Source organism: Occallatibacter riparius (assembly GCF_025264625.1).
Classification (GTDB): Bacteria; Acidobacteriota; Terriglobia; order Terriglobales; family Acidobacteriaceae; genus Telmatobacter; species Telmatobacter riparius.
In genome coordinates, this window is record NZ_CP093313.1 from 1,209,327 (window position 1) to 1,266,997 (window position 57,671).

Here is a 57,671-nt window from a genome sequence, read left to right on the forward strand (position 1 = left end):
GATACGGTCGGTCTGCCTCGGTGGTCGCCTGATGGGAAGCAGCTTGCCTTTATGGGGCGACGTTCCGGAGAACCCTACCGCATCTATGTCATGCCCGCATTAGGGCGTGAGCCAGTTGAGGTCTCGCACACGAACGACAATCAAGGCGCGCCAACGTGGTCACCAGATGGTCGAAGCATTCTCTACGGCAGGGTGCTATGCCAGGAGGCAAATGCGTGCGGAATCTTTCGGATCGATTTAGAGACAGGTAGTGTAACCATGATTGCCGGATCCGAAGGGCTTTCGACAGCTCGTTGGTCGCCGGACGGCCGCTACATCGCTGCCCTCCGTACAGAGAGCCATCAGCTGCTGCTAAAGGATCAACGCACTGGACAATGGAAAATACTGGCCGATGGCGTTAATGGTAATGACCTCGCTTGGTCTCCAGATTCTCTCGCGATATACGCAAGCCGTCCTGACGGAGTTCGGCCGGCAGTACTTCGTGTTTCCGTATCTGGCGAGGTGCAGGAAGCGCTCGACCTGAGCCCTTGGACCAGACTGACTGGCCGCGTTGATACGTGGTTTGCAGTGGCGCCTGATGGATCCTTGATATTCGTACGTCTAGTTACCGGAAGTGAGATTATTGCTTTGGATTACATTGCACCGTAACGACCTCCCGGTACCCTCGCAGACGTGCTGGCGGAAGCGGCACGCATCCATCATCCAGGGCTTCCGATGCTCCAGAGTACTGCAGCACTTCTTGCCACGTACTTCGCGAGCACGCCGGATGGATTGCACATCGATACTGTCTTCAGAGACCTGTCTGGCTTCCGGCGGTCTCTGTCCAACCTGCGATACAGTGCCAGTTCGATTGGCGCTCACGGCATCCGTATGCGATCGCTCATTTTCATTGCCAAAAGCCTCCAATGGAATAGCGATGGCCTGATCTCACCAGAATGGAGACCTCTTCTCCTAGCGGCCAAGGGCAGCCGATGTGTAGATCTCGTCCGAGAGATGGCGGTCACGTTCTCCAACCCGGAGGACGCGACGCATGAAGCGGTCGCGGAATGGGCACAACGAAGGTTGGAAATGGGCATGTCGTTCGGGGTAACGAAGGTGAAACGGTCAGCATTGTGGAAGCTGCTTGGGCGTTTTGGCGCGGCGAAGCATGCGCCGCCTTCCCTGATGCACGGCAAGCTGTACAGTACGCCCATGGAGGAGCGCGCAACGAGCGTTGCATCTATGCAAAGCAAGACCAGGAGCCGCTAGCGATTCGTTTATCCGACATCGATAACGGGAGGCGGGCCGGATCGATTGCAAGCCGCCGGGTTGTCGGCCGATGCCGGAGCGAAGAAGATTGTGACGGACAGTATTCCGAGCGCTGGGTCATGAGCCGCACCGCACCAGTGGATCCGCTAGGATGCAGATTCAGGTCTTGTGTCAGCGTCAGATTCAGGATAATAAAGCCGCAATACACCGTTCGCCATGGCTTGAAATACTCCTCGGGCGAGGTGCACATCCCGCACGATAGGCGGTATGTGGCCCGTTATATGATGTTCGTGGCCGTCTGGGCCGACGACCACAAGATCGTACCTCGCGTCCGGTTGTACTGTCAGGGATGCGTTCTCTAGCCTCATCTTCAACAATCACTCTCCTTTGAGATCAAGAAGGTCGAATCTCAGGTTCACGAAAATCTCATCTAGCGAAATCCCCTGTGCTTTGCAGAATCCGGCTATGTCTTCGGGGAGCCGGCTCCAGTGCCCTTCCCCGTAGATGTACATAGTCCATCGTCCGATGCCCTCGTCATCGTCAACGCTGGCGAGCTTATGGTCGCTGAGGATACGGACCTGCTCGCGGATCTCATCATCGGTCAGGCCGGTTGCCTTCTGCACCTCGAATGGGTTCACGGTTGCGCTTCCGAGCCCTCCTAGATCATGTTCCCGAGTTGCTTTTTCATATGCGCGGCGGACCGCGATCGATAGGAGTCTCCTAGTTTCGATCGGAAGCTCTCGCACCCTGGATGCGTACTTCCTCATCCTTTTGACCTCGCCAGGGCGATGCTCATCCGGCGTGCCGAGGATTCCAATGAGGGTGGTCGCCTCGGCAGCTTCGGATTCGAGAGAGTGATCCGTAATAGTGGCATTCATCTTCTCTTCAATTTGAGAGAATTTCCGTTCGTGAGCAGCCTTCATCTCCTTTAGCTTCGAGACGGAGAACTTGTGAACATTGTTTGTAACGACATGGTGCCGGTGACAAAGAAGCAGCAGATTGTCAAAGCTGCGCCGCTCCTCATCGGTCATCGCAGCTCTGAATCTTTCACCGCCCGTCTTTGCTGCCTCAATGTGGCAGATTTCCCCGACGAAATTCCCTTCCTCATCCATCATGGTCTCCTTGCACTTCGGAAAAGCGCAACGGTTGCCTGAATGGAGGTAGAGTCGACGAAGGGTCTCGCGCCGTATCCCGAGACGTTGCGGGCCATCTGCGTTTCTGTTTTTCTGCTCCTTTGCCGCGGTTACCCGGCGAAGGACATTCGTGCTCTTTCCGCTTTTTGGCTTCATTTCTTCTGTCAGTTCTACTCTCGGATTCCATTGTAAGAAAGTGATCAACCGGCATCAAAACACGTGGCCTCTCGACCACCCCTCCGGAGTCTAAATCGCGTAGAATTTGACAAATTCCTGGGATATTCTCTTCTCAGAACATCGCGGCGGAGTTGCAAATGAGAAGCGAGAGAAGATGCGTCCACGAACGACAAGAACACTGGATTATTGGAAATCCCGTCTAACAGCAGTACCTAATCGCATCGACTGTCCGTCGATGCAGCTGCTAACCGGGCGTGATCATGAACCTCCGGTGTTCGTTGGGCCGGGTCAGATTGAGCTCAAGAGCACGACCATTGCGGAATTCCGGCTGTTTGCTTCGGCAAGAGAAAATGCGGACGGTATTCTCAAAGTCCATCTCGCACACGCTAACCCGTACGAGAGGCTCGATCAGTTCCGACTCTTCGCTGAGGATTTTGACGGAACAGAGTGGGCGTGCGGCTGGGTCGTTCCGCGCGTCGAGCAAGACTCCTCCGCAGGGACCTTATTGGTGGGCACGATCAACTCACTGTTGACCAAGGTGTCGGCAGACTGGGTTTCAACTACACCAGGAGCCGAACTCCTGTTTCAACCAAGTATTCATATTCCTATGTCCGCGTCCTTGCAAACCGTTCATTCAATCGCCGACGAAGAGATCTGTCGAAGCTGGCGCCTGGGAATGCACGCGCTGGAGATTCTCGGATCACGCATCGAATTCGCTCAAGACCCCACCGATGGTCTGCTTTGGATAACGGCGAGTACCTCCGCGGAACTTCCCCATCCCTATCTCGAAAACTGGCTCAGCGAGCCGCTGCGAATTCTACTCGGACAACTGCACTACCCTCGACTGGTCGCCCGTAATTTTGGGGACGGATCGGCCTTCATCTCCATTCGGCAGTCGCCGAAGACATACCCGAACGCCTCCATCGGATCGCTGCTTGCTTCGGAGCTTGTTCCTCCGACAGAACGTTTCTGGCAACTGTATGCCGCGCTTCTGACCTTGATCGCCGAGGATCGAAATGACCAGGGACAACCAAATTTCGAGGCGCATCGGATCACGAGGTTCTATGAAGAAGTCATTCAGGCATCGCAGGGCTCGCGATGGGTATGGTGCCTCACCCTTGCGAGTGCGGCAGAAGCGCTCGCGAAAATGTTGATGCGGCCTGAGGATCAACAGACCGAGTTTCCAGCCTCAGATTTAAGGAGCATCAAGAAGACTGTCTCTGCGTGGAAGGGAGATGAGAACTTGAGGTCGCGGATTCTCAGTGCTATCGGCCTCTTGAGCAGAAGGAGCGTAGCGTCATTTTTGCGCGAGTTGGCAAACCGCGGAATCATCGAGAGCCGACAAGCGGCGGCGTGGAACAGGATGCGCAATGACGTCATGCATGGCAATCTGGTCGTGCCCTGGTCGAGTCAGCAAGAGGATGAAACCATCATTGCGTTGGCGGAGTTGGTTCATACCTTGACTCGCGAGATCGCGGGAGTAGGAAACGGTGATAGACGTTTGTCAGAGAGGATGCTGTAACGAAAGGGAACCCGATGAGTATTGACGACCCGGTCGACGCCCACCTGCAGAGCCTGAAGCAGGATCTGGAGGCGAACATCGCAGATTCCCTCGGAGCCCCAACATTAGCCGGCATTCTGTCCCTCATTCCCGGCGTCGGTGCGGCAGTCCAGAGTCTACTAGGCGGCCGCGCGCAACGTAACGTGCAGCGACGATGGATTGAGTTATTTTTGGAAATGAAAAAGCGAATCGAGCAAGCACGTGCTTCGATCCCAGACCATAGCTACTACGGTTCGGAGGAATTTCAGACTCTTCTGGCGCTCGCTCAAGAGCAACTCTGGACGACACATGACAAAGACAAATTGCGGTTACTGGCGATCGCCCTCGCCAATAGTGGTGTCGATGAATTTCGCGGAGATGACAAAGAATTGATGCTTCGCGCACTCCGCACAATAAGCCCGAGTGATCTGAGAACGTTGGACCACGAGAACCTTAAGGGGTGGCTGCCGCTCACGAATCGGTTTGAGTACTCTGATGAAATTTTGGGCAGCCTTTCTCGTCTCGCCAGCCTGGGCCTTGTGACCGAGAAGTTTCTGCGTCCCGATCCCAATGCGAGCGATGAGCAAAAGCTGCATTCTGTATTGCACTTTGGCCCGCGGCGTACCTTTCAGCTGTCCCCATTTGGACAACGGTTCATGCGCTTTGTGGCGGCGCAAGACGGCCAGCAAGATGAAACGGCCTTGCCGTGAATCACCTTCGTTAAAGAGCCATCTGAGTCGGCGAGCCGGACACGTTACCTAAGCTGATTTGCAGGACCAGATTGACCCAGTTCTCAGTCGTTCTGGAGAGTATTCTTATATTCATGGAAACGCTTGGAGCTTTCATTCGACGAACGAGAGATGAAAAAGACATTTCTCTACGAGAGTTTGCGAGGCGTCTGGGGGTTTCCGCTGCATTTGCGTCTGATGTCGAGCTTGGGAGACGCTTTCCCTCGGATGACATGCTGGAGAAAATCGCCGCCGTTCTAGGGAGTGAACTCACGACCTTACGGAAGTTGGATACTCGTGCTCCGGTTGACGACTTGAAGCGTCTCAGCGAGACAGATCCCACCTTCGGGGTAGCTTTTCGGAAGCTAGTCGAGAGGAAAGTGGATCCGGAAGATCTGTTGGCATGGGTTCAAGCACATCCAAAGCACAAGAAATCATGAAGACCAGAGCTGGACAGCCGGGGCCAAATCGACTGTATCTGTCACCTTCACATATTGAACGGTTCTGCGAAGATGCGCTGCGGTCCGTTGGTTTGCTCCCGAATGTCCCCTCCGCCATTCGCATAGAAAGATTCATAGAGAAGAAGTTTGGATTGACCCCGGAGTATGCCGCTCTGCCAGCCGGAGTCCTGGGCTATACAGCGTTCGAAGCCGGACGCCCTATGGGCCTGGTTGTCGATCGGGGATTGGCAGAGGCCGATTCGGCTGTCGCTCAGAGACGAATCAACACGACCCTTGCACACGAAGCGGGGCATTGCTTATTTCACGCCCACCTTTTTAGCAAGGCTCAAGAATCAGAGCTACTGTTCGTCGAAATGGGCGAGGATTCAAAGACACCAAAGATTCTGTGCCGAGACGAGCCGGCCGCACGATACGACGGCAAATGGTGGGAGTTCCAGGCGAATGCAGCGATCGGCCCCCTGCTCTTGCCCAAGGATCTCGTCCTCACAGCGGTCCAGCCGTTCGTGGAAAGCCGGGGCCTGCTTGGGCTGCTGACTCTCGGTAACCAAATGCGCAGCGCTGCTGAAGTGGCCCTCGCAGAGATCTTTGAGGTTAACCCGATAGTCGCGAGGATTCGACTGGCGGGTTTGTTCCCACCCGACCAGCAGCCGACATTATGAAATTTTCCTCTTGCACTGTTCGCACTGTAAGCTTACAGTGGCGACAGAGGTAGGCAATGGGAAACAATAACGACGGATTTGCCCTTCCGATTCAGGGGTATGTGCAGTGGCCCGTTGGAACCGGGGACAGCACAACGGTATGCATGGCGGAAGACATGGTCATGCAGGTTGATATCCACCATTTGGGTCTCGCTGAGAGAGAAGGCGACCCTCACGTTCCGATTGTCGATCGGCTGATCGAGCATCTGCCCAAGCGAGGAAAACGCCCCTATCTTGCTGTCTTTGTGTTGACTCATCCCGATGAGGATCACTGTCTCGGGTTCCAGAAGCTCTTGGCCAATGTCGAGATTGGCGAACTCTGGTTCAGTCCACGAGTCTTTCGCGAATACAAGAAGGATTTGTGCGATGATGCGCTGACATTTCGGGAGGAAGCCGTTCGCCGGGTTCGCAAGACTATTCAATCCAATGGAGATGTTTCCAGCGGAGACCGAGTCCGTATCATCGGCTATGACGACCTGCTTAGGGAAGACGAGTACAAACAGTTCCCAAAGGGCTGTTTCTCGGTGCCGGGCCATGAGGTGGTGGAGTTCGACGGTGTCGATCTGAGTGACCGTTGCCGCGTATTCCTCCATGCGCCGTTCAAAGATTCCGCTGAAGAAGAACGTAATGATTGTTCCGTCGCAATGCAGATCCGCCTGGATGTAGAGGGCGCTTACTCTTATCTGATGCTACTTGCCGATCACTGCTATCCCACAGTGAAGCGCATCTTCGAGGTCAGCAATGCGGAAGACGTCAAGTGGCACATTCTCCTTGCACCGCATCATTGTTCAAAATCCGTGATGTACTGGAAAGACCCCGGAAATGACAGCGAAACCCTCAAGCAGGATGTTCTCGATCTGATCGAAGGTGCAGCCCAGAATCCTGGATATATCATCGCCAGCAGCGAACCGATTCCGGGATCCAACCAGTCAGGCGATTGCCCTCCACACGCGAAAGCCAAAGCCCGGTATCAGGAAATCGCGCCCACTGACTTTCTGTGCACGCACGAACATCCGGGGCAGGATCAGCCGCAACCGATTGTGTTCGAGGCCACAAACAACGGCTTCGTTTATCTGAAACCGGCTGCACGGGCAAAGCAGAGCACGACGGCAACTCTCACATCGGCCGTATCGGCTGCACGCGGTTCGTCAGCTCCACCTTCTTCTCGCGTAGGTTTCGGAGACAAGTAATGCTTCAGGGCCCAAAAACAGCTCTCGAGCAGGTTCGAGCGATCGCGTCGGCTCCAGGAAGCCCGCTCGAGTTACTCGAATTCGATGAGGTGGACGATGGAGGCCTCCATATTCACGTCAGCATAGACTGCTCTGGCATTCCTCACCATCAAGGGGGAATGCCCTTACGTGCTCGCGAACGCTTTCATATCCTCGTGCCGAAGGGATTTCCGTTTGAAGTTCCAGTGCTTGTGGTCTCCCACAAGCGCTTTCTCGGCTTTCCGCATGTCTATTGGGGCTATTATCTCTGCCTCTATCAGGCACCGGAAACGGAGTGGAATCCGTCCGATGGGATGTTGGGCTTTACTGAGCGGGTTGATCTGTTCCTGCGAAACGCGGCGGCAGGCACACTCGATCGTGTTGGAGCTCCAATGCATCCGCCTACTACGCCGGCGTCGCGAAGGAATGATCTTCCGACAGTGATCCCCAAAGCAGACACACCGCCGACCGAAGGACATACCTGGTTTGGATTCGCGACTATCGAGAACATTTCTCGGCGCCGCATTGACATTACGGGCTGGAAATCGATTCTTGATGAAGAGTGGCCCGATGGTCCTGTAGCTGCCGCTGTACTGCTGAACGGTCCTCTGAGTCATCAATTCCCGTCAACAATTGGAGAATTGATCACTGCGCTCCAAGAGCGGGGCGTAAATCGCAATACCCTCAGTCTTCTCCTTAGATGTGGATTGATACAAACTGAGGCTGATGCGCCCCTGTTGCTCATCATCGGTGCACCGATGCGCGGTATCAAAGGTGCGGAAGGGCCGAAGCAGCATTTGACCGCTTGGTGGATCGATCCCGAGACTGCCAACAGACTGCGGCTCGCAATGCCGAAAACTACCGATTCTGAGGAGCTTCGCAGCCTGCGGGCGGATTTTGAACACACCTATTTCACAATACTTGAGCAACAGCGAGTTCATTGGTGTCCTCTCTTCGAAGACAGGCCTGAAATCATCGTTCGGCGCGACGGCGGAACCCCGGCCGGTTGGTTCCGCGGCAAATCAGTGACAGTATGGGGATGCGGAGCGATCGGAGCACAGATCGCTGAGGGAGTTGCACGAGCCGGCGCTGCGCGATTGAACCTCTACGACAACGCCCGCATCAAGCCCGGAGTCCTCCTGCGACAACCGTATGACGATGTGGAAGTCGGCGACTTCAAAGCCGACGCTCTCAAACAGCGTCTTCAGCGGATTCGCCCAGACCTTATGATTCACGCGCAAGTAGCGGACGTGAGGCAAGGCGTTCTCGATCGAGAGGACTGGCACGATGGCGCCGATATTGTTTTTGATGCCACGGCGTCTCGTTCGGTATTAGCAAAGCTCGAGTGGACGAGAAAGACACATTTCCATCGAGTGCCCATCATCTCCCTGGTCTTTGGTCCACGAGCGCGGAAAGGGATGCTTCTCGTCGTAGGGCCCGGACATTCAGGCGGGCCGTTCGATGCTAGTCGATCAGCGAAGCTTCGACTTCTGACAGACAAGCGAGGCAAGAAGTACCTGGAAGACTTCTTCCCGCAAACCGCTGGACACGCGTTTCAGCCAGAACCGGGCTGCTCGGAACCAACATTCATTGGCTCTTATTCTGATGTCGCCTCTCTCTCGCACTTGATGTTGAACGCGGTCCCTGAGATCCTCGAATCGCTCCACCCCTCTGAGGCTGAAGCGCGATTTTACTCTCCCTCGATTGACGCGCCAGACAACACGGGCCAGCTTCGCTACCGCATTGACGGGCGGCTGCAGAGCCACGACCTAACCAGCGGATTTGAGATTCGGATTAGTAGAAGTGCTTGGCTTCAAATGCAACGGCATATCAATCAAAGCGCATGGCGTTTTGGACGGCGGGTTGAGACCGGAGGCATACTCCTCGGTGAACGCGACGAGTCTTTGAAGCTAATGTGGGTCGATGAATTCAGCGCACCTCCTCGCGATAGCACTCTGACAGCAACAGAGTTCATCTGTGGTACTGAAGGGACGGCGAAATTGCATGAGCAACGCAACCGGGTGTCACGAGGCTCTGTTCGCTATGTCGGGATGTGGCATACGCATCCGGATTCTCTTCCTGTGCCCAGCGCGACCGATATCCAGGCAATGGCTTTGCTATCAGACGAGACCGGTGGCCTACTTGCCCATTCCCTGATGATCATCATTGGCACTCCGTATCAGCGCCTGGCGCTCGCAACCTACGCATTTTCCCAGGCTGAACTAAGGGAAGGGAGGTTCACCCGTTTATGCGCAGTTTCGCATCCTCCATCTGCGTTGCAAGCGGCAGGAAGCTAAGCAATATTGCTCGTGCATTTCGCCACATACCTTCTGCCAATGCGATGCGAACGATCCCACGATACGAGCTATAGACACCAGGTCGCATCGGGGCGGAGTGCGAGCGTCTCGCCTAGATTTGATTCCGGCTCGGTATTGGTTCATCCGAGAGTTGTTCTACTTCAACACGAATGTTCGGGCCCCAAAAACCGCGTTCAATTTTTAGAAGGATATTGCCATCGCGCCTCGTTGTGACGCACTTTCTCGCTGCTGATGCAGTCCCCGCATAAACCTTCATCCCCGAGCTGACCGAGCAGTATTGATCAGTGACGCTTGTTTCTTGGCTGGGTCCATCTGAAATGATGGTGAGCTTCGGATGAATCACTTCAAAGAGCGGCCGGTAGAAACCGCTCGATCTGCCATGATGCGGTGCAACGAAAATGTTTGTCCCCTTGATTGCTTTCTTGAACTCTTTGTCACCCAACAACGATGCCCACGATGGCTCCTCGTTATCGCCCGTTATCAATACCTTTGTTTCTTCATACTCCAGCAAAGTAACCACACTGAAGTCGTTCAAATTCGCGCCGCTGACCTCTGGAAAGAAGTGCCGGATCGAAACGCCTCCGTAGTCGGCTTCCTGATTCGAATTCAGACCGAACGGCATTCGATAGCTATGAGACAAAACGAGTGCTGAATACTCGCTGATGGTGTTGCCTTCCGGCGCTCCCCTTCGCAACAGTTCTGCAGGGATAGAAGGCGCCACGAGTTTGCGAATCGGAATTCCAGCGAGCTGGGACATGTCGCACAGGTGATCTTCGTGGGGATGGCTCAGGATCAGCAGATCAACCGCGTCGAGAAGCCCCTTGGCCCGAAGGAGCCTGATTGGGCTAAAGGTGCGCCCGTTGGAATCCGTCCCGTTTCCAAGATCCACTATGATTGAGCGCTGATTCGGGGTCAATACGAACGCGGCGCTGCCATGCTGTACATTCCAGAACAGAACCTTCAACATGAACTTCTCCACCTTGGGGCCGAATCTGATGGTTGACTATACGGTTGATCGTACCAGCGGTTCTAGCACCCTTCAAAGCGTGCGGATCGGCATCGCAATGTCGGGAGGCGGGTTCCGCGCTGCAGTGTTTCATCTGGGCGTCTTGCGTCGTATCGCAGAGCTCGGGTGGCTGCCACATCTGGACATCATGTCGACCGTGTCGGGTGGTAGTGTCATCGGTGCCTTTGCGGCATCGCGATGGTCGTCAGTCGCCCGGGATGGTGGCGATTGGTCAGCACTCGAGCGACATGTCGTGCGTCCGTTCATCGAGCTGATCACAACGCGAGATTTCATTCGCGAGTGGGCCTGGAGCCTTCCTTGGCTGCCGTTCAGAAAGCTTTTGGATGCGACGTTCACCAGGACGAAGCTCGCCGGGCTTCTTTTCGGTGACGTCTTCTGCAACGGACTCCGCTGTTCAGAGCTCCCCGAGCGACCCTATCTCGTTCTCAATTCAACGAGTCTGGTCTCCATCCGATCCTGGCGCTTCACACGGGACGGGATGGGCGATTCGAGAATTGGCCTAGCCTCGTGGGGCAGCAAACCGTTGTCGCTGGGCGAGGCGGTCGCGGCGAGCGCCGCATTTCCGCCAATTTTTCCGCCGGCGAGGATTCGGCGGAGTGATTACACGTTCAGTCCGCCCGTCTACGGTGAGGACTCCGTTCCCAATTACCCGTTGATTCCGGTGACAGACGGTGGGGTATACGACAATCTCGGCGTCGAAGCCATCGGGAAGCAGACGATCTTGCCCGGAATCGGAAGAGTAGCTGCCCCAGAGTTTTTGATAGTGAGCGACGCGGGATACCCCGCTCAATACAAATTCCGTTCAAATGGGATTCCTGTCCTTGCGTCAGCTCTGCTGCTCTACAGGGTCAACGGAATCGCCCAAGAACAAGCTGCTGCTCAGCGCCGGCGAGCTCTTGTCGCCGACTTTTCAAATCCGTCAACCTCGAGAAAGGGCCTGCTAGTCATGCTCGGTAGCGGAATTCAGCGCATTCCGAACGGACGGGGAAAAGAATATGAAGATGCGGTGGGGTCCCAGTACATGATTCCTCCGATCGTGGCAGGGGGAATTAGGAGAATTCGAACAAATTTGGACCGCTTCGACCCGTTGGAGTGCGAAGCGCTGATGTACCACGCATACGTCATGACAGACGCTTTCCTCTGGGCTCACCGCCTAACCTGCCCGGAGCGCTACCGCGTCCCGAACATTCCGGATCCGATCTGGCGGATTGAATTCACGGATCAGCGTATCAGGGAATGGCAAAACGTTTTAGTGCGAGGAAATGGGGCGCGCATGGAAGAGCGCCGGATTGCGAAGGCACCCAGTAGCCCAAAATCCGTATAACGCCATGGGACTGTCGCCCAGCATTCGGACGCGCCGTAGATCCATGCGTTCGGTGTAATATAACCTGTTCCATAGATACCATCCCTCCGAGCCGATCCATGCCCAGCCTGAACGACATGTGGATGTTTGACCGTTTGTGCCAGCTGTTATACCCCCGCGATTGCAGCGAGAAGCGTTTCACGCAAGACTCGCCGATCCTGGCGGAGGTCTGGATGGCTTTCGCCGAAGTCAAAGAGTTCGAGCGGGTGGACATCTTGCTCAATCCTGATTTCAAGTCCGGACCAGGTCAATTGGCGGCAGAGCTGCGCAAGCGCGGACTGAAGACTGCTGAGCACCAACTTGCTTACAACGAATCGCACGTTGTGGTCCGTGTTCAACTCGAGGAATTGTTGACAGCTGTTCTTCCGCTGTCCGACTGGTGGCAACGCATCGCCGCGTCCATCGACGGTCCGCAAATCGTTCACGACGCTGTGAGCGGCAGGACGGAGCAACCGAACCGACAGAAGCGTCGCAAGCAGCCCGAGGCTTTCTCGGACCTATCCTACTTGGCGAAGGTAGTTCGAGAAATTATGGTGATGCGCAAGCCGACACGAGGGTCGAAGTCACGAACAATTCTCGATCCTCTGATCGAGAACTGGTTGTCGCAAGCGCTCGAACTTCGCCCTCCCCTTCTATTTCAAGTGTCGCTGAACCGCCGGGCTAGCCCTTCGATCTTCAGATCACGCGAGACGATAAAGGCCGACGCCGCAACGCGAGTTTTCGGGATCAAATGCGATCAAATTGCGTGGGCCGTAGTTGATACGGGCATCGATGCCCGGCATCCCGCATTCCTCGCGTCAAATGGCAGCTCAAGAGTTGCCAGGAGCTTTGACTTTACACGATTACGCATTCTGCTTAATGCCGAAGATCAATCTGTCGACGGGGTTTTTTCCCACCTTGCACCGGAGAAATACCAAGCAATCCAAGTACAAGTGACTCAGAGACTTCTTGCCGGTCTGCAGATTGACTGGGATCTCATCCTACCGTGCTTGGAAATTCCGCATGACTTCGGTCCAACTCAGACCACGCCGACTGGCAGTGTCGTCACGAAGAAGTCTCCCACCGGGGCCCATCGTATTCTCCGCCGTCAAATGACCACGGCACTCACGTTGCAGGGATCCTGGGAGCAAACTGGAATGTGAAAGATCCGACTCTGAAAGGCATAGTGCCTTACGGCGTCGCTGATCGACTGAACCTCCGGAATGTTCTTGAAGGCGACGGTCTCAAGGGGGTATGTCCGGATATCACGCTTTATGATCTTCGAGTGTTTAATGCGGATGACGAGTGCGATGAGTTTGCCATCCTCGGAGCACTGCAGTTTGTACGCTATCTCAACTCCTCCAAAAGCAAGCGATTAATTCACGGGGTAAACCTCAGCATCTCGCTGGAACATCAGGTACGCAGCTATGCATGCGGCCGCACTCCGGTTTGTGACGAGTGTGAGCGCCTCGTCTCGAACGGCATCGTTGTAGTTGTGGCAGCCGGAAACACTGGGTACGACGACGGATCCAGCCTTGGATTGTTTGGAAGCTATCGGCAAAGCAGCATTACGGATCCGGGCAACGCCGAATCGGTGATTACGGTCGGGGCAACGCATCGCAATATGCCCCACACCTATGGAGTTTCCTACTTTTCGAGCCGTGGGCCGACAGGTGATGGACGTCCGAAACCGGATCTCGTCGCTCCTGGAGAGCGAATTTTTTCAACGGCAGTCGACAATGGTGCCAAGACAATGGATGGAACCAGTATGGCTGCGCCTCACGTAAGCGGCGCAGCCGCGCTCTTGATGGCTCGGCATAATGAGCTCATTGGAAACCCACACGAGGTCAAACAGATCTTGTGTGGAACTGCTACTGATCTGGGACGAACGAGTCCATACCAAGGCGCGGGGCTTCTGGACGTGTTGCGAGCAATTGAGTCTGTATGAGGAAATCGGAATGTTCACCTTCGAAGCGCTAGATGCCAAGTTTGGCGACTGCCTGCTCCTACATTTCGGACAACCGGAGCAACCACGACTCATCGTAGTGGACGGTGGTCCCAAAGGTGTATTCGAGGAATCACTTGAGCCACGCCTTCAACAGTTGAGACAGGAGCGCGGGCTAGAGGACGATGACGTCTTCGTGACTGACCTCCTGATGGTCAGCCATATCGATGATGATCATATCCATGGCGTTCTGGACTGGTTAACCTATTTCGTTACTTCTGGCCAGGAGTGGCAAATCGTCGAATGCTGGTTTAATTCCTTCCCGGACGTGCTCGAGAATACACGCAAACTGAAAATTGCGACGCTCAATGGCCAAGGAAAGTTGTTGTACCCGAATCCGTCGAGGGACGCTCGCGGCATTGTCGCAAGTGTCGCACAGGGCCGAGAGCTCCGAGATACATTGACGCCCCTCGGCACTCGGATTAACGGGGGTAAAGGTGTCGTTTTCGTTCCTGATAACGTTCCGACATTTTCCAAAGCGGGCCTCACTTTGACGCTGCTCGCGCCCAATCAGAAGGCCGTTCAGCGGCTCGAACACAAATGGGAAGTGACTCCCATAAAAACGGCTGCTTTGGACAGTGCGGTCGAGAATCTCTCCTCCCTTGTCGTTCTGGCCGAGTCCGACGGCTGTGCCGTGCTCTTGACCGGCGATGCACGAGGCGAATACATAGTGGACGGACTCGAAAGCGCCGGCTATCTGAGAGATGGGCGGTGTCGTGTCGACGTGTTGAAGCTACCCCACCATGGAAGCTCCCGCAACTGCACCAAAGATCTTTTCAACGCCGTTGAAGCGCAACATTACGTGATCTCTGCCAATGGTAAATACAATAACCCGGATACCGAGACGCTTTGCCTGATTGCGGAAACTCGAGGCGAAAACAGCGATTTCTTAGTGCACCTGACGAATGCGCCGGACAAGTATGATTCATCTCCTGAAGGTAAGAAGCTTTTTGAAAACGTCGGTCGTGCCGTGAAGCAATACCCTTGGCTTAAGAGCCATATGCGCTATGGAGCCCCCATCCGTCTTACGCTCGCAAAGTAGGTGATGTTAAATCCGAGTGGAGTATAGGGGTTAGCTGCACGTCTATGCACTCCGAGAACACGAATGATCGAAACTGGCGAGTTCACGGCGGCTGCGGTAAGCTGCGTTTCTTAACTGGTTCTAGCACCTAAGGGGACATATCGTTCTCCCGGAGTCTTCCAGGAAAGGAACAATTCCAGCGGATTCTGCGCGCCCACGAATTCTCGCGCCAAGCGGAGGCGCTCTTGTACCGCTTCTAACTGTGTTCCGGAGAGCATGGTAGCTCGTTCTTCGACCCCTTTGAGGAATTGCTCGATCGCGACGGCAGCTGCCCAGGCCTGGATGACGTGGTTCAGCTGCTCACTGCTGTCCTTGACGGACTTCGCAATTTGACGTTGATCCTCTTCACGCCGCCACCTCTCTTGTTGCGCTTTCCACTCCTGCTCTCTCAAGTCCGCCTGATGTTCTGCCTCTTGGATGGCCTTGAGCATCAATTGCGAGGAACTTTTCATCGATCTTACGATTTTGGTGATGTCCTCGGTTAGTGTGCGTGCTGCGGTTTCTTGAAACATCAGTGACCACGAGACATCAGGATGTGGCGAGTAGACGACCAGCCGGAGGCGTCCAGAAGGAACCTCTTTTGTCGTCGTCCAGGTATGGTCGGCAGCTGTTCGGGAATTCCTTGGCGGCCTGTATTCCGATTCACGGATGTACTTTCCATCTACATACCGCATCAACACGGCTTCAGTCATTTCAACCACCGTCAGTCCGAACGCAAGACTCCCGACGTAGACCACCGTAAGACTGGACGGCCGCCACAGATGCCTGCCGTTATAGGCGTAGTTCTGATTTTTGACCTTTGGGATGTCCTCGCGTTCATCTATGTGGGGACGGTGACACAGTCTACTCGATGGCACAAAGCGCACGCGGTGACCAGCAGATCCCAAGGCATTGAACAAATCATTGGCAAATGCGAGCGCTCTTTTGAGGCCAGCAGCCGATGCGATCACGTCGACCAGCTGCCGCTTGAAAGGACGAAGGAGATGGCCTCCTTCGATCTTGTGGCCCTTTTCGTAGTGCTGCTTCGCGCCTTGGAGGAGACTGTGAGTTCCGGTCGCTATCCGATGGGAGCGTGGCACCGGCGGTGCAGATGCCGTGAGTGCAGGGTGGACTCGGGTCCGCAGCGGATCTCCCTCCTGGAACCAAAATGTTTGATCGCCGGGTACGGCTTCAGGCAGTTTCGGGCGCACGGGAGCCTTTCCCACTTCCAGTTTGGCCCAGTATCCCCGCTCCGGGCGGGGAACATTGAGCACCGTACAAATGCGGGCCATGTAGCTGCCCGAGACCGAAAACTTCTCGGCCACTTTCGTCATAGGCATAGACCAAACATGCTCATACAGTTCGTCTCTCCCAATCACTTGCCGCTCGGTCCTTTCTCATTTGGCTGTTCATGCTCACGATAATACGGGCGCACTACGGAAGGCCTTATCGCAGTAGTGAGGACGGCAGCGCATTTTCGACAGATTCCTCGGATGATCGAATCGATGTACACCTTCATTTACTGCTTGTGAGCACGGTGTCGTGGTGGACTGCTTCGTTCGCTGGACTGCCTGTCCGAACGCTTGCTATAGCCCTGGAGTATGGAGATAGGCTATGTTCTCCCCTAGGAGCGACAACGATATGAGGGAGACGAAGTACGCAGTTGAACTGTGCGAGCCCGCAGTACGGCGATTTCCAACCGGTGATGAAGTCCGGATTGAAAGACTGCATATCAGGGAATCGCGGGAAGAAGAAATCCGTTTCTCTTGGTGGAAAGACGGAAAGATGATCCCGCGCCCGCTCGACCTGTCTGAGGAAGATCTGGTCGTACTGCTCAAAGATGCGCTCTCGAACGATGTATTCACTCCATCTTCAGAGAAACGCTCCGCACGATGCTCTGAAAGTGAGAAGTACGCGCCATTTGTCCTTCGTATTCAATGGAGTAAGCAAAATTGGCGCACGGCGTTCTGGGGCATCAGCGTTGGGCCCCGTCCGAGTAGGCGAAATTGGCGCACGATTAGGGCCCTTTCGACGTCAGAAGTCGTTTGTTTCCGACGCCGGAGTAGGGAGAATTATTGTTCGGTTCCAGCGGAGGTTCTCGCATGAGCCTGTGCGTTTTGATTTCCACACTGTGACGCTTCGACTACAGGCTATCAATTATGGGTTGCCCATACAGCCATATAGAGAGCAGCGCATCCATCGCAGAATCAATAAGATAGCGGCACGCGCTAGACCGTTTATGCGCAAGTGTTGACCGAATATGCGTAGGGAACCAGTGTTTGTAGACCGGATATGCGTTGACTAGGTAGACCGAATATGCGTGAAAAACTCCACTGCTGCACATCGGCCTGTGGAATCGTCTCGATGAGACCCATTTGCTGGCACGGAGGCAGTTTCAAGGAAGGCAGACCTCCTCTGACAGACCGACGAAAGATTACCGGTTCGAACCTGAATTGTGGTCTGCCGAAATACCCTGGTAGGTGAAATGGTTCTTCAGAGGCAAGGCGGGCATGACATCATTAATGGTTACAGGAATTCTTAACAGCCAAACTGATGACGACCTATTCCATCAATGGATTGTACGAAGGGGAGCAGCTGACACTGGACTTCGGCTCCGGAAGTCCGGTCATTCCTCATGACCGCGGCTCCATCAATGCCAAATACGTTAAGGGCGAGGTGCGAATCGTCACCGAGCAGGCGCGATACCCCCTGCCCACGATCGTCGGCATGTACGAGGACACCAAGAAATACGTCCTCAACCCGGATTTCCAACGGCGTCACCGCTGGAATCGGGATAAGCAGAGCCGCCTGATCGAGTCCTTCATCATGAACGTACCGATCCCGCCGGTGTTCCTTTACGAGGTCGAATACTCAAAATACGAGGTGATGGACGGTCTCCAGCGCATGACGGCCATCTACGACTTCTATAAGGACAAGTTTCCGCTGACTGGACTCGAAGAATGGCGGGAGCTGAACGGTCTGCGCTACTCGCAGTTGCCGGACCAGGTGCAGAAGGGCATCGACCGGCGTTACCTGTCTTCCATCATCCTGCTCCAGGAAACGGCGAAGACGGCGCACGAAGCACAACGCCTGAAGCAGCTCGTCTTCGAGCGCATCAACAGCGGAGGCGTGCAGCTCGAGCCGCAGGAATCGCGCAATGCCATATATGACGGACCGCTGAACCGGCTTTGCATTGAACTCGCGCGAAACCCCTATCTATGCCGCATGTGGGATATTCCGGAGCCGACCGCTACCGAACTCGAAACCGGGGTGTTCGCCGATGATCTTGTGTCAAATGAGACCTTCCGGCGGATGGAGGATGTCGAACTGGTATTGCGGTTCTTCGCGTACCGGCAGCGGCTCCTGCACGACCAAACGGCGCTTAACGTCTATCTAGATGAGTTCCTGCGGCAGGGAAATGGGTTTTCGAGCGAGCTCCTCACCAAATACAAGGACTTATTCCAGCAGACGGTGAAACTCGTCTTCGAGGTCCTAGGGGAGGATGCGTTCCATCTCTACCGGCAACGAAAGAGCGGCTGGAACTGGTTTGACCGTCCGACGAAGGTTGTCTATGAGCCGCTTATGTATGCCTTCAGCCAACGCCTGGACCGTGCGGAGGAGCTGGTGCTCAAGGGACAGTATGTCCGTGAGGCCCTGCAGGAGTTCTATCAGAGCAACTACGCCATATTTGAGGGCAGGAAGGTCAATCGTGCCGACATGAACGCGAGGAACGACGCGTTAATCGGGTTGCTCGATTCGATTCTTGCTGCAATCGTCTAGCCATGTGGTCCTGCAATGGCACGCTCAGGGACGGCCTCGCACTACTGCGGCATTATCTCGATGGCCTCGATCAGCAGGACAAGCTGCTCGACCTTCAGTCGGAGTCTTGCGGCGATGCAGGTCCCGTACTAAAGACCATCCAGGAGCATTTCCGAGCGAGGAATAACAAGGCTCGCTACGAATACAACACCGTTATCGTTTCGCTGTACGGCTACCTTGAGAGATTTATCGAGGAGCTGATCGGGGAATATCTTCGGGGTGTCTCCAGTAATGTTGCGACCTTTGCGGAGCTCCCGCCGATCGTGCAGACCAATCACCTGCCGTTATCGCTGGAGCTTGCCCGGAAAGTTGACTACCAGCGCTACGCCGGGATGGTACGGGTCGAGGACGTGGTGGCGCGGCTCCATATGTGTTTCAGTTCGCCGGATAAATACCAACTAAATGTCGAGGCGTTCTCGCAACACACCGCTAATTTTCGCCACGGCATCGTGACAGCGACATTCGCGCAAAGTGGCGTCAGCGAACTCGGACCGGCACTTCGAAGGGCTGATGCCTTCAAGAATTTCCTTGCCACTGAAAATCCGGAGCGAGATCTCGATACCTACCTTGCGGGTAACGACGAGATTGTGTTTGCGCGGCTCGATGACCTAGCGAACCGGAGGAACGACGTCGCGCATGGCACCCCCACGGACGATTACCTGTCGCACGACCTGCTTCGGGAATTAATCGACTTTGTCGACGCCTATACAACCAGCCTCGGCGAGATTATCTACGAGCGCGCCTTACCCTTCATGGCACGGAGGGCATCGCCACTAGGAGCCGCGATAACCGTAATAGATCATCGGATTGTCTGCGTGAATCTGCCGGCGGGAAAGGTCTCCGTGGGCGATATCCTCATCGCCAAGACCCAGGACGGCAGTCGCCCATTTAAAGGCGGCCCGATCAAGGAAATTCAGCGCGATCACGTGCCAACGCATAGCATCGATGGTGGGCCTGGAGTGCAAATTGGGATTCTAGTAGACTTCGGGGCGAAGGACAATCATGAGTTTTACGTTTTCAATATAGTGTGATCATTTCCGACGAGTAACATGCCTCAGGCGTTAGCCCATCGAAAGTGGGACCTGCTGCCGTTTGAAAACTAATCAGCCAATCTCACATTCACTTTGAATCGCCCCCTAGGTGCAGTCTTTTCGCTGCTCTTTGCTCTGTTGAATGGATCAGCTAATGTGAAGGGGGGCTCACTCCCGGTGTCTTCCTTGGTGCGATAGCAGTTGAAGATGCGCGAATTGACTTGCGTGCTGCTTGCTTCGGCTGCAGGTGCACGAACGACTGTTCTGTGCAAACGCCCCACGAATGATAGGCCACCCGCTTCCAACCCACTTGCAGTCGTCACAAGGGTAGGTTTCGTGATGAGCTCGGCAACTCGCAATGGGTTTGGAAACACAAGCATCGGTCGCACGCGGTCAAGGCCGTCTCCATAGGTGCCTAAGCCGATCTTCTTGGATCGAGTACCGACAATGGAAGAGTAGAATTCGAAGTCTTCATTGAGAAGATTACCGTCACACAACAACAGATTGATGATCTTGTACTGGTTTTCGCCAATTTGGGATTGGGTAACAAATAAATAAAAACCTCGCACCTGGAATGGGTGCTCAGTCAAGTCGTACACGGTGATTGTCCCGCAGGGAGGAGTGCTGTTGAAGTCCATTCCACTTCCGCGGGGTGGTTTCCGAATTCTTTTCTTGGTTTCATGGTCTTCAACCTCAAACTTCTTCACTTCAAGACCAACAATTCGAGACAGATCATTGCACAAAGAAGCCCTAGAAACGCCATCGCACAATGACGGTGCGAATACCAAAAGGTCTGGCGAGGTAAGCGGCTTCAGTTTACCGTTTTTGTCGACTGACTTCGAGACTTCGACGCATTTCGGTACGCGCTTACGAACCTCCTCTCTAACGAACTCATCGAACGGGTCGCCCTGCACGTACTTTTTATCGGCGAGTGCATAAGAGACCGCCTTGCCATTCTTATCGAAAAACGTGTCACGAAGCGCGCGGAAGGTCAGGGCTGTTAGGTCTGTCGATTCATCTATAGCCAGCGTTGCTGCCATGATCGACAACTACAGGAAATATTGTGATCGCGCCGTCGCGCTCCTCACGGAGACAAGTGTCTGGAATCACTGCGGGTCGACTCGAAAAGCAGTAACAGTGCGCTGTCAAGGCACTCACGCTGTCTGTTGCCACTGGTGCTCGAGGCCGAGCCGAACAGGCACGTGAGATCCAATACTGCGTGATCGTCAACCCGACTGTACCGATCGCACAACTGCACAGAGCCTAGATCAAGGAGATGTGAGACCGATCATGTGCAAACGAATCGAAGGTCGACCGGGCATGCAGGTCGGAATGCTCCTTAACCTCGGGATCGAATGATCGCGAGGTTTACGTCTTCAATCTATCGGGATTGCTCTCTCGAGGTTCATGCCTCAGACACTAGTGCTTCGAACGTGGAAACACCGACATCGTTCGTGGTTGTGCACGGAGCGCTCTGACCCCTTGCAGGCGCAAACGAACGAGCTCCAGTGCCGCATTGATCTGCTCGAATGTGAGCCTCTGGCTGCACGCGGAAATCAGCATCTGCGAGGCAGCAATAACGAAGCGATCAGCGTTTGAAATGTTCATTCCACCAGCGGAAAGCATCTTTGCGTAATGCTCGGTGGCATAAAGAACGTCATCATAACCAAGTTCTCGCGCCTTCGTCTCTCCGCTTTTGCGGCAGACTAGGATCGCATCCAGGCTGATCGGATCTTTCGCGGCATTCTTAGGGCTGGAGCCGCGCAACTCTGCATGTACGGGATGCGCGGCTACTACCTGCAATCCAGCGGCCGTGACAGCTTCGTAAATCGCCGCCCAGCCTTCCGCACGCGAATGATGAAAGCTAAAAGCCAGAACGCCGTCATCTTTGAGAACGCGGCGGCATTCGGTAAAAACCTTAGAGAGCTGGCGCGCAAACGTTCGTGGGTCTCTGTGCTGCACTTCACCGGCATCAGAGGAATTGCCCCGATCAAACCACGCGTAACGGCCCTTGAGCGCGGGAGATAGCCATGCAAAAAAGAAATCGCTCAGTTCGCTGTAGTGGACGAAATCAAAATAGGGCGGATCGGTGATCACTGCATCGACGGACGCATCAGGGAGGGGAAGCCGTGAACTGTCGCCGCTGAGGATGAGTGCGGCTTGCTTGGCTGAGTTCAATCCATCCCACGTCGTTACCTGAGGGACATGGATGGGATCGCTGCAGATAATCTTGCATGCCTTCTTTGAATTGCCGAACAACGCTTCATTCATTGCGATTTCAAAAGGCTCATCAAGGTAGCGCTTCGCGCGTAGGAGGCGAGATTCGAATAGTGAAAGAAACGTACCGCTACTCTTTTCTGTTCCCCACACCGAATTTTCCAGCGGCATTCGTTCCGGTTTGAGAATGTGGTTGGAAAACATATGGCGGACGGCTCCCGTCCCCTCGCCTTTGAAGCTGCAAAACAGGTTGTTGAATTCAAGATTGCTGGAGAAAAGACATAGCAGTTGTTCCTGAATGGCAGTGTTTTCGAGATGAAGGATTTCTTTCAACAGAAGCCCGTGGCAGAGGAGCTGGCGGGCGTTGAAGAAATCGCGCCAGTGAAGATAATTGTAGCCGCGCGCCTGATTCGTATTGTGGCCAGGGCGCACCCCAAGCGTAGGCAGGGGAAGCTGTTCGGACGCGAGGCGTCTCTCGGCCTCGCGATAGAGCGCTTCATCTTCAGGACCGACCTTGAGGTAGACCTTTTCTCCGGTGGGCCTGAGCGCCAACATGGCGTACATCCGGTGCCCCAAGGGGGAACCATCTTTGGGGATGAGATCTTTAACTCGGAATTTGCCGGTCGGCGTCATTATGTACTGGCCGGATGCCCTTCCCTCTTGGGGATTAAAGCTGCTCTTGCACTGCGGGCAAGCAAGCTTGGTGGCATCGTAGCGGTCTTCAATCAATTCCCAGCATTCCGGGCAGACGATTTGCGCCTTGGGTTTCTTCTTTGGATAAGCATCTTGAGAAAAGACGTACTTATCGAAAAGAGGCACGGTTTCACCATCTGGGGTCATGACCAGCTTCACCCAAAAGTAATACAGCACCGGAATCATCTTTCCGGTCAGCGGATCTCTGGTCCGATAGTAGTGGCGTATGTCCGCGCCGACCTGGCCCTCAAGTTGTGCGAATGCCGCGCGGAGATCGTCTTCCGGGACACGAGCGAGCGCCTGACGAACGAGGAATGTGCTTACAGGGTTGATGTCGGACCCGATGGCCTTGGCTCCAAGTTTGAGCGCTTCTCCGAGTGTCGTACCACTTCCCATGAACGGATCGAGTACAACTTTACCAGTCAGATGGTGACGCTCGTAAAACGCATCCCACACCGAGGCGCCACTCGGCCTGAGCGCTGCGATCGTGATGGCGCGAAACACCGATCCAAGCCGCGTCGCCCACCATTTGTGAATGTGGTAGAGCGGTCGATTAACTTCCTTACGCCAGCTCTCATGCTCGGCCACCTGGCTCACTTCCACTATCGGGAATCCGTGCTCCAGCGCGGTTGCTTCGTGGTCTAGCCCAGCGATTTTGAGGGGGTGGCTCATTCCTCTTCCATCTCCCTGACGGTTTCGAGGATTTCAGCACCCGACAGCATGGAAACGGGTTTGCCCGCCTGGGATTTGAGGCGATATGCGGTGAATCGGTGCTCGGTCCCTTTGCGGGAATTGGGGATCTTTTCGGCCTTCAGCGCATTGGTGCGCAAATCAAAGCTATATCCGACCACCAGCATGTCGGCTTCGATGCGTGTGAGCTGGCCGACCACCTGAAAACGATCATCTGTTTGGAATGCAGCTGGAAGGATCAGTGTCATGAGACCAGTCGTGCCCTGGGTCAACGCAAAGGGCGTAGGCGCGACATACATCTTGCGGTCGCGGATCATGATGTCGCCGTAGGTGCCGAAACCTTTTACGCTACGGTTCTTATGGACATATTCATGGTCAGCATTGAGGAAATCTCCGTGGCAGATGACGAGATCGACCACCGGATACTGTTTGCGACCGTTGCCCTGATCCTGGTAGGTTGACAGGTCTGCCGGATAGCGGCCAAACACGTAGAAAATCTGCCGTCCGTTGTGAAAGCCGGTCGGAACCTGGCTATTTGAATCGTAATCGCGTTCCCGTCCCGGCCACGCTAGACCCTTTATTTCGTAGCCTTCGGTGTATTCAACGAGGCAAAAATCCGGGTATGTGTTACGCCCTGAGCCCTCATAGTGAATGCCGAGCTTTTCAATGCGCTTCTGGAACCAGTTCTGGAAGTGAAATTCCTTGTCCTTGGCGCTTACAGACTCAATCAGGTCACCAGCTTGTACAGCCAGGGCGCACTGCTCGAAAACATCAAAACAGGTGGTGGATGGGTTTGCCTTCATCTGTTTTCAAGTTTCTCACTTTAGCCCCGTCGACAACAGACGAACCGCATAGACATTTTTGGACCTCAGTTCGGTTTCCCTTGTCGCCGTGTGCCGAACGGACGACCTCTTCCCACTGTCTCGGCCAGATCGTCGCGGGCCTCCGCAATCTCGGATTGTAGGTAGCCCTCCACAAAGGTTTCCTCGCCTTTGCGCACGGACCTGAGATGTGGGGTCCGACTCAAGATTTCGAATCCGAGCGCCTCGAGCTCGGAAAGTTTCGCCCAGCGGGGAATCTCAGGATCTGCGAGCGCGTGCGAGCGCACATTCCGCTCGATCAGGCGAGCTTCAGCTTCGCCAGTTTCGAATCCCTCGTACTCCTCGAAGAATTGTCGTGCCAAATGAGCTTGACTGGCAAAGACAAACCAATCTTCACTTGGATCGTCTGGAACGGTGATCCAATACAGGTGAACTGGCTTTTGGAACTCCATGGCATTCTCCAGATATTCGACATTCGAGTCGGCTGAAGGTTTTCTGGCTGTCCGGATTCTAAACCCCGGCCTGCTACATGGCGCATTGGGATGGCCTTCGAGGTTGTTCTCTGCGGTATTTCCCGATGCAGACTGCCCGATTAGGCGTATGATTGTCGCGGACAGTTGCGGAGCACTTAACGTGTTCGTTAATGTTGCTGGAATTCGTTACGATGCGTTCTGGCTCTCAGCAATGCGTTAAAGTTGCCCAATCTTATCGCCCTTTCACGGCGATAACACGGGTTCAAATCCCGTCGGGGACGCCAAATAGATTCAAGTGTTTACCCAAAGGCCCCTGACGCGGCGTTTTTGCTGCGGTAACGCTTCGGTAACGATAGCGAGCAAACTGGTTGGTTACGAATGAGGCGACCGATCGATCTTTTCGCTTCTCGCTCCATGGCTGCGGCGTCTAACGTGTATTGAGAGGTTTCGCAATGACTGCAGATCTGAAAAAGCTGACCGATTCGCTCCGAAGAGACACCCCGGAGAGGTCGCTGCGTCGCCAGCTCGAGATGCGGCGAGGCGAACTGCTGGAAGACCTGCGAAATGGAAGATCCTTTGAAATCCGTGACGTGGTGGGTCGAGTGTTGCGGATCACCCCGCCGCGTCGCACAACCGCCCGATAAGGTCCGTCCGCAAGTGAGGAGGCGGCATTGATCGCACTCCTCACTACCTATTTCATTCTTGCTTACATTTTGATTCCCGGAGTACTGTTCCGGGTCTTCGCCGGTTTCTTTGTCACCCTCCGCCTGTTTCAACTGACTAAGACTCAAGAGTTCACCCTCGGCGTCCTCGTTGCCCTGCTGCCGTTGGTTCTCGCAAACGTCTTTGTCTGGACCGTTCCGTTTGCCGAAGCATATCCATTTGCCTACACGTTCGGGACTACGAACGAGTACAAGCGAGACTATCGTCTGGCCGTCGGGATGGCCGTCGCTGAAGACCCCGCACACCTTCTCGAACCCGGCAAGGAACCAAAATCGGAATACGAACAAGCTGTCAGCAGAATTTGGCGGCGTCAGCTGAGGTTTCTCTCCTGGTATTTCTTATTCTCTGCCTCAGAGGGCGCGCTCTTCGGCTTTCTGACACGCAAGTACGGAGACTGGTCGGGGAAGAGCGCGCTTTACGACGTTCTAGCTCGCAAGGTTCTCCTGCCTAGGGTTTCGGAATGGCAGTTGCTGCTTACAGATTTCAGCTTTCCGAAGAAGCCGAAGCGGGACGTACTGGCTGACGTGTTATGCGGAGACATTCTCTATCGCGGTAAGGTAGGTGACTACTTCCTCGATGTGAATGGAAAACTCTCAGGGCTCCTTATGAAGGAGGTAGACCGATTCCGTCGAGAGGATTTCAAGGCAGCTTGCATAGAAGCGAAAGGAACCAACGAAAAGGTAGATGTTGAGAAGTTCTGGAGGGCGATTCCGGGCTCAAACTTCTATATACCAGCCGAAAATATTGTGAACTTGAACGTGCGGTTCCCCACAATAGACCCGTCGAAAGACGAAGAGTTTGAGTCGTTTTTGAAGGAACTTCTGAAATCCTCGGATGCGCCGGTGGGGACCACATTTTCCTTCGATTCACCAGATGTCTCTTCAGATCATCCGCCCGACCCTCCAAAAGACCCAGAGCAGCCAATCGACGACCCGGAGGGCGGCCCACCTCCACCGGACTAAAAAGCCCCTCAGTTTTCTCCAAAGGTTGAATCTAGGAGCTTCACTGCGTCAGACAGGTGCGCCGGCGACAGATGCTGATAGCGCGCCGCCATGCGTAGATCCTTGTGCCCCAGGAGCACGGCGACCGTGTGAATGTCCGCGCCCTTCATTCGCATCCAGCTGGCAGCCGTGTGGCGAAGGTCATGGAACCGGAAATCGTGGACCTCGGCAGACCGGCACGCTCGCAGAAAGCATAGTGACACGTTCTCAGGAGTGATGCTTTCGCCGCGGAAGATGCGATCGGTAGGCTTGGCGTCGCGCGGTACCGGAGCCGATGATAGGGCCTGTTGTGCGAGCTCGTTCAGGTAGACGATGCGGCCCTCGCCGTTCTTCGTCTGAGGCAGCATGAGCCTTGAGTTCTTCACGTCGACGTCCAGCCAACGCAGCCCCAGAATCTCGCCGCGGCGCATGCCTGTGCTCACAGCGAGGCCAGCGATCGGCCGTAGCCACTCCGGGCAGGCCTTAAGCACGGCGCGGAGTTCCCCGGGCTGGAGGTAGCGAACGCGGCCGGCGGGCGCCTTGGGTGACTTCACCCCATGGGCGGGGTTCGCTGGGATGAGTTCCCACTCTACAGCGAGCGCCATGAGGTGCTTCAGCACGTTGAGTTCTTTTGTCACCGATGCCGCGGACACTTCGCCGATGCGCTCTGTCACATACCGCTGCACGTCCACGCGCCGGATGCTGGCGAGCTTCGTATTGTCGCCGAAGAATGGCTTGAGGTGCGCTTCCAGGATACCTTCCTCGCGCGTGTAGGCCGCCGGTGTGAGCCGGGCCTTCTGATGCTTCAGGTAGCGCTTAGCGACCGCAGAGAGGGACTCCGCAGATGGCGGCGCATAGCCAAGAGTGAGGATCTTCTCTACGCGAGCTTTCTCCGCGTTCAGTAGACTGCGGGCCTGCTGCAGCGTGTGCGCCTCTAGCTTCCGCTGGCGCCGCTTTCCGCTAGCGTCAATCCATGATCCCCACCAGGTTCCCGGCCGGTCCTTGCGCTGGTAGACACCGTCACGATCCTTAATCTTTCCTCGTGGCATAACGATTCTCCTTCGAACGGCAGGCGGTGGAGTTGGATCCATCGCCCAGAGCGTGCGCCATTTGCTCAATCTGAGCTAGGTTTCGAGTCACCCAATTCCGCTTGATACGTTCATGTAAGGCGAGAGCATGGTTGGCTCGACCCGCGATCCAGAGCGCCTTTTCGGCTCTTGCCGGCAATCCGCTGCAGATAGCCCTCGCTGCAGCATTCAATCTGCGCATCTGCATTAGCTCTCGGGATTTCTTGACCGAAGTCGCCGCAGCTGCAGTCTTGCGACAGGCGCTGCAATGCCATCCCCGGACATATTCTCTTCGCGGCGATCGAATGATCTGATAAGTTCTGCAATGCGCACAACGCATGAGACGGAAGATCCATTCGGACCTGAAAAACTCGATGAATAGGCGGATTGCGGCTTGCGCAGGAACTTGGTCCCCGCTCTTAACCTCAAACCCTTCCGCAGCAAAGCTAATGTCGATCCCGCCCCGTGGTCGAACGTGAAGCCGGGGGGGATGAACCTGCTGGTATCGCTCGATGGAGCGAATCGCTAGAGATGTGGAAACGCCAACTGAACGATCGTCAAGCATCAGACCATCCGGAAGGAATCTCTCATAGGGGTGTTCCGTTCCATGTTCATCGAATCCGCTATCGATCCACTCATCCACTAAGGATCCAAGTTGCGGGCGCTGCACTGCGATGGCCTCCAAATTCGTCAACGCGATATAGTCCGCGAGTTCCGCGGTGACATCTTCGCTGAGACCCCCTACCCTGCCTGTCAGCGCGCGCGCAATGTCCATTGAAACTTCGGCATTCAGAATCCTAGATACCGCAATCGCTCTTTCCTGCTGCACAAAAATACGTTAGTACAAATCACGCTAAGATTACAAACATATTTATCAGCACTCACAAGTTGATCCGCGCTCATATATATACAGGCAATTTGCCAACAGGAGAGGATTCAAATGGTGGATCACACGGAACCGAAGCTACTTAGCGTCCAAGCCTTTGCGAAGTCGGTCGGGCTGAGCCCCTGGACCGTTCGCCAATACGCCTATAGCGGGAAAGTGTCCAGCGTGAAGCTGGGCCGACGATTGATGATCCCTGTCCTCGAACTGGATCGAATCATTCGCGAGAATCTTCGCCCTGCCCGTCCATAGGTGCGATCTCATGACGGTGATGGTTCCAAAATTCTTCGGGATGCCGCAGGACTTCATACGCTTGGGCAAAGCGAGGGCTTTATCGGGATTCGCCGTGAAGCTCTATAACGCCCTTTGGGAGCAGTCAGAAAGGTACTCCAGCCGCGAACTCAAGCGCACCATCCGCGAACTCACAAAGTTGATCGGGGGATCGCCAAACTCGCACAGAAAGGCTCGCGAGGAACTCGTGCGCGCAGGGCTAATTCAGGCCGAACCGTTTGGATCTGAGGGGATGGTGTATGTGCTGTGCGACCCTTCCACTGGACATCCTTGGCCGGGATCGCCTAAGGAGCGAATCCCGTATAAGCCTTTTCAAGAGGCGGCCAGCCCTGTCTCAACCGGTGCAGGAACGGCCGCGAGACCGAAGGTCACGAGAGTAGCAACCAGTTCGGAAATGGCTGGCACTGCTTTTCCGTATGGTGCTAATGTCATCGATCGCGCGCAGACACCTGAAGTCGCAGCAAAGAAGGATCTAGATCCTTTCGGCCTCGATCCTCTGCCGGATGCGAATGCGCCGTGGAAGAGGGGCGCCAGACCTCTTATCGGCTCTCCAACCGGTGCCACCAACACCGAGATATCGGAGCGGACCATTGATCTGAAATGGGACTTCTGAAGAGTAGCCATGGTTGCCGTCTGCTCAGTTTCTGACGGTGCCCCCCTCAAAGTCTGCGGTACCCATGTGAGTTTTTGCACGGGGTAGCGCAGAAATTGCGCCTCCAGTTATTGCAAGCGTCTGATGTGCCGGGACTTTCTAGACGCTCGCGCATTCCTAAAAACCGATTCCTAATAAGAAGGATTCCTAATTAGGTGCTTACCAGGCGGATTCTGCTCGCCAGGGAATGCTTGCGTATGACGAGCTGTGCGAGTGAAATGGGGGGAGGGGGGGACCGAAACGAGGCGTCTCTGACATTATCGCCTTCTTAAAAGAAAGGGTGCTACAGGAGGTCCCTAGAAGGGTCTCTGAGGCGAAAAGCGATAGCGCATAAATAGGCACCTTTCTCCTCACGCTCTTCCCCTCATGCACGACGGCCGCAGATGTTCGGAACGCTAGTTGCTACGCCTAAATTCACATCCATCCCTGCCCTTCTCTAGGAGCCCAGGACCTGTCACGGTAGGTCCTTCAAAGTCGAAGCGCCAAGGAGAGCATTAGGCTTATGGAGACTCGTGGCCACTGCGATTAAATGCACCGCGCCCCAGGCTCTCATATTCGACTTCGATGGCGTGCTCGCTGATACCGAGACCCTCTATTGGCGTGCATGGTGCGAACTACTGAAGCCGTGCAATGTCGAGTTCACATGGGCAGACTATTGCCGCATTGGGCGCGGGATCCGAGAAGAAAGAATGCTCGAATCTCTTGCCCTGATGGTTTCCGACACCGACGCAATGCACGGGATCAGGCAACGCGTTCCCGAGGCCAGGGAAATGGTGCGCCGCTGGAAGCTCGCTGAGCTACCGATCACTGAAGCCACCATCGACCTGCTGAAATCGCTCGCCGGCTGGATCCTCGGCCTGGTCACCAGTTCCGATCGCAGCGACGTCGAGCCCCTGCTGCTCAGGGCCGGTATCGCCCATTGTTTCACTGCCTGCGTATTCGGAGATGAGACCACGACACACAAACCCGATCCGGCACCCTATCTCATGATGCGCGAGAAGCTCGGAGTCAGCGACGGAGTGGTCTTCGAAGACTCTGACGCAGGATTCGAGAGCGCTGCGGCCGCCGGCTTCGACGTAATTCGTGTCGAGACTCCGGGTCAACTGCCCGCACTCGTCCGCAAACTGCTCAAGTGGGAATGCACGGAGCAAGCAGGATGAAATCACCACACGCGTTCGCCATCATCGCTGCCGCCTTCGCAATGGGAATCCGGGTAAGCCTCGTTCCGCTGGCGCATTCTTATCGTCGCTGCTTCAGCAGTTTCAGCAACGCGTCGAGCGGCCGGCAGTTGAGGACGTCACGCTTTTGGAGGCCAGCGCGACGCGCTTGCTCGAGGCCATAACGTATCGTGCGAAACTCGCCCGTGCTGTGCGAATCCGTGGAAATTGCGATGTCGATGTCAGCGGCATGCGCAAGCCTTGCGTTTTCAGCCGATAGGTCAAGACGGTCTGGGCTCGAGTTCAGCTCGAAAAAGCAGTTCAGGCTTTTCGCATGCCGGATGATGCGTTCGAAGTCCAGCTCATATCCGGGGCGCTTCAGCAACAGGCGTCCCGTAGCGTGCCCAAGGATCGTGAAGTAGCGATTGTCCATTGCGCGCAGGATGCGTTGCGTCTGCTGTTCGCGATTCATTGCAAAGCGCGAGTGGATCGAGCAGACGGTGTAGTCGAGCTCGCGCAAAACATCATCGGGTAAATCGAGAGTGCCATCAGCGAGGATGTCCACTTCCGCGGACTTGAGGACGCGGAAGCCTGAGAGGCGCAGGTTGAGTTTGTCAATCTTTCGGATCTGTACGCGGAGGTTCTCGACGGACTGCCCGTTGGCAATCTTCAGGCTGGGTGAGTGGTCTGTGATTCCGATGTATTCATAGCCGAGCTCCCGGGCAGTGCGTGCCATCTCCTCGACTGAATCGGCCCCGTCGCTGGCTATGGTGTGCGTGTGCAGGTCCCCGCGAATATCCTGCTCTGCGATGAGTTGCGGCAACGTTCCTCGGCGCGATCGGGCAACCTCATCCAAGCCTTCGCGTAGTTCGGGAGGAATGAACTGCATCTCGAAATGCTTGTAGAAGTCCTCTTCGCGACGGAAGGATTTCGCCGCACCGTCCCAAATGCTGCCGGTGACGCGGCTCAGCTTGCGCAGATGGGCATCCGAGCCGGTGGCGCGGATGAGCGCATATCCCCAATCCTTCTTCGTTGCGCGTTCGAGGCACAGCAGCGGGCCTGATGGAAGGCTGTAGGTGGCCGTCGTTGCCGTCGAGTCGATCAGGCGCAGGCGGCCACCGTAGGTCTTCATGGTTTCGACGACAGCGCTGAAATTCCTTGTCTGGACGAGGAAGTCGAGACGAGTGATGATCTCGACCCGCCGGCGGTAATCGCCGACGGGCTCGGCATGGTCAGCGCCCGTACGGTTGAGCAGGAATGTCCCGATCGTATCGCACAGTTGATGTGCGTGATATAGCAGGATGGACTCGATCTCCGTCAGTCCATGGCGCACGTGCTGAGCCATGCGCGGGCCAAAAGTGTGCTCGATCTTGCCTGACTCGAGGGCGGAGCGTAAATGGTCGATTCTCGAGATCCCAAGCTTTTTGTAGACGCGAAGCACTCGCACCGGATCGAGCCGCGGATGGGCGCTCAGCTCCACCAACTCCGGGGTTGCGGTGGACCGAAGCTTCTCCAGGCTCGTGAGGGTACCGGTCTCGACGATCTCGCGAATAGCTTTGCTGATGGCTTCGCCAATGCCGGCGTAAACACGCAGGTCGTCATTATTCCGGACTAGTTCGTCCACGCTTTCGCCTAAGCCTCGGACCAGGGCGGCTGCCCGGCGGTAAGCCCGGATTTTGTAAGGATTTGCCTTTTCGATGGTGAGCATCTGCGCGACCGAGGACAGGCGGTCTGCGATTTCCGCATTACTGAGCGTTCCGGATTCCGCGGTTTGGCTCACGCTTCATTGGATGCGGCTAGGAGTCGAACCTCGCCTGGCCGCCCTGTGGCTAAGCCAGTCTCAGGTACGAAGGAGTATCCGTTGCCGAGACTTAGTTAAAGTGATCAAAGGTGCCTATGGCGGGCATGAACCAGTTTCGGCGGGATCTGTGAACAACAACCAGTATTGCAGCGCCGTGCATCTCTCCGGCGTGGACGCCATAATCAAGGTTATGGTCTCTATACCTCCAGTCGGGCAATGAGCCCGCGTCGGCGGTGGTAATCCGGGTTGCGTGCCGATCGATCAGCTTCTTGCTTAACCTCCTCAGGGATCGGGTTCCCTTCGCCCACTTTCAGCATGAAGTTCAGAAGGATCGTCCGCATGGCCAGGACCTCGGCCAGGATCGCCCGCTCCGCTGCCAGCGTCCCCATCTCGACCGACGAGCCCAGCAGCACATCGCGCACCCATTCGGACAGGGTCAACCCGGCTCGCTCCGCCCGCGACTCCAGCACCCGCAGCTCCGCCTCCGAGACTTTGGTCCCGACAGACTTCGACCGCAGCTCGCGCTTCATCGCGCACCGCCGACTTTGGATTGTGAGAGGGACGCGCGGCGCAGGGAGCCGCGCAGTGCTTCGAAGAATGGGGCCTGGCTCATCCGACCTCCGGACAGCTTGCCCGCACTCAAGGCCCGCTTGCTAGCCAGAGGCGTTTGTACCTTCTGATGCGAGCTTTCGAACCAGAGTTACTCCACAGCAACCGAAGTTACTCTGCAGCTCCCATCTGGGGGAGACGTGTCCCTATCCTCCCGACGCCGTAGGCGGCGATGTTCTGCAGCGGGCAGGATCGCTGCCAACGATAGGCCGCAGACGCGCTACAGGGGAGCTAGAGCGGCGGCTAAGGGGCCTACTGCTTGGTAGCGACGAGCACATGGCCCGGTTCGTGCAATACCGTGTTCGTGGCCACTCTATCCTGGATACTGCACGTCGAGAACCCCAGTGGTGAGGACCCGCTGGAACTTGTAGCCGATTCAGTTCCGAGATCAGCGTAGCTACAGGAGTCCATTCCGTGCGGTCTCATGTGTACGCGCAACACCTGCTTCTTCCTTTGGTTTTTCACCACTCGCAGTGGAACATTTGCCGCACACAGAGGATCGGCCTTGACAACTAGCCGATATCGTCCAGGCGGGACGCCTTGCAGAGAGAACCTGCCGTTTGCATCGCTTTCCGTGGCGGCAACTAGGTTATGATCGGTCTCCGTAAAAACGCCAACGCACACTTTCTGGACTGCACCTTGCTCTGGATCGGTTATTGTCCCCTTTACGTCTTGAACAACCAGAGGGCCGTAGTCGATCTGATTGTGATTTTCGTATTCAACCACGCACGGCGAAGCCCCCCCTTTTTTCTGTGCGAACGAGGGTACTACCAAGAACGCCCCTGCAATGGCCAATAGAGCTAGTTTTCGAGTGCTCATTTGTGATCCGCCTGTAATTCGCCGTTAATGATCTTTTCGGCCTGCTGCGCATATTTCTCTGTTGGAATCAGCGCTTGACTTGCTGCCGTTATCTTTTGCATCACATCGGGCGGATAGGGGTAGTGTTGACCTTGCATTGCGGCGTCGCGGTCGTTTAAAAGCTGCTGGATTTTGACAGCCTGGGCTGGATTGTAAATCGCGAACTCTCCGTGCTCTCCTTCATGCCCGAACACCTCCGCTAGTTTTTTGATCGGTGAATCGAGAACCCCTTGAAACTTGTTAAAGCCCGGTACAAGATCAGCCCCAGTCACACTGGAGATACCCTTGATTTGCTTGAAGTCAAGTTGGAGCGTCGCGTTGGTGAAGTCTTTTCCGTCCGTTGTAAATTGTGTGATTGTGAATAGACCTGCTGTACCTGCGCCCAGACTGGAATTTTCGATCGTGAACGTCCGCGAATTCTCCTGCAAGTCGCTAAGAACTTGGTGCAACTCGGGATGTGTATAACTGCCATCCTTGTTTGTCTGGTTTGCGAGGTCCTGAACTTTTTGCCAATCGTTCCCACAATGCTTTGCGTCCTGTTTACAAGCAGCGTCATCAATGATCATCCCGGTCGGGTCGATGAGCCTCAGCGGATTGTTCGCGACATAAGCATACAGATTCAGTTGTTGCGGATTCGCAACGCGCGCCGGTGTGACAGTAATTGGATCGGGGCTGAGGAAGCGTCCCATCGTAGAGGCATAGTACCTGGCGCCGAAGTAGTCGTTACCGGATTCGGAGTCGCGTTCTTTGCCGGTGAAGTGATGCTCGGTGGCATCGGCAACATCCGTCGTGGAGACAGGTACCACGGACAGGCCATCGCCATAAGGTAAGCCGGTGAAGTTGAGAACGGGATTGCCAGCGTAATCGGTCTGCTGGCGACGCGTCCCCAGCCAATCAGAGAGGTGGAAATAGACCTTGCCTTCGGTTGCGCCGCTCAGATCCGCATCGTAGGTGGCGATTTGCTGGGCCGCTGCATATACATTGGTTTGGGCAACTCGCCAGGTGGGAGTCTGCGTGCCGGAGGTGTTGGTCAACTCCGTCAACTGCTCGCCGCCAATACCCAGAACGTAAACCTTTGTTGGGCTGAAGCCGTTCGACGTGGTGTCGCAACTGAAAGTTGAGATGGTCCCCTTGGCGACGCGCCGCCCCTCGGCGTCATAGAGGTACTGGGTCATGGAGGAGACCCCAACAATCGATTCCCGGACGGCACAGATGCGGCCTTCTCCGTCGTACAGGTAGGAATTGCCGTTGGTGCTGTCCGCGATAACGTCTCCGGCAGCATCGTATTGGTGCAGGCCGTCCGACATCTGATTGTTGCCATTGTAGCTAGCGCCGAAGCTCGGACCCGAGGAGACCGGACACGAATTGGCTCCGCCGTTCGAGCTGGAATAGGCGCTGCCGGAACTGGTCTGCCAGAGACGGTTGCCGAAATTGTCATACTGCCAGCAGAGGTTGGGATTCGGATTGTCCGCCTGGGAGCCGGCGGCGGTCGCAAGCCGGTTGAGAGTGTCGTAGGCGAAGCTCCAGGTCCCGTTCACCGAATCTGTATACGCAACCACATTCCCAACGGGATCATAGCCCGACAATCCCCCCGTACGTATGATAGAGAAGTTGTAAAGGCTCGCGCTGGACGTGGCCTCCGGTTGCGCGGAGACGTCGATGGACAGGGCTGCAGCGTCGTATTGCTGAGGAGAACTGGTGTCTTTTACCTGGACAGTGAAAGTTGAGCCCGAACCAGACGAAGTTGGCGTGCCCGAGATGACGCCCGACGAACTGAGCGAGAGGCCTTGAGGCAATGAACCCGAGACCAAAAGCCAGGAGTAGGAGTTCGAGCCGCCGGTGGCGTGCAGAGTCGCGCTGTAGGAATGGCTCAGGGCGCCGTCTTGCAGGGAACCGGTGACGATTTGAACTGGATTCGCGCCATATCCAGCCTGACAGGCGCCTGAGTAAGTGCCCTGCATCACCACAAACGGAAGACCATTGCTGGCCCCTCCGTTGGCGATGACCTCAACAAGCCCCGTGAGGGCATTGGCAGGCACGGAGGTGATGATTGCAGTTTCACTCCACAACGAGATCGGTGCCTGCACGGCAAGGGAATTCGGATCTCGAGTTCCGTTCTTGTATGGAACAAACCATACCGAGCCGCCTTGACCAAAATCAGACCCGGAAAGGATCAATGGGGTTCCCACAGCCCCGTACGCCACCTGACCGGAAGAGTACACGCCCCCGGCCACGTGAATTGACAGACCTGCCATGGCCGGATGCCCCGCATCGATGTTGCTCAGCACAGGCGATTGAGTCTGTGCAATCCCCGACACCGTTGCAGTTGACAGGAGCAATCCGAACAACGCCTTGATCGCTCTCATCGCGGGATGGCTCACTCCTCGTGATCGGTCGATCATTGCTGCGCTCCTGTCTGGCCAGTCACCCGAAGCCGATTGTCGTAGCTTCTGCCCGCCGCTATGTGAGGGCCGATCAGCCAATTTGAAAGCGCATCGAATGGCGTATACCCCTGCGCGGTGAATAGACTTGCAGGATGTGTTCCGTCGTTCCATGAGCTGGCTACCGTACTCAACCGGCCAGCTAAATCGAAGGTCTGCGAGAATGTCATCGCTGCCTGCGGATAATTCCCAACGGAGCCGGTTGTAGTGCCGCTACTGAAAGCCAACAGATTCCCTGCTTCATCAAAGCAGTACTGCAGGCCGTTGTTGCCGGATAGAGCGGTGCAGTTCACTGCAGGAGTGGAAGGAACCGCTGCGCTCGTGCAATAGCCAGCCACGCACTGCTGCTCGCTTACGATTCGGCCCATCACGTCATAGGCGCCGATTTTGCGAAGAGACTGATACCCAGCGGGGGGAGAGGGCGGACAAGCACCGGTCTGGGTCCACTCGGCTGCTAGGCGTCCCGTTCCATTTGGGCGGTTGTCATACTGATAGCAACTCGACAACGCGCCCGCCGGGGCGCTTGAGTAGGTCTTCGATAGGAGCCTGTTGAGCGAATCGTAAGCAAATGAGGTTACGACGCCGCGTGCGTCCGTTCTCGCTACCAGATTTCCGTCTGCGTCATATCCGCCACCGCACGCCCCGGAGCTCCAAACTCCATAACAAACCGTCCCCGTCTCCGGGTTGTAGGCTGTGAGGAGTCTCGACAGGCTGTCGTATGTGAACTTCCTTGGGCGCCAAGTTGCCGGCGCAGCTGCGCAGGAGGTAAAAGTGCCTCCACTCCCTCCATCCTGTGCAGCACAGGTCAAGTTGCCCAGCGGATCGTACACGTAATAGGTCTTAGCGGCATTTGGCTCGACGACGAGCGTCACACGTCCAAGGCCATCGCCTGTGCGCACCCATGAATTGCGATTCTCGTCTGTAAATGTGACTGTCGCGCCGCTGTATGACCATTGTTCATAGCTCGAGCCGGGAACACACGGCCCTGAGCCGTTGCCGTTGTCCTGGTTGCACTTGTAGCGGACCCTACCAAGACCGTCGTAAGCATACGTGATACAGCCACTTGTACTTGATCCCGTTGCATATGGATTACAGGTCGATTCGACTCGGCCCATCGAATCGTAGGTAGTATCCGACTCAGCACCACTCGCCGCCGTGACAGTTGTGGGCCTTGCCAGCCCATCGTACTGGACGTTCGCGTTGCGAGTCGCGCTTGGCGCGGCAGCAGTCGATGAGTACGCGAAAAACGGCGGAGGTTTGGCGTTGCACGTTGCTCCCCCTTCATCGCTATAGCAAAAGGTTGATCCGCCGCCGTCTGGATTACTCACAGACAGCGGCCGTCCCATATAGTCGAATGAATATCCGGTCAGATTCTGACTCCAATCGGCATGGCTGGTCCGTCCGCCTGTGAAATAGTCATACTGATAGGTGTCATAGGCTCCGGTGGCATACGTCACCTTGTGCAAAAACGAGTTAGTTGGGCTGCTCGATGTGCCATACGTGAAGGTCGTTCCCTCGGATCCCGGCGCACCGGCTGAGAAGTTTCCCGTGTCCGTGTAGGAATAAGTCGTTGTATTGCCCTTCGGGTCTGTGCTGCCGACACGCTGGCCTGTCAGGTCGTATGTATTGGTGCTTACAAGCCAAGACGTACAGCTCCCGCTCGAAATCACTGCGCAATGTGCTTCACTCGTCAGGTTACCCCGGCCGGATTGCCTACCTACCGCATAATTCGTGTCATCATGGTTGAGCGCTCCGGAGGTCAAGCATATTTGTGAATTTGAACAAAGGGCCGTTTCATCGTATCCATAACGGGCAATGGAGTAGGGTACGCCATTTCCGTCGGCGATCACCACCTGCGAGGGTTTATTAACGACGTGTGCTGCCGCGAGACTGGCAGCAGTCGCGCAGGAAGTCGGGGTTTGGGGACAATAGGCCTGAGAGTAGGCATAGGTTGTGAATGTCTTGCGCAGCCAAGGTATCGAACTTCCCGAATAGAAATCCGACTCATCCTTCTCGGTCACATTTCCCCAGCTATCGTAGGAATACTGAACAGTCTGCTTCACTGCGGGGCTCACGTCCCAGTAGGTCGTGGTTACTTGATATGGCATCCCGTAACCTGGACTATAGCTGTAATATGAGGTAGCAACCGAACGTAGGTGATTGCCCCCGTTCGAAATGTCGCGTTGGGTCTCCTGGTAGGTCCCAGCCAAATCATGATTGAAAATGGTGCCGTATGCAAATGCCTGGTTGCTGGAAAAGGTCGTGGTGGTTCCATCTGGAGCGGTTTCTGTTGTAGTTATTCCACTACTGCTTAGATCCTGGTATGAATACGTCCAGTGCCCAGTCGTTCCGCTCCCGTCGGATAGGAATATATCCGTCACCACAAGTGTCGAAAAGGCGGATATCGACGGGGTTTTGCGCCCGATGTTTCGTATGGCCCAACAGAACTCCACGTTGCCGCCAGTCGGAAATGTGATGCTCGTAATTGTGCCGTAAACAATTTGATTCGCACATTGAGCATTTGGCGTATACCCAAACTGATAAGAGGTTTTGTCAGGATACTGGATGCTCGTGATGCCCGTAACCGAGGAGTTCGCCGGGGTGTTATCCACCGCTATGGTCATGCCTCCAGTTCCCGGAGCATAGGGCGCTGTGATCTCGCTCGTTAGCGGATGTGGCATGGCAAAGCTACCTAGCGTGATCTTTTGGGAAGTCGTTGTGTAGCTTAACAAGGCTCCGCCAGGGCCGTATTTCCCATCCACCCTCCTTCCTTCGCTATCTTGAAAGTGATTTACGTTTCCGTTTGAATCTTCCAGATAGCCGCTTTGGGAGATGGTCGTGCCGTCCGGCTCAATCGCCGAGGGCACGTTGTTTGTCAGGAACGTTTGCAACCCGGAGCTGTCGGTCGTCGCGCTCGACGTGGTGTTCGTATAGTTGCAATTCGGATTAGTTCCGCTGTAATTACTTAGGGTGTTATTCAACACTACTGAAACCACATTCAGGTCATGAGTGGCGCCATCCGTACTGTTGTAGAGCGAAGGCCCTGTAATGTTGCATCCCTGGATGGTACCGACTTGGGTTGGTACCCCATTCACTACCCCGTAGATGGGCTGATCTGGAATGGATTGCCCATTTGTATAAATCACTGGTCCGTTCGAAGTCCAAGGGCCGTTGGGAGCAAACGACGGAGGAGTCTGGTCGGCGCCGACCCAACTGTATGCTGCGAGGTTTTCTTGTCCTTGCTGGCTGATTCCTTCGAACTGGAGCGTCACGGTTGATGAAGAGTTATATGAGAGGATATCGCCATAATGGGGTCCGCGCCCTCCCGACAAGGGCTTATTCAGGGGGATTTGTATCGTCAACGCGCCGGTCAGAGGGTCGACTTTCCAGATGGATGGCGCTTGCATCGGCCCCGGTGGCCCGCTGGGATTGTTTGCATCGGCAAGATTCCCCGGAGGTTGCTGGGCGGCGGTGCTCACCGTGGTCAAAGGTAATAGCATTCCGAGGGCGAAGATGAAAGCCGTTTTCATTAGGAACTCTCCGTGCAGCAACTCGGCTGGGCTCTTTTGCCCCCAGACGTCTTTCTATTCAAGGATTCAGTCACGTATTGGCTGGAGCGTTCTGCATCCGACCAACACGAGGATGCCCTCTTCTTGCAGGTGCTAAACGGCTACTGAAGCGTTACGAGAACTTCGATAACACCGTCCCCAGCCTCCAACGATCCCATAGCTTTGCCGATGACCGCACCAAGCATGCGGGTCCGATCCGTCCCCTTCATCGCGTAACCGGTCTTGGCAGAGGTCACTAATAGGTCGCCGCGATGTATGGAACCGTTCTCAGTCGTCACATTAGTAGGAACAATGCCGACCATGGCCATCGGAATCTCTTCTCCAGTGTCCGGAAAAGTCTGCCGCCTTCCCACGACACCTGGCTTTGTTGCGAACACGCCAGCAACCGTCGTTGCGTAGGGCTGCGACGACTTCCGGATGTCACCCTTTTCGCCATCCGAGATCACGAGGACATCTCCAGGCCCATAGGCTTGCTTGTCGCCCACCGGATCAACTGCTTCAGCGTAGTCACCGCCGCAGAGGACACCCGTCCAGGCTGTGGTTTGCACGGCGCCGTTAACATCCCCGGTGAAACGAAGGCCGCCATTGATTTCCAGCTTTGCTTGCGGGTTTGGGGCGCCGATGCCAACGTAACCAGAATCCGCGAAGGTTATCAGGTCTGTGGTGACAGAGGAAGACCGTTTAGAGAAGTAGAACTTCCACCCTGTGCCGTCGCCGATGAATAGCCTTCCGATGGTAGGAGAGGCGAAGCCGCCAGACAGCACGGGGTTATAGTTCGTTGCGGCTGGCAGATCAGCTCCGTTTCCCCCGGCCCTGATACTTCCATTAACATCGAGAGAGACCGTTGGAGTTGTGGTGCCGACTCCTACGTTACCCGTGGTGGAAAGCACCACGTTATTACTGTTAATCCCAGGGAGCGTGCTCCACAATTCCTGCCCAGACATTCCTGCGCCTTGGGTGGTATAAACTCTTAGTCCGGAGATGTTGGAAACACTCTGGCCCGATTGAAAGGCATTCACGGTAAGACGAATGTAGCGGGCTGTAAGGCCAGAAAAGCTGTTGAAGACATCGGCCCTTGTATTGCTTGTTACACTGACTACATTTGTATAGGTATTGTTGTCCGTACTGTAATCGATGGAATAGCTCGCAGGTATATACCGGTAATCGCCTGCGTAGTAGGCTGAAAAGCTAATACCGTTAATTGCCGTGACCGACCCGCCCAGATCCACCGTTAGTTGCTGCCCAGTTGCTGTCGCTTGCCAAATGGAACCACCTCCTCGATAGGTAGGACCCCCATTGGATAGTGTGCCGCCCGTAATCGTGACCGGCGCGCCAACGGCAGCATCTTTGGCTCCAAAGATTTCGACAACGCGTTGGGTTGCGGTTGTTCCGACTATATCCAACGTACTTCGAGGAGGAGTCGTGGTCCCGGTCCCGATCCCCACGTTATTGCCGTTCACAACAATTGGTGAATTGCTAAGTTGGGTAGCAGAGTTCTTGAAATACGGGACAGTATTCACTGTCGTGCTGCCATCTGTTGTCACCTGGCCGGTCGCCCCAACTGCTGCCATTGCAGCCATAGCTCCAAATCCTAGGTCTAGCCAAAGTCTCACTAGCTTTCTCATCGTCCGTATTCCCTTCTTCGTGCGGTTATATCTTTGTGAGCCAAAGGATTCTGGCTACGCGCGTCTAGCATTTGCGTGGTGCGCAATGGATTCTGGACATCCATTTGATGGAATGTGGCGAAAACGAATTGTGCAGTCCCGAAAGCAGCCCTGACGCACGGCGATAGGAGCACCGTGAAGCGGTAAATTGCTCTACGGTATGCCTGTGTTGTAGCTCGAAGGGGCATTGTGATCCCTAGAAGCCCTACTCACCAAGTTACGAAAGGTCAGCACACCGAGGTAACAATGAGGCGCATGGCAACCGCATTGGATACCCTTATCAACGCCGCGCGAGCCAGAATGAGGCAACATGAAGCCCGGTGACTATCCGCTGCACTCTAGCCAATCCAGGGCCGCTGCGCGCCGAGTTCTGGATCTGCGAACGACGGAAGAGGGGGAAGGCGCACTCATCCAGTTGATTGCGGCAGACGACCCGCCCGGTCCAGACCGGAAATGTACCTGTCCGCGACCCGCTCCAGGCACATTCGAGATTTGCAGGTGCTTCGTTGGCCGCTGGTGATTTCCCGCTCCGCTCCAATCGCTCACGCGCGGCTGCGCGCGCAATGCTTGCCGCGAGACAGCAGAAGATAGAGCGGCGGGAGGTCATCATTTGCGCCCATCGGATCGGAGAGGCACCATACGTCACGGATTGGACTGAGGACGCAAAAGAGGGAACGATGGGGCGTCTCGTTTCCATCCCAGAGGGTATGACTTTGGCGCAGGGCTTGCGGACGCTCGGCGGGTATTCTGCGCGTGAGATCGCCCAGGCTGCGGAGTGCCACCCGGAACCTTTGGATGTGGGAACCCTTCTCTTCCTGTGCACCGGTGGCTCGAACTCTGTCTTGCAGCGCGGGCACTGGATAGATGACCAGCCTGTCCGCAGAATTTCACAAGGCGGAATCTGGTATCCACAGTTCGGGCAGGTCGTGGAAAGATCGAGCCTTTTGCCTGAACCGCTGAGCTTCATCGATGAAATGACGTTCTGGTTCAACAACCGTTCCAAACCGTATCTGTACCGCAACACGTTGACGAACCGCCTCCGGCCCCAGACTCTTCAACACCAATACTCTTATTGCCTAATTCATCTGATTATGCCCGAGGCAATACCTCATATCATCCATCAGATTTGTTCCGACTAGACACTGTTCGGTGCTATGCAGTTTTCCTTTTCTATCTCGATAGGAAACGTATACGGCTACATAAATCATGTACTTTCCGTCGAAGAGTTTATTGCCAGTATCAGCGGGTTCGTTGGTTGGATCCAAATCGATCGGAGAGCCCGGATGCCCCACAACCAAAGGCTGGGCATACTCCTTACCTGGCAAAATATCAATTGCAGGACTCCCGAAAGGTTGCTGTTTCAGTCGATTGAAAATCAAGTCTTCAGTTGACGTGCCGGGAGGCCCAAAAAACAAATCGCCGTTCTCTGATACGGATTTGGCTATTGCATCTCCGCCGTTGGATTGTTCTTCTTCGACCTCTAGCCCGGGATGCGGTGAGGTTAGTTGTTTTTTCATATCTCCATGTAAACCCTTGAATCGTAGGACAACCCAGGGCCTACGAACGTCAGGCGTGGCCGCCGGATGATTCACGACTGTTTGCGGGTAAATATTGGTGACTGAAGGCTTGGTGAATATGTTATTAAACACGTCCTGAATTCTTGATATCAGTTCGGATTCGGTTTCTTGGAGTGCTTTGTGAGCTCCATACCCGGCCAACGATCCCAAGCACAGAATGAGGAAATACCCTGCAACCTTAACAGCCAGTCCCTTTGCCGCGACTACTTGGGATCGGTGGAAACCTAACGCAAAACAGGCAGCCGGTAATGCTAAAAACAATTTGGATAGAGGAATCATAAGCGGCCCCACAATTCCAAGCGCCGCAAGCACGGGGCCAGATTCCAGGAACCTGAACACTCCTTCTTTTGTCCCAAAATCAGGTTGTCCGGATGAGGCATCCTTTGACCCAGAATTCTGTGCCGAACTATGCTCCAGCTTGCGCTCAAGGTCCGATATCGTTCTCCCCTGATCCTGAATGGTGCGACGGAGGTCGATATTGTCGGCTTTCTCAGCGTCGAGCGCAGAGACCACCTTGTTGTACGTGTTCTTGGAAACCATGCGCGGAAATGGTCTCAACGGACACCACCTTGTGTAAAGGTGATAATCCTCGTGGCTCAAAGTCTAGGTGACAACGCGCATCGGACAGACTGACGCCCCGGCAAGTCCGCAGAATTTCGGCAGGCAAAATCTGGTATCCACAATTCGGGCAGGTCGTCGAAAAGTCGAACGCCTTGCCTGAGCCGCTTAGCTTCATGGCTCCATTGTCCAACTTAATCCCAGTCACAGCGCGTCCACGCAAGTCGGGTCATTGTTCCGCACGTTTCCGACTCGCGCATTTACCTTCCATGCTGTCATCTCCTCCGCGTTGTAGGGCCTCAACAGATCAACTGGCAAATGCGATGATTCTCCGGGTTCAAGCCATCGGCCGTAATCCTCCGGGCGCAGGATCACCGGCATTCGGTTGTGCAATGGCTCCGTTAACGCGTTCGGGTCGGTCGTGACTATTGTGTACGTTTCGAGTACCTGCCCGGTGACTCTATCCTTCCATCGGTCCCACAATCCAGCGAACGCGAACAGTGCGCCATCCTTCAATCCAATTGCAAAGGGCTGTTTCGTTTTCGCGTCAACCTTCTGGTCGAGTAGGCGGGCGGCGTTGCCGCCGTCCGCCCCTCTAAGAACCGTGCGTGAGAGTTTCCAACTCACACGGCTCAAGCCTTCATAACGCCTCCAGCGGGAGACGCGGTGCGTAGAAGCCGCAGAGACGACTATGCAGTGCGCGGTGACATTCGGGATGAAGGAGCTGACAGTTGGAGGCGCCGATAGTGCCGCCCAACACCCGTGAGGTGATGTAATGGTTGTGCCATCCAGTCTCGCGTGTGATGGGATCGCCACAGACAACGCATTTCCCCTGTTGGGTTCGCCAGAGATAAAGCAGCGATTTATAGCCCCACAACGTGCGAGCCATATGCTTGCTTTCGCGGGCCTCGAAGTATGTCTCCCAAGCCGGGTGATATGGATTCGCGTCCCGCCGGATCTTGACGTGAGGACGGATAGGCAAAGATGTTGCATGGAAGAGCCATACATTTTCTTTGCGTCCGTCCCCAAGCTCTCTCACTCCGAAGAAGCACCAATCGCGATTACCGCGCCGTGCGAAGTACTTCCGCATGACCCAGCGTTTCCCTTTGCAGGGATGTCGCTTCAGTGCCCATTGCCACAGCGCCTTGAAAATGGCGTAATCAACACGGCTGAAGATGCGCTTGCTCTGCACGTGCCCGTGGTACAGGGCCCAGCCGCGTACTATGCGGTTGAGTTCCCTAACCAGTTGCCATGCAGGGGCAGACTGCGCCCTTCGGATTACTTCACGGACGTTATCCAGCAAAGCCTGGATGTTCTTGCGAGACGGTTTAACCAGCAACTTGCCGTTGCTGTACCGTCGCAAGTTTTGTCCGAGGAAGTCGAAACCCTCTTCGATATGCGTGATCCTTGTCTTTTCCGTCGATAGTTCTAGTCCGCGTTCACGGAGGAACTCTTCGACCAGCGGCTTCACTTCACACTCCAGCAGTTCTTTAGTTCTGCCGGTGATGATGAAGTCGTCGGCGTAGCGGATCAGATGGACCCCAGCATTACGACCTTTCTCCGATCCCTTGCCGCTCACTGGATATTTCTCCCGTAAGCGTCGTTCTAGACCGTCGAGAGTCAGGTTTGCCAACACAGGCGAGATAATCCCGCCTTGCGGTGTTCCCAACTCGGTCGCATGGAAGAGGGACTTCTCCATGTATCCCGCCTTTAGCCATTTGCGGAGGATGCCTCTGTCCATTGGGACGTGCGCAACCAGCCACGCATGACTAATGTTGTCGAAGCAGCCACGGATATCGCCTTCAAGCACCCACTGCGGATTGCGATGACACAGGACGATGTGACAGCCCATGATCGCATCTGCACACGAGCGCCGTTTGCGAAACCCGTACGAGTCAGCATCCGCAATGGTTTCTGCCACTGGGTCAAGCGCGAGCAGGTGTAGCGCCTGCATCGCTCTATCCCTCATGGTCGGGATTCCAAGCGGACGCAGCTTTCCGTTCGACTTCGGGATGTATATGCGACGGAGAGGTAGCGGTCGATAGTCGCCGCATCCCATCGCATCTACTGCAGCCATCTTCTTTGCGGGCGTGTCCCACGTTACACCATCCACGCCTGCGGTTTTCCTGCCTTTGTTCTCCGTCACTCGCCGCACGGCCAAGAGCTTTCCGTCCCGCGAGTGCGTGAGCAGTCGTTGCAAGGCTTTCACCTTACCCCATCTGCCTTCTTCCACTGCCTTCACGATACGCACCTGGAGCCTGCTCACGTTTCTATTCACCGAGCGCCAATCCACTTCGCGCCAGCGGTTCGAACCGTGGGAAGCTGCACCAACGGATTGCTCCGTCGTCATCTGCGTTGCCTCCTTTGCCGGTTAATCAGGTTCTTTCGTGATTGAAGACCAGAGAGAAGTCAGCTCGCTTTCGCGCCAGATATCCATCCGTATCCATCCCATTACAGGATGGCGTTCGCTTTCTCTCTCCTCCTTTACCCGCATCGCCATCGTCCGGCCTTGCGGCCGTCCTACCCTTGCGGGAGCGATTCGGGTTTAACCTGTTCCGTTCCGATGACACGTGTGGTTTAGGCCCTCTCTACAACACCGGCGGCTTTGTTTGCCCATGACGGAAGAGAATGGAGCTTCCGTACCCGCTGCAATCGGAGCCTATCAGCATCTTTGGCTCCTTGTTCTTGACGATGCTTATGAGAGTTCGCATATGCTGGCCATGCCACTTACCCTAGCCCCTGTCCGCCACGATGCTGGCAGACCTGACCTTGTCTCGCGACTCGATCAGCAACCTTGCGGCTGCGGTTACATTGTCAGAGGGCTTTCAACGGCTCGTTACCGAACCGCTTGACCTCCTGGGGTACTGCCGATGGGACGGCAGGTCCGGTCATGTGGCCACGCCGGACAATCATCGGAGCGACTTGCAGGTCGCACCCATTCATAGAACCACTCGGCAGGGACGAGGCATCGCCGGTTCTTCATTGCCTCTTTGAACGCAGGGCTGGTGGTGATCGTCTCCGCCCGCGCGTTGATGGTGCTAAAAGCCGCCTTACCGTCCTGCGACCAGAACGGGACTAGACCCCAACTCATGACCGTCAGTTCGCGTCCGCCGGTCTCGCGGTCGAAACGCACGACCGGCTGCATATCTGTGGGAGCGACGTTGAAGGAAGGCGCGAAGTAGGAGTCATCGAACACATTCGTGTTGCGAGCCTGCATCCACTCCGCGATGCGTTGTTTGTCTGCTCGTCTGCCGTATCGACCGCACATTGGATTTCCTGCAAGTCTCGCTTTCCCCAATCTTCGCAGCAAACCTTCCCGAACGCGTGATGGAGAATCCTATGAAGAGCGGGTCAACCTCGAAAGGTGAAATGCAAAATATGGAAATCGAACGGACTCTCAAAGGCCTTGAGCAACTGAATTCGCCGTAATTTGTCCGCGCCAGCCTCACCTATGCGTCAGCCGTGAGCAATGTCGGATTCGTCTCAAAGTGCTGGAGATATTCGAGACACCTCTTCACAATCCGCTCCTTGGGTTCGCCCGTCTCGACCGTGTTCTGAAGGGCCAATAGAACGGTGCTGTACTCCTCCTGATCGTCCCCGTCCAAGTTGAGATGGGGTAGGACGGCGGCATACTTCAGTACCAAAGCATCGAGGTCTGTGAGAGTCGGCATTCTTCATCATTAGCGGAAAGCGTATTGATACAAGGTCTCGCGACTGATACCGAATTCCCGCGCAAGTGCTGCACGCGTCTCCCCTGCTGCTACACGCGCTCTGAGTTCCTGGGCACGGTCAGGCGTTAACGACGGCTTTCGCCCCTTGTAGACACCCTTTTTCTTGGCGATCGCAATGCCTTCTCTCTGACGCTCCAGAAGGAGAGTCCGCTCAAACTCTGCGAAGGCGCCCATTACGTTCAGAAGCAGTGTAGCCATAGCGTTGTCCTCGCCGGTGAAGGTAAGGTGTTCCTTCGCGAACTCGACAACAACCCCGCGCCCAGTCAGTTCTGTGACGATCTTTCGGAGATCGGGCAAGCTCCTCGCAAGCCGATCCATTGAATGAACTACCAGAACGTCTCCATCTCGTAGGTAATCAAGGGCTGCCCGCAATTCAGGCCGCTTGGTGTCGCGCCCGCTCGCCTTGTCAGTGAAAACCTTGTCCAGTTGAATGCCGTCCAGCTGCCTGTCGGTCTTCTGATCTAGCGTCGAGACACGAATGTAGCCGACTCGCTTGCCGCCACGTCTTGCTGCCGTCATCCGATGCAGCCCTCTCCGACTGTCAGGATAGACTCTAAGACGATCAGCAGGGACTGTCAAGAAATTCTAATAATGATCCTATACTGACGTCGAATGTGTCAGTTCGATGTGTCTAGTTGAGCTATACCCATCTCTGACGACCACTCGCACCGCGGCGCCGAATCAATAATCCTAGCGGGACGCACGGTCGGGCCGCGGCTCACTGTCCGGGTGAGTCATGCCACGTCAGTAGCCTGTCTCGCTCGGCGGGCGCAGAATGGGGCCAATAATCTCGATGGCAATAAAACGGTTGACGCACATGTGCGCCGTTTCGACCGGAAATAAGGCGGTTGACGCTGGTTTCCAGAAAGAGGGCTAGATGTACGGTAGGAAGGCCATCTGGTTGGTGGTGGTCATTAAGGTTGGTTATCTCCTTTTGCGTATTTGGAACATTTCTCGCTTGGTCCCGATGCGGGGCCGGTCGTTACGTTCGTGCAAAATCTAGCCCAATGAGTCTGCCCAAAGATGTCCAAATACCATATTTCTCCGTATGCCATAACCCACATCTTGCGGTTCATGAGTCCGATGATTTCCTCAGTTGTAAGTGGATCGGGAGTCGCGTTGCGAGATATGCCGTATGGGCGAGGCTTAAAGCGCGTCAAATGGGAAACCTCGGTAGTGTCTTGCGGGTAAATAGTGGAGACACTTCCAATAGTCGCGGCTTCATGAACGTAGTTCATTTCCGCAGCGTTGGGGGGATCATATCGAGAATAGGCCCACCACCCGTGCGTGTCGCTTGGAATCCGGTAACTGGAGAAATCTATCGGCACGAAACCTGGGGCGAGATGAGGTTCTATCCCTACTGGAAGGACCTTGACAATGGCTATCCACTGAACCTTCTCTGCAACCGTCTTGCCTATGTTTTTGAACCTGACTGGCAGGTCGATGGGTTGGCCAGCGGTGAAGTCCCACTTGTTTTCTGGCAACTCGAATTTAAGCCAAGCCCTCTCATCCAAAAGCATTTGATTTTGCGCGGTGGCAGCGGACTCCTGAGCGGCTTTAGTAGATTTGACCAACAGTCCCGTTTGCTTTTTGGCTTCCACGAGAGATTTATCCATCGCCTGCCATTGCTGCCAAGCGAAATAGGCGTAAATGCTGGCGGAGACCAAAGTGAGGAACGTGATCCCTGTAAGGGTCCATTGAGCCCAGAGATTTTGGCGGTGACGTCTGTCTTGGTTGGTTTCACTGGACTCATCGGATTGGTTTTTCTGATTGGCAAAATCGTTTATCGCATGCACTACCTCTTCCCGCTGGTTTTTGTCGGATTGTTGGCGTGCTATGTACTGATCGGCTATGGCGGAGGAACCCTTTTGAAAAGTTTCTCGCAAAGACACAATTTCAGTTTGGACTGCTGCAATCAGACCTCTGAGTGATTTCAGGTCGGAAGGGCGCATAATGGTGAGAGATGAAACACGAATATCACGAAGGCCCGAAGGCTGGCGAGAACTTTACGAAATTAGCAACGTTCTCGATGTACTCGAGCTCATTCATTCCGTTCCGCGCGCAATCGCGCATCATGTTCAAAACGATCTCAGCCCTGCGGTCCAACACATCGTCCAAGGTTCCGTTGGCCTGGAGTTTCTTCGTCTCCTCTGGACGGGCCTTCAGCTGCCAGATCTCCGCTTCCCCCCTGATTCCTTGGAAGAGTTCCGTCCTTCGGAGCTCCTCCAGAGGTTTTCTCGCATTCGCCTGTCTCTCATGGAGCAACTCCTGAATGTGTTCGCATAGTTCTCCGGGATCGTCTGGCACGGATTCTCGTCCGCATCACGGCTATCTCGACCTTCACGAAGGCACATACCGCGCGAAAGGACCGGAGGAGGAACTGAGTCGCCAACACTGCAAGGGCGAGCACGGTGAAGCCCAACACGGCCTCATAAGCCATAAGCCCGAAATCTATTCTGGCGTTCCAGTCAGAGGCCACCGTTCCAGTAAACCGATCCCAGTGAGGGGGAGCGGCTAAAAACCAGTGATTGCCAAGGCGGTGGAGAAAGAAGGAGCTTGGAAATTGTTTCGCCCATACGGGCGCCTCAACCCAGGGCGGAAACAGCATCAGCCAAAGACTGAAGCCCAACGCCAAGATCGCATAGATTCGAAGAGCTTTCATGTGGAGCTGCTCAAGCAGGAATGCAAATCAGTGTACATCAATGTGACTCATAGGGTGTGTACTCATCGTCTGAGCGCCGCGATGATGGCACCTGATGCCCGTCGACATCCGGATTCGATTTGGCCGTGCGATTCGCCGCATACGCGAAGAGCTGGAAATCAATCAGGAGGAGGCGGCAGATCGTTGCGGGCTTCATCGCACGTACTACAGCGGCATCGAAAGAGGCGTCCGGAACGTCTCGCTGCTTAATATCGAGCGGATATCAAAAGGTCTCAAGACCAGCCTGCCTGACCTGTTTAATCGAATGTGAGTCTCACAGGATTGCGTTTATCATAAGGTTTCCACCCAATCACCATGTTTGAACAGGTCCTAAAGAAGATCGACGACGCCCTCTGGAATCAGGCCGGTTGCATCACTTAACTCGACTACACCTAGCCCTCCTGCCCGCTGTTCCTCAAAGTACCTCGACAACCTGGAAGAAGATAAAAAGGCTGTTTGCGCCCTTGAGGGATGCAAGTACGACTACATCCTGGAGCCGAAGCAATCCGACTCAAAGCTGGATTTAGCAACTCAGACGAAGAACCTTTAGAAAGTGAAGCACTCAACGCGCTTTAGCCATTTCTCCAAGAGCGAAGAAGTGAATTGTTCGCCGGCATCGGCCACGAGGTGGTTATACAAATCGCAGAATGCCGCCCAAGAGCGGTTGCCCTCTCCCAGCTTCGAGGAGGCAGAGACGGTGTCGGATGGTTTCAGCGATCGCAGATGTCGAAACCACTCCCGGGCAACAGAGGGCTGCCCGGCGGCTACTGAGAGCAATAGCATGGCTATCTGAAATTCCTGACGCCCGCCGGGTTGTTTTCGAAAGGAATCCCATTCCGCATCAGAGAGACCGGCACGTACAAGCCTGTAGGTGTTGAGGAAGCGTGTGGCGCCGCGAGGAGTCTGGATGAGGGCGGAATAGTTCTGCAGAGCCTCGCGTTCCCAGGAATGGAGTGGCACGCTGCCGACCAGTTGAACGTGTGGCTGCGTATCGACTGCCGCGGGAGACTCGGCCGGAGGAGGTTTGGGCGATGATAAGGCCATTTCTTCGACTGCGGGAGCCGGCTGCACGGGGGACTCCTCCTGCCCTGAGGAGGGCGACTGCACTGCCAGCTTGGGCCCGAACGAGAGGTCAACATTCGGTATTTCGGTTTCGTTGAGACCAGATTCGTTGGGCGGTTCGGTGAGTTTAGAGATGAGTTGCTCAAATCCCACTGGGGTCATCGCAGGCAGGTGAACCGGGATGTGGAAGATCTTCTCGAGGTAATCGAGCGGGGTGGCGACAAGCTCATCGGCGCGGATGCGGTTTCCTTCACCCGCTCCATGCTCATCAGGCGGAGTGAGGAGCCCTTTGAAGCGGATGCGCAAGCTCTGCTTGAGACAACGCTGATCGACGCCGACCACGACGGCGAACAGAGGATAGGCGAGCAAGAGATGGACAGCTTGGAGAACGTCGACGACGTTCTCCGGCTGACACCGATCGAGGTCATCAATGAAGAGCACCACGCGATTGACCGAAAGGTGAAGGCCCTTCAGGTCATCAGCCTGATCGGGGGAGTTGGCGATCCTCGCGGAGAGGGCTTCCGCATCAGTAAAGATATCGCTGAGGGTTTGAAAATCTCGGCGCGCGAGGCTCACGAGGCCAAGCTGGCCCCGATAGTCGGAGGACTTGGCGCGCGCCTCGATGTAGCTGATCAACTGACGCTCGGGCCGCATCTCGTTCAAAGCCGAGGCTAGCAGCTTCTCGCGCGCTTCAGCCCGTTCCAGTGTTGCCTGTGCGGTAGCCGCGTCCGCCTCCGCCTGGGCGATGGTGCCTTTCAGGGTCAGGATCTGAGGGTCGTTGTTGCTGGCATGTTCGGCCTTGTTCTGCCATGCCTCCAGTTCCTTAAGTCGATTGCGTATCCACCGCATTGCGGGGGTGAGCCAGCCAAGAAATGCTGAGACCGCCAATATCACGGCTTTTACCCACATCGATAAGTGGCCCAACGCGTTGTGAAACCATGAGGCGTGGATGAGCATTGGCAGGAGAAAGCGCATGAGTAGGACAGCCGCGAGCATACCGACCAACCATGTGAATCGTCGCGTCATACCTTGTGGAGCCGTGGCGCGCCGCCACAGTTCGCGGGCCGATCCAAGGGTGGAGCTTAGCTCTTGCCGCTTCTTACGAACATCTTCGAGGGTCGCCTCCGCGGCTGGCTTCCCGAGAAGGTCAGACAACTCTTCGGTATCGGAAGAGGCAAGATCCGGGAGGGCGGCCCGGAAGCCCTCAATCGCACTTTTCAACTTCTGCTTGGCCGTTGTGCCTTGATCTTCCGCGGACTTGAGTGCGCCGCGGGCGAGGCGCACTTCGGCCTCGGCATTACGCAGTTCTTCGCGCGCTAGAGCGGTGACACCGCCGGCTTCCTTTAGCTGCGCCTGAAGCACCTCGAACTCTTTGTCCTTGGGGCGGATGTGCTCGAAGAGTTTGTCGAAAATTTCGGTCACGAGACTTGCCCACAGGTTGGCGTCGCTATAGTGCCAGGCGTTGAAGTAGATAGGAACGACGTTTTGGCACCATTTTTCCTGGCTCAGCAAACTCTGCGAGGATCCGCTCTTGGGAGGCGGCGGGGCGAGCATCTTGATATGGCGATCCATCAAATTCATGAAGTGGCTTTTCCCGCTTCCCCAGTTTCCAAAGAGGCCGATGGCGAGCGGCAGGCGAGTTTCGCGCAGGACGATCAACTCAGCGAGGGTATGGGCAAGATCGTCGACGCCGAGTTCGTCGGAGACAGGAGTATCGCCACCGACGCCGCAAAACTCGGAATTGTATCCAGGGGTTCCCGGGATGAACTGGTCGATCGAACTGGCCTGCAGCTTGATTTCGGCCTGAGCAAACGACTGGTCGGCCTGCTTTGGTGCTTCAACATCGATAGGCTGGACTGGAGGCGGTGACGGAACCTCATCCGCCACGGGTATTGAAGGCGTCCCGATTCTTGCTGTAAGCCCAAATATCTGTAGCCATGCTGCCTCGTTCGAGGAATTCACGTTCGAGCCAAGGAAATTGAGGAATTCTTGGGACAATTCGGAGGCATCGATACCTTGCTTTCGAAGGAATTGGCGGGCACCGGGAACGCCCCTCGCGGACGGAGCTGCGAGGAGTGCGGCGAAAAGGTGCCGGGGAGCGACTCTTGCATCACTCACTTCTACACGTCGGGCGATTTCAGCGGAGAAGTCTATTATGGAACGGGCATTGCGGCTGAACTTTCCGGGGATACCCTCCAGAGTTTCACCCGAGGAGCTCTTTGTCGGTTTCCTGAGGAACTGCGCGAAGAGGTCACGGTAGTTTGCGTTGCGACCAAGTACAGCCCGAACCCACCATGTGGTTTCGCGGTTATCGTCAGCCGTTTCTGCGAACGCGAACAAAATGCAACTCGAGCTAACAGATTCGCCCCCCCGCTCGAGCGCCAGCGACTGAGCCTTCTCCAATATTGACCGGCACCGGGGTGTCAGGCGGACCCTGATTTGGCGCCCGGTTTCTCCTGACGTCACGTTGGAGGAGGAGGCATATGCGACATTGCTTTCTTTGGGCGGGCCATCGGTCTGAGTTTTCGGGATAGCAACCGACGAATCCTGGCTGTTGCTTTCAGCCGGCGCGTCGCTGGAGGAGGAACTCCAATTTCCAAGAGATGGCACCGTGTTGCCGCTCTCCACTGACGACGATTCAGGATCAGTAGACTTGGGAGGTGTCGTGGCCATGACGTGGATGATATGCGGAGTTTGTGAACTATCCCAGTCCAAATTTCGTGGCAACCACGCACGCGCCGGAATCCTGCGGTCTGGGCAAAGCTGACGAGTTCCACAGCCATGGCGGTCAGGATTGTTGACCGGCATCGGCATGTTGTTGATTGCGGCCCAGCCAGGTTCGAGGCACCCGTTCCGTGGCGGGCCCCTGTGGTTCCGGTCATTTCAGGGGGCGCGTTACCGAGGCGGGGCTTTTGGTGAGCCTTCGCCAACGCGAACGTCAATCTTCGTGAACTGGACCCGTCAGCTGCGGGAACTTCGGTCCACCCGCGCAACGCTATCGCGAAGACGCTGGGCCGCAATCGCCGGACTGTGGTGAAGTTCCTGAGCAAACCAGAAGTTCGCGAACAGGTGGGCATTCAGCGCGAGGAGTTGGCAGGCATGTTCGATCAGGTCGCACACCGGAGCCTCACCTCCATTACCGATGAGGACATCAAGAAGAGCAGCCTCCAACAAAAGACCATCGCCGCTGGAATCTGCGTCGATAAAACCGCTTTGCTGCGCGGGGGAACCGCCAGCGGTCAGCAGCTCCGCGCACCCCGGTCTGAAAGCTAGTGCGGCGCCGTCGAGAGGGTCGTTTCGTGTAGTGCGGTGCAAGCGATCATAAACATCATGGTCGCAGCCATTCCTGACTCGACCGAAGGCTCATCGTTATTCTTGAGACAGACGGCAGAATTAAATGGGGATTAATGGCCTGCACCAGAGTCCACCCGAACCGCACTGGGCTGAAATGTGCGGCTTTCAGAGAGCCTCAATGCACCTCGGGTCATTATTTCTCACGTTCCCAACCCGCGCACAGACCTTCCATGCTGTCATCTCATCCGCGCTGTACGGCCGCAGCAGGTCAACAGTTGGGCGCGATGTTCCCCGGATCCAGCCATCTCTGGTACTCCTCTGGTAGCAGGATTACCGGCATGCTGTTGTGCAAGAGCTCCATCAGTTCGTTCGGATCAGTGGTGACGATGGTGTAGATGCCGGCCCACCTCGGCCACACTGCACATCGCGATCGGGTAACGCTGTGGTAACGATCGAACTGAAAAGCCCGGCAAAACCCATGCACGTCTATGCAAAGGTTGAATCCATTGAATCTACGTAACTTCATTGAGCTTTTCCGAAGCAATGCAAACGCTTCCAAAACGCGCCTAATCCTCTCGAAATGCCCTTTCACGGCGATAACACGGGTTCAAATCCCGTCGGGGACGCCAAATCAGTCCAACAACTTAGCCATTGTGGGTTTCTCGCCATGTGCGCGAGCGTGACGCTATCGTGACATTTCGCGTCGTGGTGGGCGATCTTCCGCATTGGTGCGATCCGCTCAGGTGGGAGAATCGGGCGCATGGAAAAGGAGCATAGGAGCGCGCCTCTTGTACACCCTCGCACCGGAGGAAACCGTCGGAAAGCTGTCTGATCTCGTTGCTCGGGAGTGCAACGAAGAACGACAAATCATACGAGCGGCGGCAACTTTTGGGGCATCGCGTTTGCAGTCGCAGCCGGACGATTCAGATTTGGTCGTTTTAGGTTGAATCTTCTTGTCTTAAAGCGTTCACCGCGTCAGCGATCCAGTTCCAGCCTCAACCCACTTTCTCACTCCGGAATCGTAGCGCTTCACCACTCTGGCGGGACTCCCCGCTACCACAGAGTAATCAGGCGCATCTCGCGTTACGACCGAGGCCGCGCCTACGATGCAATACTTACCCAGCTTTACCCCCGGTAAGATGATCGAGTGCATGCCAATGAAGCAGTCGTCTCCGATCTCCACGGGCCTGTCTACCAGTTCCACGCGGTTGCCAATCTTGCGTGGATCACCCACGTCCTCATACTCGTGATTCACGTCTACAATGACGCAGCCCCCGGTGATGGTGACCCGCTTCCCGATGGTCATTCGTGAGCGGCATATGATGTGCACGTTCTGTTCAATATTGGTATGGTCCCCGATGGTCAGGCACGGATCCGCGCAGTCTGGTGTCCGGATGCATTCGATTCTGGCGCCGTTGCGAATCAGAACCCGCTTGCCGACGGAGGCGAACTCGGTATTCAAGAGCAGCATCGGCTTGATGATGCGACTCCCCCTCCCGACAGATCGGAACATAGACTGATACCGCAGTACTGTCCAGATGCGCTGCCACAGGCATGAAGCTCGATAGAGCCGCACACTCAAGGTCATTGGAAGCGCTCCCGTTTCCAGTCCCATAGCCCAATCTTGCCGCAGATCTCTTTGATAACGTGAGCGTTCACGCCGCACGGATCCTTCAGATGGAACGCCATCGACTTGGGCACCGTCCCGGACATCTCGATAACTCCAAGCAGCATGGCCCGGATCTCCTCTCGGGCAGCAGACTAGAGCCACAAAACAGTAAGGCACGATAATGTACTAGAGACTTATTTAATTCAACAAGTAAATACCGTCACTATCGACGTGTCAAGCACTAACAGATAGGAAAAAAACCTCCACCAGCCGTATCCGAATCAGGTGTTCCACCGTTCTGGCCTGGGGAACGACAGGAGCAATGTCGGGGAGATTCCTGCTACGAGTCAGCTCAGGGAATTCTCCTGAATAACGCAAAATGGAGCTGAGATTCGGCCTTAAATGGTTCATGCTCAAATCGAAATGAGAGGTGACAGTCAGGTTGACAGAAAGCCGCACAGGTCGAGTAGAAGGCCATCCGCTACCCGCCACAGCCGCGAGCACGTCGCTGGGGCACTTCCGGCTTGGTTCGGCTCAACCGCGGGCCGCTGCGCGGCGACTGCACGGCAGGGGAGCGAGGCGGATTCTTGCCGCCATTCGAGCCATCGCTGATAACCTTCTGGCTTCAGGATAGTGGAGGTGCTTTATGGCGGATATCACGAACAGCGCCAATCAAGAGCGGTCAATGCCCGACTTCTCAGACCCGCGCAAATGGAAACTTCTTTCCGCGTGCCCGCTATGTGGAGCCTCTCACCTTTCACTTAAGGTAACGGCCCGTGACCGTCACTATGGGAACCCCGGCACGTTCAAAGTTATGGAGTGTGGAGAATGCGGGGTCTACTTCTTAAACCCAATGCCTACCCCGGACTATTTGTCCAGCGCCTATCCAGATAACTATTACGCTCACGCCCTCAAAGCCTCCGAGGCGCCGCAGGGCTTGATTCGCCGGGTTAAGAAGATCCTTCGAACCGTGCTCTTCAACCGCAAAACAAAGGACCCTGAATTCAGCAGTCCCGGGCGAGTGTTGGATGTGGGCTCCGGATACGGTGTTTTTCTCAGCCAAATGAAACGTGACGGATGGGAAGTGTATGGCGTGGAGCCTGATTGCGAGGCCGCGGCGCGGGGACGGCAGGAAGGCCTCAACATCTTTGGAGGCTTTATCGAGCAAGCTCAATTCCCTTCTGATTATTTCGACTACGTGAGGAGTAATCATTCCTTTGAACATGTTCACAATCCACGGGAACTCCTCCGGGAAATGCGACGAGTGATCAAACCCACGGGTTATCTCTTCATTGGGGTACCAAATGTCAGAGGGCTCGCAGCGCGTATTTTCGGAACTTATTGGTGGTATTTGGGTGCTCCAGTACACACCTTCGGTTATTGCCCTCGGACATTGCGTGCACTATTAGAGTCGGAGGGCTTCAGCGTAGAGTCAGTCAAATATAACTCAGAATATGCAGGGATCTTCGGGAGTCTGCAGATTTACCTCAATCGCAACAATGGCAGGATGTCGAATGATGGAAGAGTGATACATAGCCGAGTGCTCATGGTGGCAGGCCACTGGGCGGGGCGGCTTCTGGATTTGCTAAGGGCGGGCGATTGTATCGAAGTCATAGCGCGACGCCGTTAGTAGTTCCTGAAAGGTGATTTTGTTTCGTGTCGGGACCGGTTCGCGATATAGCGCTGTCTGCCTGCTTCATTGTCGAGCACTTTACATCGGCGCTTCCCCAATGAAGGGGTAGCGTCACCGTCTGC

General features: G+C 55.5%; 47 protein-coding genes and 1 pseudogene (1 of these 48 only partly in view). 22 read left to right on the top strand and 26 right to left on the bottom strand.

Annotated features, from left to right (window positions below):
• Together MOP44_RS04765 and MOP44_RS04770 are read left to right on the top strand one after the other, a co-directional pair.
• On the top strand, window positions 1-648 hold the 3' end of the coding sequence (locus MOP44_RS04765) for a hypothetical protein (RefSeq protein WP_260794769.1). Its footprint begins 1,425 nt before the window's first position; the window shows 648 of its 2,073 coding nt (coding positions 1,426-2,073); its start codon lies off the left edge, out of view; it ends in the stop codon at window positions 646-648.
• 24 nt (window positions 649-672) lie between these two features.
• Entirely contained in the window at window positions 673-1,248 is a 576-nt protein-coding gene (locus tag MOP44_RS04770) for a hypothetical protein (RefSeq protein ID WP_260794770.1), read from the top strand.
• Window positions 1,249-1,625: 377 nt separating this feature from the next.
• Here MOP44_RS04770 and MOP44_RS04775 read toward each other — a convergent pair whose 3' ends face one another.
• Window positions 1,626-2,363, bottom strand: a complete 738-nt coding sequence (locus MOP44_RS04775) for a hypothetical protein (protein ID WP_260794771.1) — start codon at window positions 2,361-2,363, stop codon at window positions 1,626-1,628.
• A 430-nt stretch (window positions 2,364-2,793) separates the two neighbouring features.
• On the opposite strand from MOP44_RS04775, the gene MOP44_RS04780 reads away from it, so the two are divergent.
• The 6 genes from MOP44_RS04780 to MOP44_RS04800 all read left to right on the top strand — a co-directional run bounded on the left by MOP44_RS04780 (window position 2,794) and on the right by MOP44_RS04800 (window position 9,490).
• Window positions 2,794-4,080 (top strand): hypothetical protein, encoded by a 1,287-nt coding sequence (locus MOP44_RS04780; RefSeq protein WP_260794772.1) that lies wholly within the window; start codon window positions 2,794-2,796, stop codon window positions 4,078-4,080.
• Between the two features lie 14 nt (window positions 4,081-4,094).
• Complete coding sequence (locus MOP44_RS04785) at window positions 4,095-4,808, top strand: hypothetical protein (RefSeq protein ID WP_260794773.1); 714 nt, start codon at window positions 4,095-4,097, stop codon at window positions 4,806-4,808.
• A gap of 113 nt (window positions 4,809-4,921) precedes the next feature.
• Complete coding sequence (locus MOP44_RS28015) at window positions 4,922-5,266, top strand: helix-turn-helix domain-containing protein (protein WP_390905472.1); 345 nt, start codon at window positions 4,922-4,924, stop codon at window positions 5,264-5,266.
• Entirely contained in the window at window positions 5,230-5,946 is a 717-nt protein-coding gene (locus MOP44_RS04790; RefSeq protein ID WP_260794774.1) for a hypothetical protein, read from the top strand. Before MOP44_RS28015 ends, MOP44_RS04790 begins: the two co-directional genes overlap by 37 nt.
• Before the next feature lie 56 nt (window positions 5,947-6,002).
• Window positions 6,003-7,175, top strand: coding sequence for a ComEC/Rec2 family competence protein (locus MOP44_RS04795; RefSeq protein WP_260794775.1), 1,173 nt, complete (start codon window positions 6,003-6,005; stop codon window positions 7,173-7,175).
• Window positions 7,175-9,490, top strand: a complete 2,316-nt coding sequence (locus MOP44_RS04800; RefSeq protein ID WP_260794776.1) for a ThiF family adenylyltransferase — start codon at window positions 7,175-7,177, stop codon at window positions 9,488-9,490. Before MOP44_RS04795 ends, MOP44_RS04800 begins: the two co-directional genes overlap by 1 nt.
• 112 nt (window positions 9,491-9,602) lie before the next feature.
• Here the strand turns inward: MOP44_RS04800 and MOP44_RS04805 are convergent, their stop codons facing one another.
• Window positions 9,603-10,478, bottom strand: a complete 876-nt coding sequence (locus tag MOP44_RS04805) for a ComEC/Rec2 family competence protein (protein WP_260794777.1) — start codon at window positions 10,476-10,478, stop codon at window positions 9,603-9,605.
• Here MOP44_RS04805 and MOP44_RS04810 point away from each other — a divergent pair.
• From MOP44_RS04810 to MOP44_RS04825, 4 genes and pseudogenes are all read left to right on the top strand, one after another.
• A complete protein-coding gene (locus tag MOP44_RS04810; protein ID WP_260794778.1) occupies window positions 10,477-11,862 on the top strand; it encodes a patatin-like phospholipase family protein in 1,386 nt (461 codons plus the stop codon). The two genes, MOP44_RS04805 and MOP44_RS04810, sit on opposite strands and share 2 nt — an antisense overlap.
• 98 nt (window positions 11,863-11,960) lie before the next feature.
• Window positions 11,961-13,043, top strand: a complete 1,083-nt coding sequence (locus MOP44_RS04815) for a hypothetical protein (RefSeq protein ID WP_260794779.1) — start codon at window positions 11,961-11,963, stop codon at window positions 13,041-13,043.
• Window positions 13,013-13,828, top strand: a pseudogene (locus MOP44_RS04820) (S8 family serine peptidase); the annotation flags it as partial. The gene MOP44_RS04815 and the pseudogene MOP44_RS04820, both read left to right, overlap by 31 nt.
• 10 nt (window positions 13,829-13,838) lie before the next feature.
• Window positions 13,839-14,927 carry a ComEC/Rec2 family competence protein gene (locus MOP44_RS04825; RefSeq protein WP_260794780.1) on the top strand — a complete coding sequence of 363 codons (1,089 nt, stop codon included), beginning with the start codon at window positions 13,839-13,841 and terminating at the stop codon, window positions 14,925-14,927.
• Window positions 14,928-15,037: 110 nt separating this feature from the next.
• On the opposite strand, the gene MOP44_RS04830 is transcribed toward MOP44_RS04825, so the two are convergent.
• Entirely contained in the window at window positions 15,038-16,279 is a 1,242-nt protein-coding gene (locus tag MOP44_RS04830) for a hypothetical protein (RefSeq protein ID WP_260794781.1), read from the bottom strand.
• Window positions 16,280-17,498: 1,219 nt separating this feature from the next.
• Between MOP44_RS04830 and MOP44_RS04835 the strand changes: the two genes are divergently transcribed.
• The gene (locus MOP44_RS04835) at window positions 17,499-18,725 is read left to right on the top strand and encodes a DUF262 domain-containing protein (RefSeq protein WP_260794782.1); all 1,227 of its coding nucleotides are present in this window, start codon (window positions 17,499-17,501) and stop codon (window positions 18,723-18,725) included.
• 2 nt (window positions 18,726-18,727) lie between these two features.
• Window positions 18,728-19,795 (top strand): HEPN domain-containing protein, encoded by a 1,068-nt coding sequence (locus tag MOP44_RS04840; protein WP_260794783.1) that lies wholly within the window; start codon window positions 18,728-18,730, stop codon window positions 19,793-19,795.
• 68 nt (window positions 19,796-19,863) lie between these two features.
• Here MOP44_RS04840 and MOP44_RS04845 read toward each other — a convergent pair whose 3' ends face one another.
• The 4 genes from MOP44_RS04845 to MOP44_RS04860 form a co-directional block, all read right to left on the bottom strand.
• Window positions 19,864-20,835 carry a hypothetical protein gene (locus MOP44_RS04845; protein WP_260794784.1) on the bottom strand — a complete coding sequence of 324 codons (972 nt, stop codon included), beginning with the start codon at window positions 20,833-20,835 and terminating at the stop codon, window positions 19,864-19,866.
• 379 nt (window positions 20,836-21,214) lie between these two features.
• A complete protein-coding gene (locus MOP44_RS04850; protein WP_260794785.1) occupies window positions 21,215-23,377 on the bottom strand; it encodes a DNA methyltransferase in 2,163 nt (720 codons plus the stop codon).
• On the bottom strand, window positions 23,374-24,198 hold the full coding sequence (locus tag MOP44_RS04855; RefSeq protein WP_260794786.1) for a hypothetical protein: 825 nt from the start codon (window positions 24,196-24,198) through the stop codon (window positions 23,374-23,376). The genes MOP44_RS04850 and MOP44_RS04855 overlap by 4 nt, the downstream gene beginning before the upstream one ends.
• A gap of 65 nt (window positions 24,199-24,263) precedes the next feature.
• A complete protein-coding gene (locus tag MOP44_RS04860) occupies window positions 24,264-24,668 on the bottom strand; it encodes a hypothetical protein (RefSeq protein ID WP_260794787.1) in 405 nt (134 codons plus the stop codon).
• Between the two features lie 692 nt (window positions 24,669-25,360).
• Between MOP44_RS04860 and MOP44_RS04865 the strand changes: the two genes are divergently transcribed.
• Window positions 25,361-26,374 carry a hypothetical protein gene (locus MOP44_RS04865; RefSeq protein WP_260794788.1) on the top strand — a complete coding sequence of 338 codons (1,014 nt, stop codon included), beginning with the start codon at window positions 25,361-25,363 and terminating at the stop codon, window positions 26,372-26,374.
• 8 nt (window positions 26,375-26,382) lie between these two features.
• Here the strand turns inward: MOP44_RS04865 and MOP44_RS04870 are convergent, their stop codons facing one another.
• Together MOP44_RS04870 and MOP44_RS04875 are read right to left on the bottom strand one after the other, a co-directional pair.
• A complete protein-coding gene (locus tag MOP44_RS04870; RefSeq protein WP_260794789.1) occupies window positions 26,383-27,441 on the bottom strand; it encodes a tyrosine-type recombinase/integrase in 1,059 nt (352 codons plus the stop codon).
• The gene (locus tag MOP44_RS04875) at window positions 27,422-28,288 is read right to left on the bottom strand and encodes a hypothetical protein (protein WP_260794790.1); all 867 of its coding nucleotides are present in this window, start codon (window positions 28,286-28,288) and stop codon (window positions 27,422-27,424) included. Before MOP44_RS04875 ends, MOP44_RS04870 begins: the two co-directional genes overlap by 20 nt.
• 111 nt (window positions 28,289-28,399) lie before the next feature.
• Between MOP44_RS04875 and MOP44_RS28020 the strand changes: the two genes are divergently transcribed.
• The 3 genes from MOP44_RS28020 (at window position 28,400) to MOP44_RS04885 (ending at window position 30,445) form a co-directional block, all read left to right on the top strand.
• Complete coding sequence (locus tag MOP44_RS28020) at window positions 28,400-28,594, top strand: helix-turn-helix domain-containing protein (protein WP_390905473.1); 195 nt, start codon at window positions 28,400-28,402, stop codon at window positions 28,592-28,594.
• Between the two features lie 433 nt (window positions 28,595-29,027).
• On the top strand, window positions 29,028-29,246 hold the full coding sequence (locus MOP44_RS04880) for a hypothetical protein (RefSeq protein ID WP_260794791.1): 219 nt from the start codon (window positions 29,028-29,030) through the stop codon (window positions 29,244-29,246).
• A 551-nt stretch (window positions 29,247-29,797) separates the two neighbouring features.
• Window positions 29,798-30,445 carry an HAD family hydrolase gene (locus MOP44_RS04885; protein ID WP_260794792.1) on the top strand — a complete coding sequence of 216 codons (648 nt, stop codon included), beginning with the start codon at window positions 29,798-29,800 and terminating at the stop codon, window positions 30,443-30,445.
• Window positions 30,446-30,524: 79 nt separating this feature from the next.
• Here MOP44_RS04885 and MOP44_RS04890 read toward each other — a convergent pair whose 3' ends face one another.
• The 13 genes from MOP44_RS04890 to MOP44_RS04945 all read right to left on the bottom strand — a co-directional run bounded on the left by MOP44_RS04890 (window position 30,525) and on the right by MOP44_RS04945 (window position 49,202).
• The gene (locus MOP44_RS04890; RefSeq protein ID WP_260794793.1) at window positions 30,525-32,222 is read right to left on the bottom strand and encodes a DNA polymerase/3'-5' exonuclease PolX; all 1,698 of its coding nucleotides are present in this window, start codon (window positions 32,220-32,222) and stop codon (window positions 30,525-30,527) included.
• Between the two features lie 218 nt (window positions 32,223-32,440).
• Window positions 32,441-32,773, bottom strand: a complete 333-nt coding sequence (locus tag MOP44_RS04895) for a plasmid mobilization protein (protein WP_260794794.1) — start codon at window positions 32,771-32,773, stop codon at window positions 32,441-32,443.
• A gap of 331 nt (window positions 32,774-33,104) precedes the next feature.
• On the bottom strand, window positions 33,105-33,671 hold the full coding sequence (locus MOP44_RS28025) for a carboxypeptidase-like regulatory domain-containing protein (protein WP_390905474.1): 567 nt from the start codon (window positions 33,669-33,671) through the stop codon (window positions 33,105-33,107).
• The gene (locus tag MOP44_RS04900) at window positions 33,668-36,112 is read right to left on the bottom strand and encodes an RHS repeat-associated core domain-containing protein (protein ID WP_260794795.1); all 2,445 of its coding nucleotides are present in this window, start codon (window positions 36,110-36,112) and stop codon (window positions 33,668-33,670) included. Before MOP44_RS04900 ends, MOP44_RS28025 begins: the two co-directional genes overlap by 4 nt.
• Window positions 36,109-39,681, bottom strand: a complete 3,573-nt coding sequence (locus tag MOP44_RS04905; protein WP_260794796.1) for an RHS repeat protein — start codon at window positions 39,679-39,681, stop codon at window positions 36,109-36,111. Before MOP44_RS04905 ends, MOP44_RS04900 begins: the two co-directional genes overlap by 4 nt.
• Window positions 39,682-39,821: 140 nt before the next feature.
• The gene (locus MOP44_RS04910; RefSeq protein ID WP_260794797.1) at window positions 39,822-41,300 is read right to left on the bottom strand and encodes a discoidin domain-containing protein; all 1,479 of its coding nucleotides are present in this window, start codon (window positions 41,298-41,300) and stop codon (window positions 39,822-39,824) included.
• Between the two features lie 1,160 nt (window positions 41,301-42,460).
• A complete protein-coding gene (locus MOP44_RS04915; RefSeq protein ID WP_260794798.1) occupies window positions 42,461-43,501 on the bottom strand; it encodes a hypothetical protein in 1,041 nt (346 codons plus the stop codon).
• 222 nt (window positions 43,502-43,723) lie between these two features.
• Window positions 43,724-44,146 carry an SOS response-associated peptidase gene (locus tag MOP44_RS04920; RefSeq protein ID WP_260794799.1) on the bottom strand — a complete coding sequence of 141 codons (423 nt, stop codon included), beginning with the start codon at window positions 44,144-44,146 and terminating at the stop codon, window positions 43,724-43,726.
• Between the two features lie 13 nt (window positions 44,147-44,159).
• Complete coding sequence (gene ltrA / locus MOP44_RS04925; protein ID WP_260794676.1) at window positions 44,160-45,869, bottom strand: group II intron reverse transcriptase/maturase; 1,710 nt, start codon at window positions 45,867-45,869, stop codon at window positions 44,160-44,162.
• 486 nt (window positions 45,870-46,355) lie between these two features.
• Window positions 46,356-46,787 carry an SOS response-associated peptidase gene (locus tag MOP44_RS04930; protein ID WP_260794800.1) on the bottom strand — a complete coding sequence of 144 codons (432 nt, stop codon included), beginning with the start codon at window positions 46,785-46,787 and terminating at the stop codon, window positions 46,356-46,358.
• A gap of 181 nt (window positions 46,788-46,968) precedes the next feature.
• A complete protein-coding gene (locus MOP44_RS04935) occupies window positions 46,969-47,190 on the bottom strand; it encodes a hypothetical protein (RefSeq protein WP_260794801.1) in 222 nt (73 codons plus the stop codon).
• Window positions 47,191-47,199: 9 nt separating this feature from the next.
• Window positions 47,200-47,769: a recombinase family protein gene (locus tag MOP44_RS04940; protein WP_260794802.1), complete on the bottom strand. Its 570-nt coding sequence runs from the start codon at window positions 47,767-47,769 to the stop codon at window positions 47,200-47,202.
• Window positions 47,770-48,164: 395 nt separating this feature from the next.
• Entirely contained in the window at window positions 48,165-49,202 is a 1,038-nt protein-coding gene (locus MOP44_RS04945; protein ID WP_260794803.1) for a hypothetical protein, read from the bottom strand.
• Between the two features lie 804 nt (window positions 49,203-50,006).
• Here MOP44_RS04945 and MOP44_RS04950 point away from each other — a divergent pair.
• The gene (locus MOP44_RS04950; protein ID WP_260794804.1) at window positions 50,007-50,222 is read left to right on the top strand and encodes a helix-turn-helix domain-containing protein; all 216 of its coding nucleotides are present in this window, start codon (window positions 50,007-50,009) and stop codon (window positions 50,220-50,222) included.
• 275 nt (window positions 50,223-50,497) lie between these two features.
• Here the strand turns inward: MOP44_RS04950 and MOP44_RS04955 are convergent, their stop codons facing one another.
• Entirely contained in the window at window positions 50,498-52,672 is a 2,175-nt protein-coding gene (locus tag MOP44_RS04955) for a P-loop NTPase fold protein (RefSeq protein ID WP_260796612.1), read from the bottom strand.
• Here MOP44_RS04955 and MOP44_RS04960 point away from each other — a divergent pair.
• Both MOP44_RS04960 and MOP44_RS04965 read left to right on the top strand, forming a co-directional pair.
• Window positions 52,574-52,882, top strand: a complete 309-nt coding sequence (locus MOP44_RS04960) for a hypothetical protein (RefSeq protein ID WP_260796729.1) — start codon at window positions 52,574-52,576, stop codon at window positions 52,880-52,882. The two genes, MOP44_RS04955 and MOP44_RS04960, sit on opposite strands and share 99 nt — an antisense overlap.
• A gap of 1,161 nt (window positions 52,883-54,043) precedes the next feature.
• Window positions 54,044-54,286: a hypothetical protein gene (locus MOP44_RS04965; RefSeq protein WP_260794805.1), complete on the top strand. Its 243-nt coding sequence runs from the start codon at window positions 54,044-54,046 to the stop codon at window positions 54,284-54,286.
• Window positions 54,287-54,575: 289 nt separating this feature from the next.
• Here the strand turns inward: MOP44_RS04965 and MOP44_RS04970 are convergent, their stop codons facing one another.
• From MOP44_RS04970 to MOP44_RS04980, 3 genes are all read right to left on the bottom strand, one after another.
• Complete coding sequence (locus tag MOP44_RS04970; RefSeq protein ID WP_260794806.1) at window positions 54,576-54,833, bottom strand: SOS response-associated peptidase; 258 nt, start codon at window positions 54,831-54,833, stop codon at window positions 54,576-54,578.
• A 441-nt stretch (window positions 54,834-55,274) separates the two neighbouring features.
• Window positions 55,275-55,778, bottom strand: a complete 504-nt coding sequence (locus MOP44_RS04975) for an acyltransferase (protein ID WP_260794807.1) — start codon at window positions 55,776-55,778, stop codon at window positions 55,275-55,277.
• A gap of 113 nt (window positions 55,779-55,891) precedes the next feature.
• Entirely contained in the window at window positions 55,892-56,041 is a 150-nt protein-coding gene (locus MOP44_RS04980; protein WP_260794808.1) for a hypothetical protein, read from the bottom strand.
• Window positions 56,042-56,562: 521 nt separating this feature from the next.
• Between MOP44_RS04980 and MOP44_RS04985 the strand changes: the two genes are divergently transcribed.
• A complete protein-coding gene (locus MOP44_RS04985) occupies window positions 56,563-57,546 on the top strand; it encodes a class I SAM-dependent methyltransferase (protein ID WP_260794809.1) in 984 nt (327 codons plus the stop codon).
• Window positions 57,547-57,671: the final 125 nt, after the last annotated feature.

Bases quoted from the DNA above. Each gene is read 5' to 3' on its own strand.
- MOP44_RS04880 (WP_260794791.1), top strand. From the start codon at position 29,028: ATGGCTGGCACTGCTTTTCCGTATGGTGCTAATGTCATCGATCGCGCG.
- MOP44_RS04790 (WP_260794774.1), top strand. From the start codon at position 5,230: ATGGGTTCAAGCACATCCAAAGCACAAGAAATCATGAAGACCAGAGCT.
- MOP44_RS04785 (WP_260794773.1), top strand. From the start codon at position 4,095: ATGAGTATTGACGACCCGGTCGACGCCCACCTGCAGAGCCTGAAGCAG.
- MOP44_RS04960 (WP_260796729.1), top strand. From the start codon at position 52,574: ATGGCGATCCATCAAATTCATGAAGTGGCTTTTCCCGCTTCCCCAGTT.
- MOP44_RS04795 (WP_260794775.1), top strand. From the start codon at position 6,003: ATGGGAAACAATAACGACGGATTTGCCCTTCCGATTCAGGGGTATGTG.
- ltrA (WP_260794676.1), bottom strand. From the start codon at position 45,869: ATGACGACGGAGCAATCCGTTGGTGCAGCTTCCCACGGTTCGAACCGC.
- MOP44_RS04895 (WP_260794794.1), bottom strand. From the start codon at position 32,773: ATGAAGCGCGAGCTGCGGTCGAAGTCTGTCGGGACCAAAGTCTCGGAG.
- MOP44_RS04810 (WP_260794778.1), top strand. From the start codon at position 10,477: ATGAACTTCTCCACCTTGGGGCCGAATCTGATGGTTGACTATACGGTT.
- MOP44_RS04870 (WP_260794789.1), bottom strand. From the start codon at position 27,441: ATGCCACGAGGAAAGATTAAGGATCGTGACGGTGTCTACCAGCGCAAG.
- MOP44_RS28025 (WP_390905474.1), bottom strand. From the start codon at position 33,671: ATGAGCACTCGAAAACTAGCTCTATTGGCCATTGCAGGGGCGTTCTTG.
- MOP44_RS04850 (WP_260794785.1), bottom strand. From the start codon at position 23,377: ATGAGCCACCCCCTCAAAATCGCTGGGCTAGACCACGAAGCAACCGCG.
- MOP44_RS04855 (WP_260794786.1), bottom strand. From the start codon at position 24,198: ATGAAGGCAAACCCATCCACCACCTGTTTTGATGTTTTCGAGCAGTGC.
- MOP44_RS04780 (WP_260794772.1), top strand. From the start codon at position 2,794: ATGCAGCTGCTAACCGGGCGTGATCATGAACCTCCGGTGTTCGTTGGG.
- MOP44_RS04945 (WP_260794803.1), bottom strand. From the start codon at position 49,202: ATGCGCCCTTCCGACCTGAAATCACTCAGAGGTCTGATTGCAGCAGTC.
- MOP44_RS04825 (WP_260794780.1), top strand. From the start codon at position 13,839: ATGTTCACCTTCGAAGCGCTAGATGCCAAGTTTGGCGACTGCCTGCTC.
- MOP44_RS04840 (WP_260794783.1), top strand. From the start codon at position 18,728: ATGTGGTCCTGCAATGGCACGCTCAGGGACGGCCTCGCACTACTGCGG.
- MOP44_RS04930 (WP_260794800.1), bottom strand. From the start codon at position 46,787: ATGTGCGGTCGATACGGCAGACGAGCAGACAAACAACGCATCGCGGAG.
- MOP44_RS04900 (WP_260794795.1), bottom strand. From the start codon at position 36,112: ATGATCGACCGATCACGAGGAGTGAGCCATCCCGCGATGAGAGCGATC.
- MOP44_RS04980 (WP_260794808.1), bottom strand. From the start codon at position 56,041: ATGCTGCTTGGAGTTATCGAGATGTCCGGGACGGTGCCCAAGTCGATG.
- MOP44_RS04830 (WP_260794781.1), bottom strand. From the start codon at position 16,279: ATGACGAAAGTGGCCGAGAAGTTTTCGGTCTCGGGCAGCTACATGGCC.
- MOP44_RS04950 (WP_260794804.1), top strand. From the start codon at position 50,007: ATGCCCGTCGACATCCGGATTCGATTTGGCCGTGCGATTCGCCGCATA.
- MOP44_RS04970 (WP_260794806.1), bottom strand. From the start codon at position 54,833: ATGAAGTTACGTAGATTCAATGGATTCAACCTTTGCATAGACGTGCAT.
- MOP44_RS04975 (WP_260794807.1), bottom strand. From the start codon at position 55,778: ATGCTGCTCTTGAATACCGAGTTCGCCTCCGTCGGCAAGCGGGTTCTG.
- MOP44_RS04915 (WP_260794798.1), bottom strand. From the start codon at position 43,501: ATGGTTTCCAAGAACACGTACAACAAGGTGGTCTCTGCGCTCGACGCT.
- MOP44_RS04835 (WP_260794782.1), top strand. From the start codon at position 17,499: ATGACGACCTATTCCATCAATGGATTGTACGAAGGGGAGCAGCTGACA.
- MOP44_RS04940 (WP_260794802.1), bottom strand. From the start codon at position 47,769: ATGACGGCAGCAAGACGTGGCGGCAAGCGAGTCGGCTACATTCGTGTC.
- MOP44_RS28020 (WP_390905473.1), top strand. From the start codon at position 28,400: ATGGTGGATCACACGGAACCGAAGCTACTTAGCGTCCAAGCCTTTGCG.
- MOP44_RS04935 (WP_260794801.1), bottom strand. From the start codon at position 47,190: ATGCCGACTCTCACAGACCTCGATGCTTTGGTACTGAAGTATGCCGCC.
- MOP44_RS04845 (WP_260794784.1), bottom strand. From the start codon at position 20,835: ATGGCAGCAACGCTGGCTATAGATGAATCGACAGACCTAACAGCCCTG.
- MOP44_RS04775 (WP_260794771.1), bottom strand. From the start codon at position 2,363: ATGATGGATGAGGAAGGGAATTTCGTCGGGGAAATCTGCCACATTGAG.
- MOP44_RS04860 (WP_260794787.1), bottom strand. From the start codon at position 24,668: ATGGAGTTCCAAAAGCCAGTTCACCTGTATTGGATCACCGTTCCAGAC.
- MOP44_RS04805 (WP_260794777.1), bottom strand. From the start codon at position 10,478: ATGTTGAAGGTTCTGTTCTGGAATGTACAGCATGGCAGCGCCGCGTTC.
- MOP44_RS04800 (WP_260794776.1), top strand. From the start codon at position 7,175: ATGCTTCAGGGCCCAAAAACAGCTCTCGAGCAGGTTCGAGCGATCGCG.
- MOP44_RS28015 (WP_390905472.1), top strand. From the start codon at position 4,922: ATGGAAACGCTTGGAGCTTTCATTCGACGAACGAGAGATGAAAAAGAC.
- MOP44_RS04910 (WP_260794797.1), bottom strand. From the start codon at position 41,300: ATGGCTGCAATGGCAGCAGTTGGGGCGACCGGCCAGGTGACAACAGAT.
- MOP44_RS04815 (WP_260794779.1), top strand. From the start codon at position 11,961: ATGCCCAGCCTGAACGACATGTGGATGTTTGACCGTTTGTGCCAGCTG.
- MOP44_RS04905 (WP_260794796.1), bottom strand. From the start codon at position 39,681: ATGAAAACGGCTTTCATCTTCGCCCTCGGAATGCTATTACCTTTGACC.
- MOP44_RS04985 (WP_260794809.1), top strand. From the start codon at position 56,563: ATGGCGGATATCACGAACAGCGCCAATCAAGAGCGGTCAATGCCCGAC.